The sequence below is a fragment of the Pedobacter sp. JY14-1 genome, assembly GCF_029269825.1.
Lineage (GTDB): Bacteria > Bacteroidota > Bacteroidia > Sphingobacteriales > Sphingobacteriaceae > Pedobacter.
In genome coordinates, this window is record NZ_JARJHU010000001.1 from 403,700 (window position 1) to 461,370 (window position 57,671).

Annotated in this window: 49 protein-coding genes and 1 riboswitch (2 of these 50 running past the window's edge); of the genes, 32 read left to right on the plus strand and 17 right to left on the minus strand. The window is 47.2% G+C overall.

All coding sequences use genetic code 11. The features are described from left to right. Positions 1 to 92, minus strand: the beginning of a protein-coding gene (locus tag P2W84_RS01765; RefSeq protein WP_276088378.1) for a glycosyltransferase family 2 protein. 1,075 nt of this gene lie to the left of the window's left edge; the window shows 92 of its 1,167 coding nt (coding positions 1–92); its start codon is at positions 90 to 92; its stop codon lies beyond the left edge, outside the window. Between the two features lie 20 nt (positions 93 to 112). Then, entirely contained in the window at positions 113 to 1,027 is a 915-nt protein-coding gene (locus P2W84_RS01770) for a glycosyltransferase family 2 protein (RefSeq protein ID WP_276088379.1), read from the minus strand. Positions 1,028 to 1,065: 38 nt separating this feature from the next. On the opposite strand from P2W84_RS01770, the gene P2W84_RS01775 reads away from it, so the two are divergent. The 5 genes from P2W84_RS01775 to P2W84_RS01795 all read left to right on the plus strand — a co-directional run bounded on the left by P2W84_RS01775 (position 1,066) and on the right by P2W84_RS01795 (position 5,901). Continuing rightward, positions 1,066 to 1,605, plus strand: a complete 540-nt coding sequence (locus P2W84_RS01775) for a hypothetical protein (RefSeq protein WP_276088380.1) — start codon at positions 1,066 to 1,068, stop codon at positions 1,603 to 1,605. Continuing rightward, positions 1,602 to 2,732: a SpoIIE family protein phosphatase gene (locus tag P2W84_RS01780; protein ID WP_276088381.1), complete on the plus strand. Its 1,131-nt coding sequence runs from the start codon at positions 1,602 to 1,604 to the stop codon at positions 2,730 to 2,732. Before P2W84_RS01775 ends, P2W84_RS01780 begins: the two co-directional genes overlap by 4 nt. Continuing rightward, positions 2,729 to 3,064, plus strand: a complete 336-nt coding sequence (locus P2W84_RS01785; RefSeq protein WP_276088382.1) for an STAS domain-containing protein — start codon at positions 2,729 to 2,731, stop codon at positions 3,062 to 3,064. Before P2W84_RS01780 ends, P2W84_RS01785 begins: the two co-directional genes overlap by 4 nt. Beyond that, on the plus strand, positions 3,065 to 3,592 hold the full coding sequence (locus tag P2W84_RS01790) for a hypothetical protein (protein WP_276088383.1): 528 nt from the start codon (positions 3,065 to 3,067) through the stop codon (positions 3,590 to 3,592). A 200-nt stretch (positions 3,593 to 3,792) separates the two neighbouring features. Then, the gene (locus P2W84_RS01795) at positions 3,793 to 5,901 is read left to right on the plus strand and encodes an LruC domain-containing protein (RefSeq protein ID WP_276088384.1); all 2,109 of its coding nucleotides are present in this window, start codon (positions 3,793 to 3,795) and stop codon (positions 5,899 to 5,901) included. 139 nt (positions 5,902 to 6,040) lie between these two features. Here P2W84_RS01795 and P2W84_RS01800 read toward each other — a convergent pair whose 3' ends face one another. Both P2W84_RS01800 and P2W84_RS01805 read right to left on the minus strand, forming a co-directional pair. Next, the gene (locus P2W84_RS01800; protein WP_276088385.1) at positions 6,041 to 6,985 is read right to left on the minus strand and encodes a hypothetical protein; all 945 of its coding nucleotides are present in this window, start codon (positions 6,983 to 6,985) and stop codon (positions 6,041 to 6,043) included. Between the two features lie 3 nt (positions 6,986 to 6,988). Then, positions 6,989 to 8,416, minus strand: a complete 1,428-nt coding sequence (locus P2W84_RS01805) for an MBOAT family O-acyltransferase (RefSeq protein WP_276088386.1) — start codon at positions 8,414 to 8,416, stop codon at positions 6,989 to 6,991. A gap of 312 nt (positions 8,417 to 8,728) precedes the next feature. On the opposite strand from P2W84_RS01805, the gene P2W84_RS01810 reads away from it, so the two are divergent. From P2W84_RS01810 to P2W84_RS01825, 4 genes are read left to right on the plus strand one after another with little or no spacing between them, the layout of a single operon-like run. Continuing rightward, positions 8,729 to 9,793 (plus strand): ATP-grasp domain-containing protein, encoded by a 1,065-nt coding sequence (locus tag P2W84_RS01810; RefSeq protein ID WP_276088387.1) that lies wholly within the window; start codon positions 8,729 to 8,731, stop codon positions 9,791 to 9,793. Positions 9,794 to 9,800: 7 nt separating this feature from the next. Further along, on the plus strand, positions 9,801 to 10,748 hold the full coding sequence (locus P2W84_RS01815) for a hypothetical protein (RefSeq protein WP_276088388.1): 948 nt from the start codon (positions 9,801 to 9,803) through the stop codon (positions 10,746 to 10,748). Positions 10,749 to 10,755: 7 nt separating this feature from the next. Continuing rightward, positions 10,756 to 12,099 (plus strand): flippase, encoded by a 1,344-nt coding sequence (locus P2W84_RS01820; protein ID WP_276088389.1) that lies wholly within the window; start codon positions 10,756 to 10,758, stop codon positions 12,097 to 12,099. Then, positions 12,096 to 12,908: an alpha-1,2-fucosyltransferase gene (locus P2W84_RS01825; protein WP_276088390.1), complete on the plus strand. Its 813-nt coding sequence runs from the start codon at positions 12,096 to 12,098 to the stop codon at positions 12,906 to 12,908. Before P2W84_RS01820 ends, P2W84_RS01825 begins: the two co-directional genes overlap by 4 nt. Here P2W84_RS01825 and P2W84_RS01830 read toward each other — a convergent pair. The 7 genes from P2W84_RS01830 to P2W84_RS01860 are packed head-to-tail and all read right to left on the minus strand — an operon-like array spanning position 12,900 to position 20,857. Continuing rightward, positions 12,900 to 14,000, minus strand: coding sequence for a glycosyltransferase family 1 protein (locus P2W84_RS01830; protein ID WP_276088391.1), 1,101 nt, complete (start codon positions 13,998 to 14,000; stop codon positions 12,900 to 12,902). The genes P2W84_RS01825 and P2W84_RS01830 overlap by 9 nt on opposite strands. A 28-nt stretch (positions 14,001 to 14,028) precedes the next feature. Then, positions 14,029 to 15,228 carry a glycosyltransferase gene (locus P2W84_RS01835; protein WP_276088392.1) on the minus strand — a complete coding sequence of 400 codons (1,200 nt, stop codon included), beginning with the start codon at positions 15,226 to 15,228 and terminating at the stop codon, positions 14,029 to 14,031. Then, a complete protein-coding gene (locus tag P2W84_RS01840; RefSeq protein WP_276088393.1) occupies positions 15,158 to 16,672 on the minus strand; it encodes an O-antigen ligase family protein in 1,515 nt (504 codons plus the stop codon). Before P2W84_RS01840 ends, P2W84_RS01835 begins: the two co-directional genes overlap by 71 nt. Further along, a complete protein-coding gene (locus tag P2W84_RS01845; protein WP_276088394.1) occupies positions 16,669 to 16,797 on the minus strand; it encodes a hypothetical protein in 129 nt (42 codons plus the stop codon). Before P2W84_RS01845 ends, P2W84_RS01840 begins: the two co-directional genes overlap by 4 nt. A gap of 11 nt (positions 16,798 to 16,808) precedes the next feature. Further along, on the minus strand, positions 16,809 to 18,005 hold the full coding sequence (locus P2W84_RS01850; RefSeq protein ID WP_276088395.1) for a glycosyltransferase: 1,197 nt from the start codon (positions 18,003 to 18,005) through the stop codon (positions 16,809 to 16,811). Further along, the gene (locus P2W84_RS01855; RefSeq protein ID WP_276088396.1) at positions 18,006 to 20,153 is read right to left on the minus strand and encodes a lipopolysaccharide biosynthesis protein; all 2,148 of its coding nucleotides are present in this window, start codon (positions 20,151 to 20,153) and stop codon (positions 18,006 to 18,008) included. It lies immediately after the preceding gene. A gap of 2 nt (positions 20,154 to 20,155) precedes the next feature. After that, entirely contained in the window at positions 20,156 to 20,857 is a 702-nt protein-coding gene (locus tag P2W84_RS01860) for a TolC family protein (RefSeq protein WP_276088397.1), read from the minus strand. A gap of 320 nt (positions 20,858 to 21,177) precedes the next feature. Here P2W84_RS01860 and P2W84_RS01865 point away from each other — a divergent pair, with 320 nt between their 5' ends. The 3 genes from P2W84_RS01865 to P2W84_RS01875 are packed head-to-tail and all read left to right on the plus strand — an operon-like array spanning position 21,178 to position 27,869. Further along, positions 21,178 to 24,795, plus strand: coding sequence for an Ig-like domain-containing protein (locus tag P2W84_RS01865; protein ID WP_276088398.1), 3,618 nt, complete (start codon positions 21,178 to 21,180; stop codon positions 24,793 to 24,795). A 1-nt stretch (position 24,796) separates the two neighbouring features. Beyond that, positions 24,797 to 25,729, plus strand: a complete 933-nt coding sequence (locus P2W84_RS01870) for a type IX secretion system membrane protein PorP/SprF (protein WP_276088399.1) — start codon at positions 24,797 to 24,799, stop codon at positions 25,727 to 25,729. A 10-nt stretch (positions 25,730 to 25,739) separates the two neighbouring features. After that, complete coding sequence (locus P2W84_RS01875) at positions 25,740 to 27,869, plus strand: OmpA family protein (protein WP_276088400.1); 2,130 nt, start codon at positions 25,740 to 25,742, stop codon at positions 27,867 to 27,869. Between the two features lie 74 nt (positions 27,870 to 27,943). On the opposite strand, the gene P2W84_RS01880 is transcribed toward P2W84_RS01875, so the two are convergent. The 4 genes from P2W84_RS01880 to P2W84_RS01895 form a co-directional block, all read right to left on the minus strand. Next, entirely contained in the window at positions 27,944 to 29,023 is a 1,080-nt protein-coding gene (locus P2W84_RS01880) for a sugar transferase (protein WP_276088401.1), read from the minus strand. Further along, positions 29,004 to 29,393, minus strand: coding sequence for a response regulator (locus P2W84_RS01885; protein ID WP_276088402.1), 390 nt, complete (start codon positions 29,391 to 29,393; stop codon positions 29,004 to 29,006). The genes P2W84_RS01880 and P2W84_RS01885 overlap by 20 nt, the downstream gene beginning before the upstream one ends. Before the next feature lie 167 nt (positions 29,394 to 29,560). Beyond that, positions 29,561 to 30,037, minus strand: a complete 477-nt coding sequence (locus P2W84_RS01890) for a YMGG-like glycine zipper-containing protein (RefSeq protein WP_276088403.1) — start codon at positions 30,035 to 30,037, stop codon at positions 29,561 to 29,563. A 78-nt stretch (positions 30,038 to 30,115) separates the two neighbouring features. After that, positions 30,116 to 30,325 (minus strand): hypothetical protein, encoded by a 210-nt coding sequence (locus tag P2W84_RS01895; protein WP_276088404.1) that lies wholly within the window; start codon positions 30,323 to 30,325, stop codon positions 30,116 to 30,118. Positions 30,326 to 30,409: 84 nt separating this feature from the next. Between P2W84_RS01895 and P2W84_RS01900 the strand changes: the two genes are divergently transcribed. The 3 genes from P2W84_RS01900 (at position 30,410) to P2W84_RS01910 (ending at position 34,278) form a co-directional block, all read left to right on the plus strand. Continuing rightward, positions 30,410 to 31,288: an SDR family oxidoreductase gene (locus P2W84_RS01900; protein WP_276088405.1), complete on the plus strand. Its 879-nt coding sequence runs from the start codon at positions 30,410 to 30,412 to the stop codon at positions 31,286 to 31,288. A 64-nt stretch (positions 31,289 to 31,352) separates the two neighbouring features. Then, the gene (locus P2W84_RS01905; protein WP_276088406.1) at positions 31,353 to 32,741 is read left to right on the plus strand and encodes an MBL fold metallo-hydrolase; all 1,389 of its coding nucleotides are present in this window, start codon (positions 31,353 to 31,355) and stop codon (positions 32,739 to 32,741) included. 226 nt (positions 32,742 to 32,967) lie between these two features. Beyond that, a complete protein-coding gene (locus P2W84_RS01910) occupies positions 32,968 to 34,278 on the plus strand; it encodes an OmpA family protein (RefSeq protein WP_276088407.1) in 1,311 nt (436 codons plus the stop codon). Between the two features lie 34 nt (positions 34,279 to 34,312). Here P2W84_RS01910 and P2W84_RS01915 read toward each other — a convergent pair whose 3' ends face one another. Continuing rightward, positions 34,313 to 35,299 (minus strand): TerC/Alx family metal homeostasis membrane protein, encoded by a 987-nt coding sequence (locus tag P2W84_RS01915; protein ID WP_276088408.1) that lies wholly within the window; start codon positions 35,297 to 35,299, stop codon positions 34,313 to 34,315. Positions 35,300 to 35,413: 114 nt separating this feature from the next. Between P2W84_RS01915 and P2W84_RS01920 the strand changes: the two genes are divergently transcribed. From P2W84_RS01920 to P2W84_RS01985, 14 genes are all read left to right on the plus strand, one after another. Next, positions 35,414 to 36,643 (plus strand): multidrug effflux MFS transporter, encoded by a 1,230-nt coding sequence (locus P2W84_RS01920; RefSeq protein ID WP_276088409.1) that lies wholly within the window; start codon positions 35,414 to 35,416, stop codon positions 36,641 to 36,643. 122 nt (positions 36,644 to 36,765) lie between these two features. Further along, positions 36,766 to 38,268, plus strand: coding sequence for a serine hydrolase (locus tag P2W84_RS01925; protein WP_276088410.1), 1,503 nt, complete (start codon positions 36,766 to 36,768; stop codon positions 38,266 to 38,268). Between the two features lie 117 nt (positions 38,269 to 38,385). Beyond that, positions 38,386 to 39,612, plus strand: a complete 1,227-nt coding sequence (locus tag P2W84_RS01930; protein ID WP_276088411.1) for a hypothetical protein — start codon at positions 38,386 to 38,388, stop codon at positions 39,610 to 39,612. 120 nt (positions 39,613 to 39,732) lie between these two features. Continuing rightward, positions 39,733 to 40,626 carry an SDR family oxidoreductase gene (locus P2W84_RS01935; RefSeq protein ID WP_276088412.1) on the plus strand — a complete coding sequence of 298 codons (894 nt, stop codon included), beginning with the start codon at positions 39,733 to 39,735 and terminating at the stop codon, positions 40,624 to 40,626. 121 nt (positions 40,627 to 40,747) lie between these two features. Next, positions 40,748 to 41,800, plus strand: coding sequence for a hypothetical protein (locus P2W84_RS01940; protein WP_276088413.1), 1,053 nt, complete (start codon positions 40,748 to 40,750; stop codon positions 41,798 to 41,800). A 38-nt stretch (positions 41,801 to 41,838) separates the two neighbouring features. Beyond that, entirely contained in the window at positions 41,839 to 42,519 is a 681-nt protein-coding gene (locus tag P2W84_RS01945) for a head GIN domain-containing protein (RefSeq protein WP_276088414.1), read from the plus strand. A gap of 25 nt (positions 42,520 to 42,544) precedes the next feature. After that, positions 42,545 to 44,056, plus strand: a complete 1,512-nt coding sequence (locus tag P2W84_RS01950) for a DUF4833 domain-containing protein (RefSeq protein ID WP_276088415.1) — start codon at positions 42,545 to 42,547, stop codon at positions 44,054 to 44,056. Between the two features lie 20 nt (positions 44,057 to 44,076). Next, positions 44,077 to 44,637 carry an RNA polymerase sigma-70 factor gene (locus P2W84_RS01955; protein ID WP_276088416.1) on the plus strand — a complete coding sequence of 187 codons (561 nt, stop codon included), beginning with the start codon at positions 44,077 to 44,079 and terminating at the stop codon, positions 44,635 to 44,637. A gap of 6 nt (positions 44,638 to 44,643) precedes the next feature. Beyond that, complete coding sequence (locus P2W84_RS01960; RefSeq protein WP_276088417.1) at positions 44,644 to 45,636, plus strand: FecR domain-containing protein; 993 nt, start codon at positions 44,644 to 44,646, stop codon at positions 45,634 to 45,636. After that, on the plus strand, positions 45,633 to 47,375 hold the full coding sequence (locus tag P2W84_RS01965) for a hypothetical protein (RefSeq protein ID WP_276088418.1): 1,743 nt from the start codon (positions 45,633 to 45,635) through the stop codon (positions 47,373 to 47,375). The genes P2W84_RS01960 and P2W84_RS01965 overlap by 4 nt, the downstream gene beginning before the upstream one ends. A gap of 33 nt (positions 47,376 to 47,408) precedes the next feature. Beyond that, positions 47,409 to 47,617: riboswitch (cobalamin riboswitch) on the plus strand. Positions 47,618 to 47,659: 42 nt separating this feature from the next. Next, positions 47,660 to 48,769: a DUF5074 domain-containing protein gene (locus tag P2W84_RS01970; RefSeq protein WP_276088419.1), complete on the plus strand. Its 1,110-nt coding sequence runs from the start codon at positions 47,660 to 47,662 to the stop codon at positions 48,767 to 48,769. 51 nt (positions 48,770 to 48,820) lie between these two features. Then, a complete protein-coding gene (locus P2W84_RS01975) occupies positions 48,821 to 49,387 on the plus strand; it encodes a DUF6580 family putative transport protein (protein ID WP_276088420.1) in 567 nt (188 codons plus the stop codon). 70 nt (positions 49,388 to 49,457) lie between these two features. Next, positions 49,458 to 51,920, plus strand: coding sequence for a transglycosylase domain-containing protein (locus tag P2W84_RS01980; RefSeq protein ID WP_276088421.1), 2,463 nt, complete (start codon positions 49,458 to 49,460; stop codon positions 51,918 to 51,920). 24 nt (positions 51,921 to 51,944) lie between these two features. Next, positions 51,945 to 55,082 carry a basic secretory protein-like protein gene (locus P2W84_RS01985; protein ID WP_276088422.1) on the plus strand — a complete coding sequence of 1,046 codons (3,138 nt, stop codon included), beginning with the start codon at positions 51,945 to 51,947 and terminating at the stop codon, positions 55,080 to 55,082. On the opposite strand, the gene P2W84_RS01990 is transcribed toward P2W84_RS01985, so the two are convergent. Beyond that, positions 55,083 to 55,433, minus strand: a complete 351-nt coding sequence (locus P2W84_RS01990) for a GIY-YIG nuclease family protein (protein ID WP_276088423.1) — start codon at positions 55,431 to 55,433, stop codon at positions 55,083 to 55,085. It abuts the gene before it with no gap. Positions 55,434 to 55,570: 137 nt separating this feature from the next. On the opposite strand from P2W84_RS01990, the gene P2W84_RS01995 reads away from it, so the two are divergent. The 3 genes in view from P2W84_RS01995 to bioD are tightly spaced (at most 18 nt apart) and all read left to right on the plus strand, a layout consistent with a single transcriptional unit that may run on beyond the window. Then, positions 55,571 to 56,347: a LexA family transcriptional regulator gene (locus P2W84_RS01995; protein WP_276088424.1), complete on the plus strand. Its 777-nt coding sequence runs from the start codon at positions 55,571 to 55,573 to the stop codon at positions 56,345 to 56,347. Positions 56,348 to 56,365: 18 nt separating this feature from the next. Beyond that, a complete protein-coding gene (locus P2W84_RS02000) occupies positions 56,366 to 57,499 on the plus strand; it encodes a pyridoxal phosphate-dependent aminotransferase family protein (RefSeq protein ID WP_276088425.1) in 1,134 nt (377 codons plus the stop codon). Further along, positions 57,496 to 57,671 carry the start of a dethiobiotin synthase gene (gene bioD / locus P2W84_RS02005; protein ID WP_276088426.1) on the plus strand. Its footprint extends 433 nt past the window's final position, so only the first 176 of its 609 coding nucleotides appear in the window; its start codon is at positions 57,496 to 57,498; its stop codon lies off the right edge, out of view. The genes P2W84_RS02000 and bioD overlap by 4 nt, the downstream gene beginning before the upstream one ends.

Sequence of the window (57,671 nt, forward strand, 5' to 3'; positions counted from 1 at the left end):
CGCTTCAGCCTGACCAGAAGATACAGCAGGATGCCATAACCGAAAAATGTATAGAAGACAATGAAAACTGAGATCCAGAATGCGATGATCATATATTTTTGCTTGAAAAAGTTTAATTGAGGGTATAGCCGAGGTCTGTACTGCCGGTACTGTGGGTGAGGTTCCATTTAATGGCACGGATGAGTACATTTTCAAAACCGGACTGCCCCGCCTTGCGGTAGGCCAGCAGGTTCCTAGGCGCTACCAGAAGCAGGAAATACAGGTAGAAGAACCAGCGCTGGTACCAGGCGGCATTGCGCCTGATGAAGAGGATGCGGTTGCGGTTCATAAAATATTCTTTGAGCGCGCTGTTCTTTCCTACGGAAAGCGACTCTTTATGGTAAATGAGCGCATGGGTATCAATAAAAATCTGAAAACCAGCATGTTTTATCCGGTCACACCAGTCCATCTCCTCGTAATAAAGAAAGAAGTTCTCTGCCATAAGACCAGCCTTGTCTATGGCTTCCCGTCTGACCATCATGGCGGCGCCATGGGCATAACCGGTAGGCTTCAGTTGTCCGCGGTACTGGCCTTTATCGGTTTCATACTGACCGATACAGTGGTTGCGGCAGGTGTAATAATTCATGGGAGTGAAGCCCGCATATTGAACGATCTGCTTGTCTTCAAAATAATTGATCTGTGGAGAAATCACCCCGATCAGCGGATTTTTATCTAAGGTTTCGGACAAGGTCTCCAGAAGGCCCGGTGTGAATTCGGTATCATTATTCACAAAAAATAAATATTTTCCAACAGATTCCCGTACCCCTAGGTTGTTTCCTCCGGCAAAGCCAAGATTAGCCTCCGAACGGATATATTTAATCTTGGGAAACTCGGCCAGGAATTCGTCCCTTTTGTCGCTTTGGCTACCGTTATCCACTAAAATAATCTCTATATTAGCCTTAGAACAGTGTTGATCTATAGACCTGAGCAACTCCAGGGTAGCCATGGGTTGATTGAAATTTACTGTGATGATGGAGATCAAGGCCATAACGTTAGTTTAAGTAAAAGTATTCAAAATAGACCATTTTGCCTGACAAAAATAAAATTTCTGATGCGCTGGAACAGTTTCGGAAACTTGAGGCGGGCGACGCGCAGCTGGCCGGCAAACTGGATGAGTTTATGGAACTGCTGCGCAGCAGCGAACTGGATTCCGAGAACATCAAGGGCATCAGAAAGCGCATCAACGATGAACTGGACCAAAAAATGAGCAGCAGCGAACTGATTGAGGAACTCAAGGAAGTTTCACTTTCAGACATAGGCAAAATGGACCAGTTGGACCGGCTGGAAACACTGCTGAACAATAATGACCTTGATTCCAGGACTGCAGGCGGACAAAGATGGAGCCAGAGGGCAGGTAAAATACTGAAGGTGATCATCGGCTTTCTATTCATTACGCTGGGCTTCGCCATGATCATCATGCCAGCCCCGCCCTACTTTGAAATGTTCACGATTTTCTACTTCAGTCCGGATGACGGCGTTACGTTGATGGACCTCATCTCGCTGACCATCATCGCGATAGGTACGTTTCTTGTAATAAGGTCGCTCATAAACGAGAAAAAAGTATGAACAAGACAATCTTGATGGTTGATGACGATATTGTGCAGCTGGAGCTTTTTAAAAGATTGCTGACCGCGAACGGCTATACATGTAAAACTGCACTTTCTGTAGATGCAGCGGAGTCCATACTCAACAGCGAGATCCCCGACCTGATCATTTCTGATTACCAGATGCCAGTAAAGGACGGCTTCGACTTCCGCCGGATACTGCTGCAGCATGACCTGCTGAAACAGATACCCTTTCTTTTCCTGACCTCTGTGAGTGACAATTCATTCATCCAGCAGGGACTGGACCTCAAGGCGATCGATTACATCAGCAAAGGAACGCCCGCCAAGCAGATCTTGACGAAGATTGACAACCTGATGCAATCGGTGCGTACACATTATGAGAAGTCGCTGAGCGAGATCAAGGGAATTGCCGAGAAGCTGAACCTGAGAAATACACCAGAGGCCGCACCGGTACTTAAACGGTTTTCCATCAGTTTTTTCAATACGCATTACCAGAACCATCCCGGGGGAGATTTTATCGATTTTATCCAGGTAAATGACAGGTATACGTTCATTATACTTGGTGACGTAATGGGCAAAAAATGGGGAGCCTGGTTTTTCTCCTTCAGTTTCCTGAGTTATATCCGCTCGGCAGTCCGGCTTTGCGTATATGACGGCGACTTGTCTTTATCAGTGATCCTGGCAAAGCTGAACCGGGTGATCTATTCGGACACCTTACTGAGCGAGATCTTCTCCACACTGGGCATCGTCTTACTGGATGATGAGACCGGAGCAGTGAAATATGCAGGTGCCGGCGACCTGCCCGCCCTGAAGTATGACGAGGCGAAGGAAGAACTGAAAGCATACCGCTCTGAGGGCATACTGCTCGGCTTTCTGCCGGAAAGCACCTATAATGAACTGGACATCAGGCTGGAAGGCAATGATGAATTATTCATGATTTCGGACGGAATGATCGATTTTGAAATTGACGGTGTAAAAAGATCAGATATTAATATATTTAAGTTAAAATTGTATGAGCTGAAGAAAAACGGCAGGTCTGCAAACGATATTAAAGATATTTTGTTTGACAAGCATACTTCGCAGGTTGACGATTGCAGCATCATTACGATCAAACCGATAAGGCAATGAAAATAAACAAGGCAGTACATGGTGAGGTGATGGTAATTACCATTGAGGAAAAGGAAGCCAACCTATCCAATTCTGAACAGTTCAAGACACAGGTGATACAGGAGATCGCAGCTGGCAGGCACCGGCTGATCATTTCGTTTATCCATGTGGAGTATCTGGACAGTTCTTTTCTGGGTGCACTGGTAGCGATACTAAAGGCTTTACTGCCTTACGAAGGCAGGCTGATACTCAGCGGGATGAACGGCGATATTGTAAACCTGTTTGAACTGACCCGGCTGGACAAGATCTTTGTCCTGAAGGAAAACACAGACCTTGCACTTAAAGAATTTTAAATGGACAAGACATTTCCTGTTGTACTTGAACTGGATGTTCCCAAACATCCCCGAGACATCTTCAGCTTTACCAAGGCTGCAATGCAGCAGGTTATGGACTGCCGTGATTTAGACCTTGCAACCCAGCGCAAGATCAAAATGATACTGATCGAGCTCGTAACCAATTCGATCAAGCACTCGGGGCATTCGGACTCGCAGATCAGGCTGGTGATCGACGAGCCTTCGTTAACCATACAAAAAAAGGAGAAGGGCGTGCAGATCGAGTTTATGTCGAGTGAGCAGCAGATCCCGTTTGAAGAGATCGACAAAACCATAAAAATTTCATTTTCAACGGAAAACAATCATCATGTAAAAACGCTGGACCGTTACAAATTCAGATTCCTTGACCCTTTTAAGGAAGGATTGAACATTGAACATATGCCGGAGCACTTTGGTTTTTATATCATTACACTTGCCTCTGACAGCTTTGTTTATCAGTATGATCCGGAAAAAAAGGAGAACCATTACATCGTAAACATCAATACCTGAGCGGGCATAAATTCCCCAGCCTTTGTTTTCCAGGGAAAATATTCCCCACATCTTCAGAAAACGGGTTTCTACAACTCCTACTTCTAATGGTAAAAGTGACCTTTAAATACCGTGTAGGGCATTTTTCAGATTAAAAGCCATTATCATCAGCCTTGGAACGGATTTTGGCATTGACCGGGCGACTAGATAACCCTATATATATGAAAATAAAATTACTATCTGTTGCGCTCTTACTCGCAGTTGCCGGTACATCCTGCAAAAAGAGTATAGAATCGGAAAAATCTGTCAGCACGGGGCTTGAAAACCTCAACGTACCTGGTTCTTTCGACTGGAGCACTACCCAGGAGATCAATTTCAGCATCGGAACCAGCGACTCCAGGTTCCAGAACCAGATCCATGTCATCTACATCTATGACCAGGACCCTGCCAAAGGTGGAAAAATACTGGCAAAAGGTGCCACCACCCTGGTTACACCATTTAACACCAGACTTGCGTTTGCAAGTGCAACCAGAGAAGTCTATATCCTGAAAAGCGCGCCGAACGGCGTGAAGACAGGTCAGAATGTTTCCCTCAATTCAAAAAACGTTAGTGTCTCCTTCGGAGCGGCAGGAATTTCCAGCCTAAGCTACAGCAATACCGACAGAAGAGTGATGGCTGCACCGAACAGCGGCCAGGTGGCCAGTATACCCGACTGTCAAAGATCGACTACAGATGCCAATATCAATGTTGGAAATTTTGAAGTGGTCTGTTTTAACGCTACAGCAAATGCCACAGTTGACATCAATGGTAATAATGGCGGTACGGTGAGGCTGAACGCGCCCGGAAAGACCATCACCCTGAGGAACTTCAACCACACCAATATGAGCCTTGTTGTGGAACCGAACACCAAACTGGTCGTGCAAAACACAGAGATCAAAACGAACGAGACCTGGACCATTAACGGCACACTTGAAGTTACCGGTAAGCTGGATGTGAAAGGTACACTGAGCAATTACGGTACAGCAACCATTAATAACCTGCAGATGAACAGCCAGTGTATTGTAAATAATTATTGCAAACTGCTGGCAACTGACCTGATCGCAGACAACATCCTGAATAATTACAGTTATGTTGCCATTTCAAATGCCATGCGGATCAACAGCAATGGCCGTGTAAACCTGATTGGGGGCACTACAAGCGGCGCTTACCTGGAGACCAAGAACCTGGACAAAGGCAGCAACCAGGGCCGTGTGGTGGGCAGTAATGCGACAGGTCTGTTTAAAGTTACCGGCAATATTGACAACAACCTGATACTGGATGCAAAGCAAACCAGTAACAGCCAGGTGGTAGCGGGTAATCTGGAACTGTGTACCAATGTACAGAATCTTCCTGCAGGCTTTTTCCTATCTCCTGCCAAACTCGGTTGTGAGGCTTATATTGAAAAAGGCGATTGTATGCTGGCAGGCAACGGTACCGCGCCTACCACTGGTAAGGACAGCGATGGCGACGGGGTAATGGACGACGACGATGACTATAAAGATGACAAGGATAAAGCCTTCAATACTTATTCTGTAAATTACAAAAATGGTGGCTCTACCCTGGCATTTGAAGACAACTGGCCCACCCGTGGCGACTACGACCTGAACGACGTCGTATTGACTTACCGCTATAAAGTAGTAACCAATGCCACAAACAAAGTAGTGGAGGTGAATGCAGGATATACGCTGATCGCTACCGGGGCAGATTATATTAATGGTGCGGGCGTTCAGTTCCCGCTGGCTGCAGGTAAGGCTAAGCTGACCAAGGCACCTGCCGGAGTATACCTGGAAGACAAGCAGGACAGTGTAGTACTGATCCTTTTCGACAACAGCCGCAAACTGCAGGCTACAGGAAACACAGTGCTGGGTAACCCCACTTCGCCAAAGGTAGATTTCGATATCGTATTTACGGTAGCAGATGGTCCAGAGATCAAAAACTTTGGCGCGTTAGCCTACAACCCTTTTATATTCAACATGACCAACGGCTTTGGACGCGGATATGAAACGCATTTGTACGGAAAGAAACCAACTAATCTGGTGAACAGTAATCTGTTTGAGACTAAGGATGATTATTCCAAGTCAAACAATAAGTACTACAGTACAAAAGACAGATTGCCATGGGCAATTGAGGTACCGATCGCGGATTTTGGTTACCCGGTCGAAGGCAAACGTATTGACAATGCCTATACCAACTTTGCAAACTGGGCGACATCCGGCGGCAGCAACAGCCAGGAATGGTACGACTTGTTATCGGGAGGTGCCAATAAGGATCTGATCTACAAGTCAAAGTGATACTGAACCATATCAAACTTAACAAAAAGCCGGACGTCTTTCGATGTCCGGCTTTATATATATATACAAGGCCATTAATTTGCTTTCATTCTTGTCCTGAGAGCACCGGAAACCTGCGGAAACAGGCGTATACCGTGGGTTATTTCAGCTTTGAGACCAGTACCCTGGTAAATTCTTCTGAGCCTTCTTTATTCAGGTGAAATACATCGGCAAATTTCCGGTATTGGAAATTAAACGCCGGGTTTTCAGAAAAGTTAATAAATCTGACATCCCCGAACTCACCGGCAACTTCCATCAGTTTCCTGACCCGGTAATTGATCGGTTCCTTCAATATTTTAGGAGATATGATGACATAGGTTTTAATATGGTGTTGCTTCGTCAGAGAAAGAAAATGCCGGAAGTAATCAAGTGCCTTTTCGTCGATATTCGGGTCATTGTCGTTTTCAGATTCTTTACTTTTCTCCATGGTCCTCTTGTGGTCTGCAAACATAGCCTCGGTCATTTCTCCTGTGAGCGGGCTGTAGCCATTATCCTCGGCAGGTAGTTTGTAAGCGAAAAGCGAATTGTAAGCCAGGATAAACAAGCTGGAATTATAAGGATAAGTACGCGACCATAACTTTAACTTCTCCCATTTCCCCCCTTGTTCTACGTAGCTGCGCAGTTCCGGATGATTACGGCAGTAAGGCAGCAGAACGGATAATTTCTCATATTTACCTTCGCCTCTGGCCAGTTCCCAGGAGTTGACGTCAAGCAGGATCATCTTTGGCGTATACCGCTTAAGCGTAGCCTCAAGCACAGCCGTGTAGTAAGGAATCTGCTGACCATCCCGCCCAGTATTATAGCAGCTCATCTTAAGTGAGTCTGACAATATTCCCGGAACATAATGCCGGACTGCCCTGGAACTACCGAAAACCAGTATGTCCTGCCGGGTGCTGTCCACCGCATAGGTAACCTGGGCAAACTGCCCCTTCCTTTGGCTGAAATAAACCTTTTGCAGTGTAAAACCGATCAGCTGATCTGTAATGATGACCAGTAAAATAAAAAGGATGAAACGCCTAATAAAAAACAAGAGATCTGGCTTCATTACTTAAAATTGAAAATAAATAAATTGTCCGCCGCTGAAAACGCCGAAAAGCATAATGATGAACAGCATTGCCAAGGCGGCCGTCCACCTGACCACAACTGAACGGTGGGTGAAAAAATTGAACCTTTCCTGAATATATTCCATTTTATATTCGGCAATGAAAAGCAATACGATAGCGAGTATACAATGGGCCATATTGCTGATGCCGTCACCGGTAAAGGGGCGTGCTCCAAAAGATTTCAGGTTGCCAATAAGCTCGAAGGCGTCATGAACAGTTTCTGCTCTGAAAAATATCCAGGCGAAAGTAACCAGCGCCAGCGTAAAGAAAATGCTCAGCAGGTTGAGTAGCTTACCCGGGATCCGGGAAGCTGCTGCTAAGAACTCCCGCAATGGCCGGAGCATCATTCCGGATAAGGTATAGAAGGCATGGAGCAGGCCCCAGATAATAAAAGTATAGTTGGCGCCATGCCAGATACCGCTGACCATAAATACGATGGTCAGGTTGAGATAGACCCTGGCCTTTGGCACCCGGTTGCCCCCAAGGGGAATGTAAAGATAATCCCTGAACCAGGTAGACAGGGAAATGTGCCAGCGGCTCCAGAATTCGCTGATGGACTTTGAAAAGTAGGGACGTCTGAAGTTGATCATCAGGTCGTAACCCATGATCCTGGCACAGCCGATGGCAATATCTGAATAGCCGGAGAAATCACAGTAGATCTGTACAGCGAAAAAGAGCGAGGCGATAACTACTGTACTTCCATTGTGCAGATCAGGATGTGCATAAACTGAATTGACATAGATGGAAAGCCTGTCTGCGACCACCAGTTTCTTAAAGAAGCCCCAGAGCATCAGCTGCAGTCCGGAAACTACCCTTGCGTATTCAAACTGATGTTTCTCATGCATCTGATGAAGGATGTTCTGCGGCCGCTCAATGGGGCCAGCCACGAGTTGCGGATAGAACATTACATAAAGGCTGTAGATACCAAAATGACGTTCTGCCTTCTGGTTGCCACGGTATACTTCTATGGTATAGCTCATCGCCTGAAACGTGTGGAAGGAAAGTCCAATCGGCAACAGTATCTTAAGGTATGGGACCGGGTTCTTATAGTGAAAGTCCCCCAGCAGATAAGTCAGGTTGTCATTCAGGAAATTGTAGTATTTAAAAATCACCAGGACGCCGATATTGGCAATAAGGCTCAGCACCAGATAGGACTTCCTTTTCTTACCCTGACTTTTCTCGATGTAAATACCCGCAAAATAATCGATAACGATAGTGAAGCCAAGTATCAGTATGTATACCGGCACGAATGCCATATAAAAATAGCAGCTCGCGGCAAGCAGAAGTACCCAGCGGTATCTATGGGGCAGCAGGAAATAAGTAACGGTGACAAGGATAAAGAACAGGATAAAATCCAGTGAATTGAACAGCATAAATTCAAGAGTTTGTCAAAGATATTAATTTGCAGTTCCGCAGGGACTTTTCGCCCTATATTTTTTATTGATGCACCTTAGACACATGAAATACCTGATCATCGCGATATTTCCGGGAAGGTCAGGCTGCAGAAGGCTGCATTTCCGGTTAAAAAATGTTGTTGTGATAAAACTTATATGAGTATAAAGAACGAAGCAGGAACAAACTCCACAATTCGCATATGATCGATTAAATCTGATGATAAAAAATATTGATTTATACGGTTTTTTAGTGATATATTGAGACGTTTTTCTAATACAGATTCTGGTAACATGCAAGCAAAAAAGCGGATACTCATCATCGGCTACGACTCAAATCTTTGTCTGGGGGTTTTATATTGCCTTAGAAAGGAAGATTATGAAATTTTCCTGGTGACCAGCAACCGCAAGAATGCCGCAAGGTTTTCAAGGTTTGTAAAAAAGATCCGTTATTACGAAAAACAGGATGAATTGTTAGCGGTCATTATCGATACGGTAAAAGCCAGCAAGATCGACCTGGTTATGCCTATTGATGAGATGGAAATCAAGTTTGCGAATGAACATCAGGACCAGATCAAGGCACATGCCGCCTTAAGCTGGACTACTCCCGCCGATAAGTTCAGTATCGGGATCAATAAGCTGTTGCTCGCTGAGTTCCTGACCAAAAACCAGATACCCTGTCCCAGGTTTGCTACAGCAGATACACTGGAAGCGCTGCTGTCGGCGGCAGATGAGATCGGATATCCTGTGCTGGTCAAACCTGCAAGGGGTTCATTCGGTCGCAGTATCATGAAGTTTACAGCCAGGGAGGAAATTGCGGAATTCTACAAGGATCATTTCGATACCGATTTCATACTGCAAAGGTTCCTTGTAGGGAGTGATATCACCTGTAACGTGATCTGCAGGAATGGAGACATCATCTGCCACACGATACAGGAATCTCCTGTAAAATATGGCTCGGATTTCAGCTCCAATGACATTCTGGAGTTCCATGAAGATGCGCAGGTGATCGATGCTGTAGGGCGTATGATGAAACTGCTTTCCTGGAACGGTGTCGCCTGTGTCGACATCAGGAGGGATAAGGAGGACGGAAGGATATATATACTGGAAATCAACGGAAGATTCTGGGCTTCGGTTGTTGTTTCCTGGCTGAAGGCCGGCGTCAATTTCCCGCTGATCATGGTCAGGCTGGCATTGGGGCTTCATGTAGATGTTCCGGCAGCAAAGCCATCAAGGCAAATTACCATGAAGCAGTACCTGGATTCCTTCTTCTCGGGCAAAAATTCCTTTAGGGACACAAAATATATCAGTTACGTATCGGATCCTGTAGCCAGGCTAGCACAAATTTTGAGATATTGACATTCCTATGCTGAAAAGAATCATAAATAAAGTTCTTGGTGGTTTGGTGGTTCTGTTCTACGGAAAACTACCTGATGATGTAAGGTATTATTACCGGGACACTTATTACTGCCAGCTGATGCAGTTAAAGTACCTGCTCCGGGATTATGTATTTAAACCCCGGTACAAGGAACTTTCCTTCAGCGGTGAGTTTGCTCCTGAACTGCAGTTTGCGCTTCCCTTTGCCTACTGGCATTATAAGAATGGCACGCTGAAGAGTACAAAGGCAGCTAAATTCACAAAAGAACTGTATTTCTTCTCTCCGGATCATGAAGAGTCTTTTGAAACGAGGAGCAATGAGGGCAATTACAATTATGAGATGCCCAGGATCCTGTACAGCCAGAACTACAATATGAAAAAGTGGTTGCCTGTACCACTGAAGGAGGTTTATGCCAACAATATCTATGTATATGACAAGCCGGCCCTGATGATCGCCAACCGTTACAACATGGAGTGGGACGGTCCGCCGATCAGCTTTTACAGCATAGAGGCCCTGGATTTTATCATTAGCAGGCTGAGAGATAAGTATACGATCATCTATAATCGCCCCAGGCCCCAGAACATTACCATGGACAACAGTGATATCTACGACATGGATGAATTTGAATGGCTGAAAAAAACCTATCCTGAGGTCATTCTCATGGAGGACCTATTCCGGGAAAATGCGGCAAAAGCACGCAATTTTAACCACCTGCAGCTGATGGTATACGCAAATGCAGACAAGTTCATTTCGATACATGGCGGCACGGCAACACTGGCCAGCTATTTTGGGGGCACAAACCTGATCCTGTCGAAGCGCGGGCCGGAGCACCATTTCAAGTGCTATTCCAAATTGTACCCTAAGTTTTCCGGTGCCACCATACTGCACGCAAAGACTGATGCACAGGTAAGGGAATATGTAGAACAGTATTTTTAATCTGTATATGAAATCCAAAGACCAGTACTGGCTCAAATCGGGTGTCCTGAATGTTATCCAGAATTTTTCAGGGGTATTTTTTGGCTTTGGCAGTTTTTATTTTCTGGTCAGACTGCTGAGTAAGCATGATTTCGGTGCCTGGACATTATTTATGTCTACGACCACGATCCTGGAGATCGTCAGGAGCGGACTGATCCAGAATGCCCTGGTAAAATACATTTCGTCTTCTGAACCTGAGGAACACCCGAAGATCATTTCCGCCTCCTTGAGCATCAGCGGTGCACTGACGATCGCCTGTGTGGTGGTGAACCTGTTGTTCGGACATTTGCTGGCCAGGCTGTGGGACTCACCGGAACTGACGTTGTTGTTCTATACCTACAATATTGTATTTATCCTGTCGGGTATACTGACACAGTTCAATTGCATTGAACAGGCAAACCTGAATTTCAGCGGCATCGTGGTGACAAACTTCATCAGGCAGAGCACCTTCTTTCTGTTTGTGGTAGCCTGCTTTTTCAGCGGATTTGCCACAAAACTGGTATACCTGGTCTACGTGCAGATATTCAGTGCGTTGCTGAGTACGATCGTGGCCTATGGCTATGTTAGACGACACCTGAAGTTCTCCTTTAAATTGTACCCTGAATGGATGAGGAAACTCTTCAACTATGGCAAGTACGCCTTTGGCACTTCGGTAAGCTCAATCCTTTCGGGAACGATTGACCAGATGATGCTGGGCGCACTGCTTTCTCCTGCAGCGTCTGGTGCTTTTAATATCGCGGTACGGATCACCAACCTTATCGACATCCCTACCAGCGCTGTGGCAAACATCGTTTTCCCACAGAGTGCAAAGCGTATGGAGACCGAGGGTAAGGACGCGATCAGATATCTTTACGAAAAGTCGGTCGGAACGATCCTGGCGATCCTGATCCCGCCGCTGGCTTTTCTTTATTTCTTTGCAGGTTATGTAGTACATTTCATTGCAGGTGCCAAGTATGACGACTCCATTCCGTTGCTGAAGGTAACGCTGATCTATTGCCTGCTGATCCCCTACGGAAGGCAGTTTGGCACCATACTGGACTCGATAGGCAGGACCCGGCTGACCTTTGTGATCGTACTGATCACGGCGAGTCTTAACCTCGGCCTGAACTATATCTTTATCCTGAAATTCGGCGTGATCGGGGCTGCCTACGCGACCCTGATATCCAACATCATCGGCTTTGTCATTGCGCAGTATATACTGAGTAAGGAACTGCATGTGAAAGTCTGGCATACGCTCATTTACGCGTACCGGTTTTACCCGGAAATGTATGAAAAATATTGGCTCAGCAAAAAGCAACCTAAAAACCTATGATCGGTGTAAAATTTAACGGCAGACTCGGCAATCAGATTTTCCAGCTGGCTTTCCTGGAGTACCTGAAAACGAACAACCCAGGTAAAACTTTCTTCTTTGTAAACCCCCATCATTCCTACCTTTCAAAGTATTTCGACATGAGGGGCTTCCATAACCTGACACTGGGCTCCAAAGCCTACTCGGCGGTGACCAGAGTACTGCCAAAGCTGTTCAGGTTCAAGGAAATCTATATTCAGAACATTCAGGTGCCCCGCGAAGTAAAAGTAGAGGACTGGACGATATACAAGGGCTTTTTTCAGACAGATTTTTACCTGAGACATATTAAAGGTCCGTTTCATATCCGGCTGAAGAGAAAATATACTGATGAATTTGACCAGAAATTCGGTGAGGTTTTCAGGAACTCGAAGACGATCGTGGTGCATATCCGGCGAACAGATTACCTCAGCTATGGCAAGCGCGACATTTCGCTGCCGATGGACTATTTCAGGCGCAGACTGGACGCCCTTGGAAATATCGACGATTATAAGGTCTTCTTTGTCAGCGACGATATGGATCATGTGAAGTCTTACTTCCAGGAAAAGCCGAACTACATCTTTTCTTCCAACAGTGAGATCATCGACTTCCAGATCATTAAGAATGCGGACATCGCGATCATTTCCAACAGCAGCTTTGCCTGGTGGGCCGCCTACCTCTCAGAGAAAAACAATAAGGTATATGCACCGAAGAACTGGCTGGGCTTCAGGATCGGCAAGGAGCATCCCAAACGGGTAATGACCGATCGTTTTACCTGGTGTGAGGTCTTAGACTAGGGACCGGTAAACGTCAAAGGTCTGTTCCAGTGATCGGTCTATAGGAAAATCCCGCAGTCGCCGGCTGCCATTTTCTATAAGCTGTAGCCGGTAAGCAGTGTCATTGTATACTTTTTCCATGGCAGCCAGCATGCTTTCCATCTGGTAGGTTTCGAAGAACGCTACGGCTTCTGCCCCTATTTCCCGAAAACAAGGGGTATCGCTCAGGATCACCGGGCACTGCGCCTTGAAAGCTTCCAGAATCGGCAGGCCAAAGCCTTCATGCAGGGAAGGATATACAAATGCTGCCGCATGATGGTACAGGTAGTTCAGCTGCTCATCGCTGACATTGACATGGATTACTTTGTCCTGCAGTTTGAGCCTTTCCATGAGTTCACGGTCTGCTACCTGAATCGGACCGCCTCCGGTAAGCACTGCCCTGACCTCCGGATATTTTGCAGAGAATAACTTAAAAGCATCGAGGAAACGGTAAAAGTTCTTATAACCTCCCCTATCGCCTACGTACAATACGTATTGCTCAGGCAAACCGGTTACCGGTGCATATACCAGCGGCGTATCCAGATCGATGCCATGGTAAATGACCTCGATTCGGGAAGGATCAACATTGGAATAATTGATCAGGTCGAGACGGGTGGTTTCTGAAATGGCGATGATCTTATCAGCGACCTCAATGTTGAGCCGCTTATTCCTGGTCAGCTGGTCCTCGGCCCAGAAATACTCGGGAAGCCGTTCATGAGTCATGTCATGTACCGTAATGACCAGGGACTTTTTATTTCTGCCGATAAAATAAGGATCATAGTAAGTCGGATGCAAAATGTCGTATCTGCCCTTTCCAATCAGGTACTTGCAGTAAGCCTGGTTTATCTTATAGGCCTTGCTGCCGTACCTGGAGTTGAGAAAAAACTTGCCAAGTTTATTGTTGAGCAGTTGGGGCTCATCTTTGATGTAATGATTGGGCGAATACAGGCAGCCGATCTGATAATCAAATTCATTCCTATTTTTGATATCCTGCACCAGGTTGGCAAAATACCGGCTGATACCGCCATAGCGTTGGACACTGAATTTCTGATGGTCAAAAAATATCTTTATCATAGCGGCTTATTGATTACTGGCCTTCAAGTTACAAAAATGAATGAAGCAACGCGCTAAATTCAGAAAGACGTTTTTCCCAGGTATTTTCAGAAGCTATCCTGAGCCGTTCGGCAAGCCGGGAAGCATTGTCGTCGAGCGCAAGCATCAGGGCACGGCCAAATTCGGCCGGGGTTGCGCAATAAGCGACCGTATCGCCCGTAAACTCCACAAGATCAGGATTGAAGTCTGTCGCCACTACTGGTTTGCCGGCCCCCAGGTATTCAAACAGTTTGAGGGGAAATATGGTCCTGCTGACAGTGTCTCTTTTAAAAGGGATCATCGCCACATCAAAACCCTTGATCATACCAGGCATCTCCTGATAAGGCAATCTTCCGGTAAAGAATATGTTCTTTTGATTCCTGAACCCCTCAGGGATATATTCTTCACTTACGGGCCCTGCAAAGACGAAGCTCATCTGCATGTTTTGCCGTGCAACTTCAGCCAGGAGCTCAAAATCCATCCGGCGCTCAATATTGCCGAAATAACCTGCGATCGGCCTTGTTATACCCTCGAGCAAGGGGCTTATCGGCATATCGTCCCGGAGTGCCGACGAACTGTGCGCCAGGTCTGCAGCATTCGGGATGAAATAGGTATTTGGGTTCTCCATACGCTTTTCCTCATAAAGCTGTTTGCTGGTACAGATGACCAGATCGCTTTTCGCTACCAGTCTGCGTTCGGAGATGATCCCGTGACGGCGGTCATAAGGCACGATCAGGGGGTCTACACAATGATAGACACTAAGCCTGGGCGACAAGGGAATGGCAACGCCGGGATAATGAAAATTAAAAGAATTGATGAAAATGAAGTCGCGGATATCGCGGGCTTTCAATACAGCTTTAAGCCTGCTCCGGATCAGTCGTTCATTGATGCGCAGAAAAAAACGGTAAATTACGCCTTCAGGCAGAAAGTTAACAGGCAGCAACGGAAATGTAAACAGGACCTTCAGCTTTTCAGAGGCTGTAGACAATATTCCGTCCCCGGAAAAAAAATACGGTCGGCGTATCCGAAAAGCTTCTGTTTTTCTAAGAGCAAAAAAATCCTTCCAGGTATAGGGATTATCGATATAAAAGACATCATTGTCCTGAGCCAGATATTTCGCCGTAGTAAAGCTCGTAGACTCAAACGGTCCGTCGAATTTGGCGATACCGAGTATAACGATCGTTTTGCCCTTCAGGCTGTTGCTTTCCATCTTTAACCAGGTTTGATTTTTGACGGTCAAGTCTCAAAGTTACATTGATCAATGCCGCCATAAGTGAAAAATAGATATTTAAAGGAAACTGTACAATGGCCTCCTGGGGAAAATTGCCAATATTCATGGCGAAAACGGCAAGTACCATAGCCAGACAATAAGTCTTTAATTCAGGGTCACTGATCTTGAAATAGTTATCAATCCCGGTTTTCAGGATAACAAAAAACAATGCGCAAACAAGGATCAGACCAATCCAGCCCAGTTCTACTGCTACCCTGACATAGCCACTGTCCGGAGGGAACTGAGCCAGAAAGGAATAAGGAGCAAAGCGGACCCCCCACACGCCGGTAGCACCCAGCCCGCCACCAAAAGGATGGCGCTGTATATAGGGCTGTATACGCTTCTGGTTTTGCTTTCTGACGTTATAGGAAGCGTCGTCAGATGGCCTGAAAGCAGACTGAAAACGATTGATCGATGGGTTGGAAGTAGGTACATTAATCAGCGCCAGCATGAATACACCAAAAATACAGGAAAAGACCATGATCTGCCGGTTGAACTTCAACACAGCAAACAGTGCCATAGCTGCCGGAAGGAGCACATATGCGGCCCTGGTCCCCGAATACAGCATCACATTGAGATAAAGCAACGCCAGTAAGGTCAGAATAATTTTAGTCCTCTTACTGGTAGGGCCAAAAATAAGGCTGATGCAGATGATACTGGCCACGATCATGTTGTAAGAGAAGGCGACCGGATCGGAAAATATAGATGACTTACGCCAGTGCCCGTCTATGTAAAGCAGCGACTGCAACAGAGGATTGGAATCCAGTGCGCGCTGTTCGAATTCAAAAAAGCCGAAGTACTCCTGCTTGATGGCATAAATGGCCGCCAGTGTGGCCATACCCAGCCAGATCTTCAGCAGCAGCCGGATGAATTTTACATTGTTAATATGATAGACAAAAATAAAATAGGACAGCATGACTCCCGCGACAGTACGCACGGTATACACCCAGGCGAGCCGTGATTCCGCCGTTGGGTTTGCAAACTGGAAAATATTATATCCTATCCATATCAGAATGACCACAGAAATGGGATTTCTGAAGGCCTCCCAGTTACTTTCCTTTTTCTGCTTGATGAAAAAGCCAATGATGAGCAGCAACAACAGGCCATCCATAACCGTACCTAAAGGAAAGTCTATGCCCAGCGCCAGGATAAACATGATCCAGTAAGCCAGAACAAAGTAAAACAGCACTCCGAACCTGGGAAATTTAAAAATCAGAAAGATCATGACCGGCGCAAGGGCACCGACCATCATCATGGCCATTCCCGTAAAACCCGAACGATAGGCTGCGTAAGATACCCCCATCGCAAAGAAAACAGGCAGTACAACTCCCATAATATGGAGCAACTGGCGCTTCGACAATGAATTATAAATTGCGCTGATCATAAGAAGACGATCTTAATGATAAAAAAAAGCAAACTTAACAGCACGATGGCAATGGCCGCCTTCCTTTTCAGCACTTCATAAAGCCGTTTACGCCTGGCCACTATATCTGTCGGGTTTACCCTCATTAATTCAATGATTAAGCCTCATCCTTACTTTTTTCCGTTTCTCCGGTATAAAAATGCTGCGTGGAAACAGATATTTTGTTTGCCCTTCTGGATTTCAAAAGCGACAACAGCTGATAGCCGATAAAACCGGGTATGTTCCTGAGTGATCTGTAAATGCGCTGGTCGGTATGGGAATGCAGCAAGGCGACAAAGAAAAAAACGACAAAAATACCCAGGGCCGAAAGCCAGAGCAGTGCGGCTGAGAGATGACCGGTCAGTAAATTCAGTGACATGCAAAGCACTGAAGCAAGCAGGAACAAAAATAACGGTGGCCTTAGCAGGACAATACCAAAAAAGAACTGGTTCCGGTTAAGCCTAAGGAGTCCCTTAAAGAAAATACCAAAACCCAGTTTAAAATATTTGAACCAGGTATTGATCCAGCGGCTACGCTGGTTAATCAGCTGTTCAGGGCGCGAAGTCTTTTCATCGAAGACAACAGCTGACATACTAAAGGCTATCCTCACCCCCCGGTTTAGCAGCCAGGCTTGCAGTACTTTATCAAAACCAGCACCAGTAATGTCATGGGTTTCCAGGAATTCCCGGTACAGCGGCACACGGAACGCCATTCCTGACCCAGACAATGTAGCAGATGAACCGATCTCATAAAGGATCCTGCCATCATAAAAATGATAGTAAATATCTCTCGCCGCATCAAGTGCTGCAATCTGTCCCTCAAGGTTTTTGGCTGCCCTGAGTCCCTGTACCACATTGGCACCGGTTGCGAAAGCAACATTCATTTCACGGAGATAGGCAGTATCTACCAGGTTGTCACTGTCAATAATGGTCAGCACATCATGCTGTCTCCGGAAGTTTTTCAGCGCATAATGATGCGACCGGGTATTGCTGGCCAGGACTTCGGGAGGACGCAGCACAACAATCCGGCTGTCGTCAAAATGCAGGTTACTGATGTCGCAGTTATCGGCAACAATATAAACCATATAGTTCTGATAAGGCAGGGCCAGGATAGAATTGACTACTGCAGGAAGCGTTTCGGTATACTGATATGCAGTCACGATAAAGGCATAGTCCAGTTCGGGCAACATGGCATCCGGTATAGCCCTGCCCCGTTTTCTAAGCAAAGGCCAAAGCAGGTACAGCAATGCGGGTAATATAAGGTTGTACCCGATCACCACCTGAATAATTATCCATATCGTGCTAAAAAAATCCATCTATTCCTGGCCGTTAGGCACTTTATTGATCACCCAGCCTTTAAACAAGGTATTGCCTTTAAGGTAGTCGATAAAGCTCTTTTTCTTCTCATTAAGTGTCTGTCCGGATTTGAATACAGCGATGACACCGTCGCTGAAAAGCATCCATTCCTTGGTCTGGTTCATACCATCCAGGGCAGAAGTTTCCACAATGATTACATCAAAGATCTTTTTCAGCAAAGCGATCCGGGCCCGGATCGCCTCCTCTACCGCAAGCTCTAGCAATGCGGTATCTCCACCTTTGTTGCGCAGGATAAATACAGAACCTTCCCGCACAACGCTTTCATCGATCTCTGTTCTTCCCTGGATAAAATCCTCAAGGAAAACGGCACCTGCAGATGCTTTAGAAACCTCAGGATTGGTAAAGTTACCATCGATGAGCAATACTTTATGATTGGTCATTTTCCAGGCAAAGGCAAGACTAAGTGACAGCATGGTCTTTCCCTCTCCCGGCTCAATGCTGGTTACCACAATGATCTTTTGTTCTACCTCATTCTCGATTTCATACCGGATAGAGCGGAGCTGCTGTTTAAAATTAGTATAGGCACTAAGGTTATTGCTATTGGCCCATATCTCATTCAGGTTAAATGCAGCAGATTTAAGGTTACTCAATATCCCCAGCACAGGTGCCTGCGTTGCATTGGCCAGGTCCCGGGCAGTAATGATGCTGTTATCCAGATAATAAATAATAAATATGACCAGTACACAAAAGAAACCACTAATCAGTCCGCTGAGAATAACCAGCAGCATCTTCTTAGAGGGTTGCGGCAAGCCTGCCATTGCCGGCTGTACAACGTTCAGCTTAACTTCAAAGGCATTGCTCAGGTTACTCTCGTTATACTTATTCAGGATATCGAGATATTCCTTACTCGCAATGTCGATATCCATCCCCAGCCGCTGCACATCTGCCTCCCGGGGAACAAGTGCGTCAAATTGGGCATTCAGGGTACGCAGTTCACGTTCCAGCGCATTGATACTATAGCGCGAGATGTCCATCTGCACTTCCAGGTTCATCTTCTGTTCTACAAGCGACTGCTTGGCATTCAGGGGATTGGTAATATACGCGTCAGAAGAACGGTTGATCTCCCTTTCCAGTTTCTGGTTGAGGGAATCGATCGATCGCATATACTTTTCGTCTAGATCATTTTTATAGTATAGGTCGTAAAGACCACTGATCTCGTCTTTAGTATCTACGATACTCTGGTTCACACCTGAGAGGGCAGATTCCAGGTAACGCCTTTCACCAGGTTCAAACTTCCGGTCAATCTCATTGAGCGCACCGGCATAAGACGAAGTCTTCTCCACAGCCTCCTGACGCTTGTTATCGTAGTCAATGATCTGCGCGTATAACTGCTTGGACTGTTCGTCAAGGTTCAGCACCCGGTTCTTTACCTTGTAGTCCCTCAGGCTGTTCATCTTGGTTTCCAGTGTTTCGCTCTTCTGGGCCAACAGGTCCCTCAGGAAGTCATTGGTCCGTACCTGATTGGTCTTTACCGCTTTCGTATAATACTTAATGAACTCGGTGGTCAGTGTATTGACCACAAATGCGGAAAGTTCCGGATCCTCGGATTCCATGGAAACAGAGATAAAATCACTGTCACCTGCCCGAAAAACCTGTATTTTATCGCGAAGACGCTCACTATCGTATTTCATGGATACGATCAGATCGTATAGTTGCTTCTGAAAGACATTGTAAAGGTTAAGACTCCTGCTTCTCCTGTACAGTGCAGAATATTCATTATCTGCGCGCTGCCGTTCTTCCTTACTCAATGCTGCCAATTGCTTACTGGGTTTTCTGAAAGGCTTTGTGGAGCGCAGGTCATGCAGAATCAGCTGGTAAGAAACCTGGTCAAGTATCTTCTTGATCTTCATAGAGGCGACCAGGTTACTGAATTCCTGGGCCACCTGTTGCGCCTGGGGCATTTCCTGCGTCAGCCCGGTGTTCCTGGTTTCATCGATGATACCCGTTGCCACCTGGGCCTGGGAAACATAGGAATCAGGAATGTTTCTGACCAGGAAGTAAGTCACAATCACAGTAGCCACCGGTACTATAATCAGCAGCAGCCTGTTTTTTTTTAGCAGGTTAAGAAATTTCTTCAGTTCTTCCATTTTTACTTTATCTCCTCCAGTTTCTTAACAGTCAGTTCTTCAAGAGATGCCTTTGCCGTAAGGTAGCTGGCTTCTGCCTGGATCTTTGCCAGACTTGCCGAATTGAAGGCGATAGACGCAGTATTATATTCATCAAGTGTAGTCTCTGATTTCTGATACTTTAATTTAATACTTTTCAGATTGCTTTCTGCATCGAGATAAGAATTTGCCGTAGTGGCCAGTGATGCCTTATACTGAAGATAGGTAAAATAACGCGTCTTTACTTCTGCTTCAAGCTGCAGGTTATACTCGGCAAGATTGGATTCGGCCACCTTGACCAATTCCCTCGCCTTTTTGATCTGACTGGGTTTTGCCAGCAGGGTTCCCGGGTTGATGGAAACTCCAAACTGATATCCTGTCAGGATATCTGCAGTAGAGATGTCTACCGAATTGGTGTTTACCTGGTTCGACCTGCTCACATACTGAAAGGAGAAGGGATCCAGCCATGAGGTCTTTGCCCCCGTAAGATCCTGCTTTGCAGCATTCACCTGACTTGAAAATGACTTTAACCGTGGATAATTTTCCTTTGCACTGGCAATTAATTTCTCAAGATATAGATAGGAAACGTCGCTGAGCAGATTCTCCTGTGCCCGGCTGTTAATCGAAATACCAAGGGCGATGGAGAGCAACAGTATTAACCTGAGCATACCTCTTTTCTTGTGCATAGGAAATATAGTTTAGTACCAAATATAGAATAATGTGCTGATATAAGCCAATATTGTACCATATTATAATTTCTACTCCTGTTATTACTTATTAATTCTTACATAAAACAACATATAGTTGTCTGAAAAAATTAAAATTGTAGAGTTCCACAGTTATATGTGGATTTATTTCCACAGCACAAACACCCGTAAGTTTTAATAATGGATTTTTTTTGCCTTTGTGACGGCAAATGCAGGTATTTAATGAATATGGCTGTATTTTTGGTAAGTTATGTTTAACTTAAGAGTTAATTAATTATACCTGATAATTATACGCGTCTATGTCAAAATTTTTACGATGCTTAATACTTCTTTCCGGTCTGTTCGTATTAAGCAACAGCGTTCGTGCCCAGCAATTCCCTTATATACAAAGTTTCCGTAGTTCAACGGCGCCAGGGATGATATTCGGTGGTGAGCCGTCTGCATTCCTTACTGCAGCGGGAAGCGGCTATGAGAACGGGCAACACACAGGTACTCCGATTGACCCGGAAGGCCAAGGGTACCTTAGGTTGACGAACAGCGCAAATTATCAAAAGGGATACGCCATAAGTACAGCGGTTTTTCCTTCAGCCGATGGTCTTTCAGCGGAATTTGAATATTATATCTACGGCGGAAATGGGGCAGATGGCATCAGCTTTTTTCTTTTTGACGCCACTGCAAGTCCATTTGTGATCGGGTCATTTGGCGGTTCCCTGGGTTATGCCCAGACCACCAACCCCACACTGACACCCGGAGTAAGTAAGGGTTATCTTGCAATAGGCCTTGATGAGTATGGAAACTTCTCAAACCCCATAGAAGGACGTCAGGGAGGAATTCCGGGTCTCAGGCCAGGTTCAGTGACCTTAAGAGGGAAGGGAAATGGTGATGCCCTGACACCAGAGAACTATAAATTTCTGGCTACCAGACAAATGTCGGACTTCCCCTCTATTCCGCTGGTAGGCAATGGTGGAATGCGCACACCCAATTCTGCCGACGAGGGCTATCGTAAAGTACTGATGCTGATGGAGCCCAATACGGTTGAAGGCGGGTACAACATTACGGTGCGAATCACAAAGGGTGGATCTCCGATGACGACCGTGACTGTAATCGACCATTTCCACTATGCAGAACCTGCGCCCGCAAACTTAAGATACGGCTTTGCTTCCTCCACCGGTTACCAAACCAATTTTCACGAAGTCCGTAACGTGACAATAGACGTATTGGAAAAAGTGATCAGAACACCTCCCGTTGCGGGAAATGACCAGGTTTCCGCATGCCAGGACAACCAGGCACTTGTTGATGTTGCCGCAAACGACATCACCAACAATGAAGGAGGAACCATAGATAAGGCTACCATTGACTTAGATCCCAATACACCAGGAATACAAAATGTATTTACTATTGCCGGCCGTGGAGTGTTTGCGGTTAACAGCGCCAGATTGGTACAGTTTACCCCAGATAATCCTTTTGTGGGCACTGTAAGCTGCATTTATACCATTAAAGACACTTACGGCATTACTTCCAACAATGCCACTATTACCATTAATTATACTGCAGTGCCTGCACAACCGAATGCCGGGGCAGACCAGTTGGTCACCGTCATTTCGGCTCCTGCCGCAGCAAACCTGCAGGCTACCAGTCCGGGCACAAATGCCGGCACCTGGACACAGATCTCCGGGCCTTCGACTGCATCCTTTGTGAATCCCTCCAGCTTTAATACTACAGCGAACAACCTTACCGGTGGCACTTACGTATTCAGATGGACCGTTCGTGCACCTGGAGGCTGCGAGCTCTTCGATGAGGTTCAGATCACCGTCAACAGAGTTCCCGTCGCCATTGATGATGCGATCACGACCAACCTAAACACAGACATCAAGATACCCGTTCTCGATAACGACACCGATGCAGACGGCAACGGTACTATCGCCCGCAACAGCATCACCATAAAAAGTCCGCCTCAGAATGGCATTATCGTGGTTGATCCGGTGACCGGGATCGTCACTTATAAACCAAACAGCGGCTTTACGGGTTATGATTCCTTTGTATACACAGTTAAAGATGTTTACGGCGCAGAATCCAATACAGCCATAGTGACCATTGCGGTCAACATCAAGCCTACCGGTAATCCCGATAACAGCAATACTACTGCAGGAACTCCGGTAACGGTCCGGGTACTCGACAACGACAATGCCCCTATAGGAACAACGGTAACCAAGAATACAGATCCCGCACACGGTACAGTGGTCCTGAATCCCGATGGCACATTTGCTTATACCCCAAACCCTGATTTCAGCGGCAAGGATACATTTACTTACCGACTGGTAAATAAAGACGGATTACAGTCTGACCCCATCACCGTAACTGTAAATGTAAGACCGGCGGGCACAAATGACCTCGTTACGACCCCTGCCGAAACGCCGGTGATCATTCCGGTAAAGGACAATGACGCCAGCAGGAACGGTACAACTATCGTTATCGCCTCAAGCCCTGCAAACGGCACGGTGGCCATCAATGCGGCAGGAAACCCGGTTTACACACCTGCGCCAGGCTTTTCGGGAACAGATACCTTTACCTATCTGCTACGGACCGCAGATGGCCTGGATTCTGCTCCGATCACCGTCACTGTCCGTGTAAAACCTGTGGGTTCTCCTGACAATGTGACCACTCCTTTCAATACACCGGTTACCATTCCTGTAAAAACAAATGATGCGAGCAAGACCGGAACAACAGTAGTTTTGAAATCCAATCCATCAAGCGGAACGGTTACTACCGACATCCAGGGGAACATGATCTATACGCCAAACAGCGGCTTTACAGGTACCGATGTATATACTTATGTTTTAAGGACTGCAGACGGACTTGAATCTGATCCGATCACTGTTAATGTCACTGTAAGCCCTCAGGTAGTCATTCCAGCTCCGAATATTACCACTGATGCCACTTCCGGAGAACCAAAGGTAATTGACATTCCGATACCTCAGGGAGGCACCGTAGAAATCATTACCCCACCAAAACACGGAACGATAACCTTTGATCCGATCACAGGCAAACCGATCTATACCCCAGATCCGGGGTATACCGGACCTGACGATTTTGTATACATCGTTAAGGATGCTAACGGGAACCAGTCCAATCCAGGTAAGGTGAGCATTACGATAAACCCCGCTCCCATACCGGCAAAAGTTGGCCTGGCGAAGGCGCTCAACAGTTCGGTTAAGAATGTAGACGGTACCTATAACCTATCTTATACCTTTACCCTGGTTAATGTGGGAGAAGCAGACATCAACAGGCTGAGCCTGACGGATAACCTGGCTGCTGCCTTCCCTGGGGCCACCGTTAGGATAAACAGCCTGATCGCACTGGGCTCCCTGGTGATCAACAGTGACTTCAACGGCACTACAAACACCGAAATGCTTTCACAGAACAGTGTATTAAAGGCCCTTTCCAAAGAACTGATCGAGCTGAAGATCACCGTTTCACTTGGGCAGCAGGGAGGTAAATTCAATAACAGCGCATTTGTGACCGGCTTCTCTGCACGTACCGGGCTGATCACTGACGACCAGTCTACTGACGGATTTAACCCTGATCCGTTGAATACCGGTGATTTTTCACCAAATACGCCTACCCCTGTCACTCTGGACAAGGGAGGTATATTTATCCCCGGAGGATTCTCTCCGAACAATGATGGCATTAATGACTTCTTCGTTATTGAAAATGCACTGGGCCGTCAACTGAGCCTGGAGGTCTATAACCGCTGGGGTAACAGGATCTATCGTTCCAAATCTTATCAGAACAACTGGAACGGCAAGACGACTGAAGGGATCCACGTAGGGGAAGATGCACCTGCGGGCACCTATTACTATGTCCTGGTCATCGACGGAAAAGATAAGCGCGTAGGTTACATTACACTTAACAGATAACATGAAAAAGATAACCATAATTTCGATACTGTTTTGCATAGTCGGATTTTCTGACCTTGCAAAGGCACAACAGGATGCGATGTATTCTCAATATATGTTCAATACGCTCGCCATTAACCCTGCCTATGCCGGAAGCAGAAATGTTACATCTGCTACAGCCTTATTCAGAAACCAGTGGACAGGAATAGACGGCGCACCGAAGACCGGTACACTTTCCGTGGATGCGCCTATCCTTAACAAAACGATCGGCCTGGGTGTCCAGGTCTTTACGGATAAGCTCGGGATCACCCAGACAAATGGCGGGACACTCAGCGCAGCCTACCGGATCAGAATGGAAACCGGTTCGCTGAGCTTCGGTATCCAGACGGTATTCAGCCAGTACAGGGCGAACTTTACAGAAGTACCGCTAAGCTCAGCTCCTGCCTACGACCCTGCGTTCGCAGACAATGTCAGCAAGTTCCTGTTCAACGTTGGCACAGGTGCTTACTACAATTCGGATCGTTTTTATGTAGGGCTTTCCGTACTTGACCTGATGCCCAACAGCCTGACCAGATATGAAAGCAACAACATTGCCATGGGCAGTAAGCAGGCCCTGCATGTGTTTCTGGCCAGCGGCTATGTCTTCCCCTTATCGGAAGATTTCAAGCTAAAACCTTCATTTCTGATCAAAGGTGTAAAGGGTGCCCCGCTGGAAGCCGACCTGAATGCTGCATTATGGATCAAGGATGCCGTGAGCATCGGCGCACAATACCGCACCAGTGCTGACATCGGCGCGATGGTCGAGATACAGGCTAAGCCGCAGATCAGGATCGGTTATGCTTATGACCGGAGCACCACTGTGCTTAAGGAATTCAATTCCGGTAGTCATGAGATCATGCTGCGTTATGAATTCGGCTTTAGTAAAGGTAAAATTTTGTCTCCAAGATATTTCTGACATAAGAACTATGAAATTACTTAACTACCATATCCTGCTTTGCGCAGGTCTTTTAACCTGGAGCACACAGACACAGGCACAGGCCCCGGCTGCTTCGGGTGATCCTGCCCTGAGAAAAGCCACCGCGGAATTCAGTGCGCTAAGGTATATTTCTGCAGTTCCGGAATTAAAAAAAGTCCTGGAAAAAGATTCTTCGAACTTAAAAGCGCAGGAAATGCTCGCCTACAGTTACCGCATGCTGAAGAATTATGATGAAGCGCTTTTCTGGTACGACAAGCTGGGTAAACAAAAGAACCCCGATGCCAGATGGGCGCTTTATCTGGCCGAGGCCCTTGCCAGCAAGCAGCACTATGAGCGTTCTGAAGGCTGGTACAGAAAATACCTGAGCATGGTGCCGGACGACAAGCGGGCGGCGGGCTTTACTTCCGGGAAGCTGCGCCAGATCACAAAGAATACCAGCAACTGGAAACTTTCTTACACCAATCTGAATAGCCAGGGCTCAGATTATGCGCCTGCTTATTACAAAGAAGGATTGATTTTCAGCAGCACCAGGAAGCAAGGCCGAATTTCAAAAACAGTTTTCGGATGGGACAATACACCGTTTACTAATCTTTACAGCGTAGCCAATCTCAAAGACATCAGGAATATAGACCCCGATAGTTTGCTTGCCGCTGCTCAGACCGGCGGAAAAAACAAATACCGCTTTAATGACGACGACACCAGTCCTACAAGTAACGACAGCCAAACACTGGGTAATTATACGCCTGGCCTGGAGCGGGATACCATCGCCACGCTGCTTAAGGAAAAAATCGCCGTCACACCGTTGAGCGGAAAGGTAAACACCAGATTTCATGAAGGTCCGGCTGCTGTGTTTCCGGACGGATCGATCATCTTTACCCGTAACAATTACTATGCGGGCAGCGCACAGACCAGCAAAGACGGCATCAACAAACTGAAGATGTTTACCGTCAACAAGGACCTGAGTAAAATCACACCTTTTCTTTACAATAACGACGAGTATTCCGTAGGCCATCCGACACTGAACAGTGACGGCACTCTGCTCATCTTTGCGTCGGATATGCCTGGAGGATATGGGGGTACAGATCTTTATTACAGTGTACGGTCCGGTTCGGGTCAGTGGACAAGACCGGTAAATCTGGGTAAGCAGATCAATACCGAAGGTAATGAAATGTTCCCCTTCCTGGGCAAAGACAATGTGCTCAGCTTTGCTTCTACGGGGCATCCCGGACTTGGAGGACTCGATGTATTTGAAGTAGAATTAAAGGAGATGAAACCGGTATCTCCAGTGAGGAACCTGGGCATACCGATCAACTCTCCTTACGATGATTTCTCGCTGATCAAAGATGCGGAAGGTAAAACCGGCTTCTTGTCTTCCAACCGCAGGGGCAATGACGATATCTACCGGTTCTCCAGAGCCACCTACAGAATACTGCTGGAAGGCATTGTTACAGATGCCAAAACCCGCCTGCCTCTTCCGGGTAGCCGCATCCTCCTTCGCCATCTGGATGGCATTGATACCATTCGTACCAATTCGAAAGGAGAATTCCGTCGTGAAATGCCAATTGATGCAGAATATGAAACTACTGCCCAGAAACTGGGTTATGTCAGCCAGACAGGATTCGTAAGTTCCATTGGCATTGAAAGGGATACTGTACTGAAAATGGAGATCCGCCTGAACAAAACTGAGACCGCGCAACAATATGTACTGAATAACTGTGATTCCCTGAAAAAGATCTTTGCAGTACAGAATATTTACTACGATCTCGATAAATCGGATATCAGGCCAGATGCCCGGCCGGCGCTTGACGAACTTGTCGTTCTGATGAGAAAATATCCCGAGATCACGGTCATTACCTCCAGCCACTGTGACAGCCGTGCCTCAGAGGCCTATAACAGAAGCCTTTCCCTCAGAAGGGCAGAGTCTTCTAAAAGTTACCTGGTATCCAAGGGCATACCTGCGTCCAGGATAAGGGTTGAATATTATGGAAAGACAAGGCTGGTGAACCGTTGCTTCGATGGCATCCCCTGCTCTGAAGCTGACCAGCAACTGAACCGCAGGACTGAATTCGACGTCATTCTTAACGGAGTAAACATTACCCGACAGAACTGTAACGAGTAGACCCGGTGTACGCTATAAATACAATAAGCATGAAAAAGGCGGTCAAATACTGACCGCCTTTTTCATGCAACAGATTATACCTGCTCCTTCTGGACCGCAGCAGGGAGTGTTTTCAACAAAATCTTCAGGTCCAGCCAGAATGAATGGTTCTGGGCATAAAAGTTATCCAGCTTTTTACGTTCACGTTCGGACATGTCTGCCTTACCGCGTCTGCTTACCTGCCAGAGCCCCGTCAGGCCTGCCGGGCCCAGGAACCGCATTGTCCATTCATTTGAAGTCAGCATCTCCGCCTCATACAGCGGCAGAGGGCGATTACCTACTAGTGACATATCGCCTATAAAGACGTTAAACAGTTGCGGTAACTCGTCAATACTGTATTTTCTGATGAAATGGCCGAACCGGGTAATCCTGGGGTCATTCTTTAGTTTCACAAAGGTCGTCGCGCCCGTTTCCGACTTACTGTACTGGTTCAGCGCCTCCAGGTTCTTCAGTTCATTGCTCGCCCCCTGTCTCATGGAACGGAACTTATAAAAATCAAATACACGATAACCGGTCCCTACCCGCTTGCTTTTAAAAATTACAGGTCCTTTTGATTCCAACGCTACAATAATCCCCACGATGATCAGCAGGGGCGATAAAATCAACAATGCCATACCCGACGCCAGAATATCAAAAAGACGTTTGGCCACCGGCATTTTGTAGGTATAGTCTATATTGGAAAGATCTGAGAGTTGTGGCTTGAACAGCTTAAACTTCACCAGGAAGAAAATGCGTTCACAGAGATCAGCTACAGGAACAGGTGCATGGTAAAGGTCGTTTACCTTCAGCTGCATTGCCTTCTTCCTGATAACCGGATCTTTTGTACTGCTCAGCAATATGATTACCAATCCCTTCAGCAATACATTCTTTTTAAGCTTATCTACATAGTCGAAGCAATGATTATGTTCGTCTACTTCTAAAATAATAACATCCGGGAGGGTATAAATAGACTGGTCTTTAAGATAGGTATCCGCAGCTTCAATATCCTGTTCTGCCTGTACGCTGAAAGACTCATTCAGCACAGGAAGCAACTCCCCGGCAAATGAAGGGGCAGAATACAAAAGAGAAATGGACTTATGGGGCGCCCTGGCCTGTTTAACTTCCTGCTGCGTCATATTTCTGAAAAACTTTAGATATGGCTTCCTTCAATTGAGTAGGATTGAAAGGTTTAGGGATACAAGCATCCAGCTGAAAGGGCATTCGCGAGATCCGCTCCTCCAGATTCTGTGCACCTGAAAGAATGATCACCGGGGTGTCCCGGTAAAATCCACTGATCTTCAGGTTGTAAATAAAAGAGCTCCCATCAAAATAAGGCATTTCCAGGTCGGAAATAATCAAAGATGGAGAATTTCCTTCCTCGAGCCAGCTAAGGGCCTCGACACCGCTGGTCTTGATCACCAGTTCATATAGATCCGACAGTACAAAATTCAGCAGCTTTAGTATACTGACCTCATCATCAACGATTAATACCTGCTTTTTAGTCATTTTAGGGAGAACAAGGACGCTTTGATTTTACACAACGAACATACAAAATATTTTATTCAAAAAATTAATGACAGCCATAAAAAACAGTAAAAAAAGCCGTTTTAATATAGAAAAAAAGCCACTGCAGATTTAACAGTGGCTTTATACAGGCAGAAATTAAAATAATGTTAATTCTTTGGTTGCACACGCCCGGACTTGCGGTCCTGGTCCCTGCCGATCAGGTAACCGGTACCCGCACCAACCAAACCACCGATGATGGCACCACGGCCATCTTTTTTATCCAGCAATACACCACCTAAAGCGCCTGCGCCAGCACCGATTACCGTACCCTTGGCAGCGGCGCTCCATCCTTTTTTCTTGGCAGGAGTCTCACTATATTGTGTTGGCGCCGGTGCCGCGTCTGTACGTTCTGATAACAATAGCGTCCTCTTCTCCTCACGTATACGTGCCTTTTCCTCTGCTACCCTGGCCGCAACAAGCTCATCCTGTTTTTTCTTTTCATCAGCACGCTTGAAACTGTCCAGCTTAAGGCTGTCCCTAACCGCGATCATTGCCTTCTGTTTCATGGCCGCTTCCTCCTTAGCATTGTTCTTACAAGCCGGGAAAGTGATGGCTATGGCCAATATTGCAAATAAATATTTCATAATGAGTAGATATAGTTAAACAATTAGCTTTTCAGTAGTTAATGAGAAAAAATGATGCCAAACCAGAAAAAAGTGCCTCTACTTGTCCTCCAGCGTCGAAAATGTAGTACCAGGCTCAAAGTCACTGTCATCGCTTTCTCCATCAGGATGTCCTGTAATGCGGTCGTTGTCATCGTTAAAACGTGCGGCAACCGTCTTTCCTGCAGAAGAGCCATCTGCATCTGCCGTCAGGTCAGCTTCTTCTTCTGCGATCTTTCTGTTGGGTTCACCTCCTTTTTTTCCGTTCATATCTCCAAATTTAATCCGTTCTATAAACAGGCATTTACCTCAAATGGTTCATTTTATTTGACTGCGGCTATCAAAAACCTTACTTTGGAACCTTTTCAGCTTATGCACATTTCAGTCACCAATTCCTGCGAGGTACAGCCCCACGAAAAAACGGTCAGTATACTTGGCTGCGGATGGTTCGGTTTTGCACTTGCCAAAGCCTTGATCAAGGATGGCTTCCAGGTCTATGGATCCACTACAACGCCAGAGAAGGCAGAAAGACTCGAAACAGAAGGCATAAAGCCGTTCGTGATCCTGTCGACTCGGGAAGGAATTTCAGAAAGCGGGGATTTTTTTGACGCTAGTGTACTCATCATTGCTATTCCACCTGGAAGAAAGCCGGAAAGCACTGCGCAATATCCGGAAAAGATCAGCAGTATACGGGATGCCGCACTCAACGGCCTTGTAAGGAAGCTTATTTTTATCAGCTCAACTTCAGTATACGGCGACCTCAATGTTGAGTTTTCTGAAAAAGACCCGCCCAGTCCTGAAACGGCGTCCGGGCAATCCATGGTGAAAGCCGAAAATATATTGCAGCAATCCCCACTGCAGACGACGGTGATCCGTTTTGCGGGGCTCGTAGGCCCCGGACGTGACCCGGGAAGATTTTTTGCAGGCAAAACCAACATACCCAATGGCCGCGCACCGGTAAACCTGATTCATCTTGACGATTGCGTAGGTCTTACTCAGGCTGTCATCAGCAACCAGCTCTTCGGACATACATTCAATGCCGTTGCCCCTCATCATCCTTCTAAACAAGAATTTTACACTCAGGCAACCAACAATTCACGACTTAGTCCGGCCCATTTTATCGATGAGCTTTCTGTCTGGAAGAAGGTCGCTACCAACAGGATACCAGACCCCTTACCGTACAATTTCAAAGTGGCTGACTGGAACGACTGGCTATCAGCCGGAAAATTGTAGCACGCCGCTGACGGTACAAGCGGTAAAAAATAATAACTTCGCCAGCTATTTTGACTGATCAAATATGAAGTTGACCATTTGGGGAGCTGCGCAGCAGGTAACAGGCAGCATGCATTTGTTGCAGCTGGACAACTACAATATCCTCATCGATTGCGGGTTGGATTATGAAAAAGGAACCTTCCAGGAGGAAAATCAATATTTTCCCTTTGACCCTGAAAGTATTGACGTCGTCATTCTTACTCATGCACATATTGACCATACCGGCAATCTGCCTACGCTGGTCAGGATGGGTTTTGAGGGACAGGTGCTTTGCACTCCGCCTACAGCTGATCTCACTGAACTTCTGCTTCATGACTCCGTAAACGTCTTCCTGGGGAAACAACAGGCCAAAGGGCCCAGAGGCAGGAGACACCGCAAAGGACCAGAGCCGCTTTACCTTCAGAAACATGTCAATGATACCGTGGATCGTTTTGTGACCATCAGTTTTCATAAGCCTTTCCAGTTAAATGAAAATATCAGTGTCACATTTATTCCTATGGGTCATTTGCTTGGCGCAGCGGCCGTGGTGCTGGAGGTCACAGAAGAAGGCAAGACTAAAAAGATTGCCTTTACGGGGGATATCGGAAGAAAGAACTATCCGGTACTTTCCGATCCTGAAATAATCCCTCCTGTTGACTACCTCGTTTGCGAATCTACCTACGGCGGAAAATTTCACGCTGATCAGGGAAATATAGCGGAAAAGCTAAGTGCCATCATTGACGAAACCTGCATACGTTTTCCCGGCAGGCTCATCATTCCCGCATTCAGTATCGGCAGGACCCAGGCATTGGTATACACCCTGAATAAAATTTTCAGTTCCGGCATGCTCCCGCCCGTTAAGGTCTTTGTCGATAGCCCGCTTGCCAGTTTTGCTACTGACGTCTACCGCCGTCACCAACACCTGCTGAGCGAAGAATCCAGAGCGTTTTACCAGAGAAACGGTGATGAATTTGAGTTCAACGGACTTGATTACGTTCAGGACAAGAAGGAAAGCGCAACCATATCCAATTATCACGAGCCCTGCATCATTATTTCATCGGCGGGCATGCTGGAAGGTGGCCGCATCCAGGACCATCTTTACTACAACATCCAGAATTATTATTGCACGATCCTGTTCATCGGCTACTGTGCAAAAGGTACCCTGGGCGACCGGCTGCTTCGGGGTGATCCCATTGTCAGACTAAGGAACCGTGACCTCATGGTCTATGCGACCATAAGAAAAACCGATCTGCTGAGTGGTCATGGCGACCATGAAGACCTGATGTCCGTTGTTCGCCAGCAAGATGCAGCTACTTTGAAGCGGGTTGTACTTGTGCATGGCGAGACCAGCAGGATGACTGCCTTCAAAGCTGCGCTGGAAGCTGAAAATTACACGGTAACCATACCTGAAAAAGGTGAGACCTACGAACTTTAGTGCCGCGATTTACAGCCAAATTGTAGCAAATACCATACACTTTTTAAACCTCAGAAAGGCCGGGCCATTTCATAAACCGATTTGTGCAAAAACCATCTTTAAGCCCTGACTAACAAACACTTTGTGGTCAGAAAAAAAATTGGCACGTCCGGTTTGGCAGGATTATTTCGTGGTTAGATGTATCTGGCAAATTAAACCCAGAGCTAAAACATCTAACTCAGAAAAAATGAAATCGAAAATTACAAAGGCACTGATGCTGACTGCCCTGACGGGATTAACCGCACAGTCATTTGCCCAGGAGGCAGATTCTCAAACCGGTGACAAGTTCGCAAAGAAATACTTCCGCACCTGGTCTATCGGACTCAATGGTGGTATGCTTACCCACTATACGCCATTCAACGGCAGAAATAATGGTGATTTCAGCACACCTTACGAAGACTGGGGTTACGGCGGCTACATCAAAAAGCAAATCGTTCCAGGCTTTGGTATCCAGGCAGACTTTCTTGCCGGTAAGGTAAGAGGCGGAAGGCCTAATGCCGTACCAGGAAGCGCAGCCACCTTTACGTCGAGGATTGACTGGTCTGCAGCCATTAGCGGTAACTTCACACTGGCTAACATGAGTCTCAACCAGAAACGAAACATCCTGTCGCCTTATCTGACTGCGGGTGCCGGTTATATGTCTTCATCGGCCAATACCGACGCACCTAACGGAGCCAACACCCGGTACAAGGAAAACTGGTTCATTCCGATCGGCGCTGGTTTCAAGTTCGGTATATCCAAAGGTGTGAACATCGACCTCGGCTACCAGGTTAACTTTGTTAAAGCAAACGACTTTGACGGTGTAGCCAGCGCAGCCAACGACCGTTTCTCTTACGCTCATGCAGGTGTAGAGATCGCTTTAGGCAGAAAAGGAACCTCGCAATTGCAAAACTATAGCGCCGTAGCGGCCATCCGTGAAGAGGCCGCAGAAGAAAGCGCTGAACTGCGCAGGGCACTTTCATCAGCAGAAGAAAATGCAAGACGTGATAAGGAAGAACTGATGAAGCAACTTGCTGATGACGACGGAGATGGCGTGGCCAATAAATATGACAAATGTCCGGGAACTGCTCCGAACACCGTTGTTGATGGTTCAGGATGTCCTTTGAAAACACCTTCGCCAGTGATCCAGGAAAAAGTGATCATTACCGAAGCTGACCGTAAAGTGGTTGACGAGGCCATCAAAAACCTGGAATTCGACCTTGGAAAAGCAACCATCAGATCAACTTCATACCCAACACTCGACAAGGTAGCTGAACTGCTGGTACAGAAAAACTTCAGCCTGAAACTCGCCGGCCACACCGATAATACGGGTTCTATGGCACTCAACCTGAGGTTGTCAAAAGACAGGGCAGAATCAGTGAAAGCCTACCTGGTATCTCAGGGTGCTAACCCCTCACGTATCGAAGCAACAGGTTACGGACCGAACCAGCCTATTGCATCTAATAAAACTGCAGAGGGCCGTCAGAAAAACAGGCGTGTAGAGTTTACCTTATTCTAAACCGGCGCACGATGAAACCTGAAAAGGCCGCCTCTTATGAGGTGGCCTTTTTCTTTGCTACCACTAGTGAAGCAACTACCGAGACAAGCAGTACCCCACCTACAATGGAAAGCGATATGGGTGAAGAAACATGATAGAACGGGGAAATGACCATCTTCAGTCCGATAAAGGACAGTATGACCGCCAGCCCGTACTTCAGCAAGCTGAACATATGGATAAAATTGGCCAGCAGAAAATACAGTGCCCTTAACCCAAGGATCGCAAAAATATTTGAAGTGTACAGGATAAAGGGATCATCGGGCGCTATGGCAAAAATAGCGGGAATGGAATCTACCGCGAATAGGACATCGGTAAATTCGATCACCCCGACCACGACCAGCAACGGTGTAGCCATTTTAACCCCATTTTCCACCGTAAAGAATTTTCCGCCGTCAAAATTCCTGCTTACCTTGAAGAAACGGTAAATGATCCTCGCACCGGCGCTTTTAGTGAAATCCTTTTCTCCCTCCTGTGATTCATCGTCGAATGCAGACCTGATTCCTGCATAGACCAGGAACAACCCGAAAAGCAGCAATACCAGGTTGATGCGTATGTGGTGTCCCCACAGCTCAGTTTCCGGCAGGTAAGTCAGGTTGATCAGCTCCACCCCTGCAAAGATGAATATGGCCCTGAAGATCAAAGCTCCGATGATGCCCCAGAACAATACCTTATGATGAAGTTCCAGTGGTACATTGAAAAAGCCGAATACCAGTATGAATACGAAGAGGTTGTCTACTGAAAGCGCCTTTTCAATCCAGTAGGCAGACTGGAACTGGGTAAACTTATCGAACCCGGAAACATGCCAGACGACCAGGCTGAATCCCATAGATAAGGTAATCCATACGACAGACCAGATTGCAGCTTCCCTGCTGCTTACCACATGTGCCTTTTTATTAAATACACCCAAGTCCAGCAGCAGCATGACCACCACCAAAACCGCAAACCCGGTAAGCACACCGGGATGGTTAATCAGTTTATCCATTTATTCTGTCAAGTCGTAAACAGAGCGCGCATAAAAATGCTAAAAAAGATCAGTTCCGCAAAACTATGACCGCTATATTTGCGGGCGTAAACATACACTACCGCAACACACCGCATGACCCGTCAACGTTATATTTTCCTGATCCTTATCCTGGGTTCCTTAACGGCACTAAGTCCGTTCTCCATCGACATGTACCTGCCAGGCTTTAAAGCCATAGCCAGCGACCTGGGTACTACCGAAAACCATATTGCCCTTTCGCTGTCCAGTTTCTTCATTGGCATTTCTGGTGGTCAGCTACTTTATGGCCCGCTCCTGGACCGTTTCGGCCGCAAGAAACCACTGTATCTCGGCTTGCTCGTCTATATCCTCGCCTCCTTATTTTGTGCATTCGTTACAGATGCGGATACCTTCATCTGGCTCAGACTGGTGCAGGCCATAGGCAGTTGTGCCGCAGGTGTAGCTTCCATCACCATGGTACGCGACCTGTTTCCCGTAGCGGAGAACGCAAAGGTCTTTGCCCTGCTCATGCTCGTACTCGGTGCTTCTCCCATGGTAGCGCCTACACTCGGGGGCTATATCACTGTAGCCTTCGGCTGGCATACTATCTTTCTCGTATTGGCAGGACTGGGCCTTTTCAATCTGCTGTCCAGTTGGTTATGGTTGCCGAAGGGTGCCGAACCCGACACCAGCCTTTCCTTAAAGCCTAAACCCATTATCAGCAATTTCTGGAATGTACTGCGTGAGCCCCAGTTCTATACCTATGCGTTTACCGGTGCCCTTGCCTTTGCCGGTCTGTTTGTCTATGTGAGTGGTTCCCCCATCCTGTTCCTTTCCATTTTTAAGGTCAGGGAAGAGACTTACGGGTGGATATTTGCAGGCCTGTCTGTGGGTTTCATCGGGGCCAGTAACCTCAATACATTACTGCTCAGGAGATACACCAGCGAACAGCTGATCTACGCAGCGCTAACGGGCCAGGTGCTATCCGCGGTGATATTCCTTATTGGCAGTTATAATGGCTGGTTCGGACTTGCAGGCGCACTGGTCATGCTCTTTCTTTTTCTCAGTTGCCTCGGACTGGCCAATCCCAATGCCGCAGCGCTTTCCCTGGCCCCCTTTACCCGCAATGCCGGCAGCGCCTCATCACTTATGGGTGCATTTCAGATGGCGACAGGGGCAGTAGCTTCTTCATTCATTGGCTTTTTCAAACAGACCTCGGCAGTCCCGATGGTAGCCATCATGACCATTACCGCCACACTTGCACTCCTCGTGCTCCATTTTGGCCGTAAGACTATTCGCCACAAGGTAGATGTGCCTGCCGGCCAAGGTGCAGCGGCAATACACTGAAAAACAATGACTAAGCTGTATTATTTTAGCTCACCTGCACATGCATGAAATGGATATACGAATAAATTCGTATATTTATGTAACTGACGATTGTCGCGGGTCTATCATTAAAAAGTACAATAATGAAATATTATGCCCGCCTTTCGGTCTTGTTATTACTAATGTGCCCAGTCGTCATACTGACACCTGCCAGTGGACAACCTACCGTTGCCCGGATAGATACCTTTTTGAATAATCTTAATGCTGACCACAACATCAATGGCAATGTGCTGGTTGCGCAGGAAGGCAGGATTCTGTATGAAAAGGCATTTGGATTTGCGGATGCTGCATCAGGCAAGACGAATAACCCGGATACCCGTTTTGTGATGGCCTCAGTATCTAAGCCTGTGACTGCCGTGGCTGTCTTTCAACTCATTGAAAGAGGTAAGTTATCGCTTGATGCCAGGGTGGCGCGCTACCTGAGCGATTTTCCGTATCCGGATATCACTGTGCGGCATTTACTGGCCCACACGTCCGGCTTACCAAATACCGAAGAACTGTTCAGTATACTTCTGGCAGCACATCCGGAAAGGCTTTTTGTAAATAAAGACATCATTCCGGCATTGAGGGCATATGGTAAACCCGCTCATTTTAAGGCCGGGGATCAGTTTGAATACAGCAATACCAATTATAGTCTATTGGCACTGCTTATCGAGAAGCAGAGCGGGCGTACCTTCAGAGACTATATGAGCCGATTTGTGTTCAAGCCCGCAGGGATGAACAGCACGGAAATTCTCGAACCGGATTTTAAATACAGACCCGGCTTCGCTCATAAGTACGACCGCCCGGTACATTACCTGGATACGCTCCGGCCGATTGAATCAGTGAAGGAGTTGCATAAGTTCACATACAATTGGGTAGGTTTCCAGGGGCCAGGCAATATGGCCAGTACGATCCACGATATGCTGGCATTTGACCAGGGGCTGTATGCAGGCAAGCTGGTGTCCGGGCAAAGCATGAAGCAGATGTTTACCCCGAACCGCTTGAATGACGGGAGTATCCCCTACCGGCGTTCAGGTATTGATGAGGCGGCATACGGCCTGGGCTGGTATATTTTCAAAGATACCGCCGGTGGCAAAGTCGTCTGGCACAGCGGCGGTATTCCAGGTATGAATACCTTCATACTGCGCAACCTTGACAAAAAGCAGTTCATTACAGTAACCGACAATGCGCAAAATGGCCCGGTTGCTCCGGAATTGTATATTCTGCTCAGCAGTAAACCGTTTGGCAGGCCCCGGTCATTGGCAAAACTGTATGTAAATGCTTTGGTATACCAGGGCGCGAACTACGCGGCAGCAGTGTTGGGCGAGCACCGTTTGGATCCGGGATTTGGCCTGAGTGAGGGTGAACTGAATTTTTTTGGACTGGAACTCATGGAGAACGGCAAGCTGCCTTTGGCGCTGGAAGTGTTTAAGACCAGCACCATGCTTTTTCCAAAAAGCTTCAATGTCTTTGACAGCTACGGAGAAGCCTTGATGAAGGCAGGAAAAAAAGCGGAGGCGATCTTGATGTACCGAAGATCGCTGGAGTTAAACCCGGCTAACGAAGGCGGCAAAAAAGCCCTGCGCCAATTGGTATCGGAGTGATCTCTTTCCTTAACCCATGGCTGCCGTACCGACACCGCTACTTCAGTCTTTTCGGGCTCGTCGCAATACAAAAGCTAGAAAACACTAACTTAGGATAACAAACTAAATTAAGCCGATATGATCAAGGTCTTCAGGCATATTACTATCTTTTTACTACTGTTCCCGGTAATCGCCTGCGGACAGGATTTTGACAGCAGCGGAATTTCCAGGGAAAGCCTGAAATATTATCTCAGACGTGCAGTAACCATGGCGGAGTTTCTCGCCACAGACCCCTACGCTAACGACGGGCCATATCCGTACAAAGATGACGATATCAGGCTCATACATAATACTGGCGCTAAATTCATCGGCCGCGCCATATACCGCTGGGGAAAGGAAGCGACTCTGGCCAATCCTGATTTTCTTGACAAAGCAAGGGCGCTGATCAGGAAGGTGCACGATAAAGACCCGGAAGTTATCTTTCAGGCGGCGGTATTCGAATGCATTACGCCCCAGGTTAACCAGTTGTCGGTACCGGGCTGGGCATTCCGGGCTATGGATAGGCCCGTGGAGCAACGGAACTTCAACTACGATGACATGCTTAATCTCAATGGTAAAATGGTAGGCCACTGGGGCCGGGGCGCCAGTGTACCGGACATTACCCGACCGGAAGCACAGCTCTGGTTGATGTATCTCTGCGGGCTGTACATGGACCTTGGCTGTGAGGCGCTGCATCTGGGACAGGTGGAACTAATGGGAATGAACGATCCGGGACTCAGGACATGGAATTTGTTTATCGGAAAGGTAAGGTCACTGGCAAAGATGCATGCGGCACGTCATTGGGTGTTACTGGACGCACATACCCCGAAGGGAGGAATGGTCATTGATGGTAAAAGTATGCTTGACTTTAATTCATTTCCGCTCCGGATCAGGGAAGTGCCTGATAAACAGATGGATGGTATTCTGGAAGTTGGTTACCTGGATGCTATCTTCAAACGCAGTATGCCTGGTGTCACTCCCAGCGGCTGGAGCTGTGATGAACTCCCTTATCTGGTAGAACTGGACAATTTTGGTATTAGTGATAAACCTGGCATTGCCAACATCAGTTCCCATTTTATCTGGGGTTACGATGAGATCAGCTGGTTCTACCTGCTGCCGGAAAAGAAAAAAAAGAGCTGGCTGCGCTATGCCCATCAATGGGTGGCGGCACACGACAATACTGGCTGGCTGCAAATGCCCGTATCCAGGATCATCACTGTTCCGGGTGTAGCACCCGGGACACGTTACCGCGGCAATACCAGGTCCGGATCATGTCCTGAAGGAGCCAACGTAGAAAAGACCATAAAAGAGCTTTGGGCCAATTAATTACGGAAACAAGTATTCTCCTCCAAAACCGCTTTGGCCTTTCATTGTTCTCTTGTTACCAAGGGCGTACCGATGTCCTTAAATAACGGTGAACATCTTGAACCTATAAAAACAATACCTATGGAAACCCAAAGCACAACGCAAAACCCCGAAACGAAGTATCCTCAGCCACCGTTTCCGAAACAGGACCAGCCTACACCTGGAACCGAAGAAAAACTGGTGCCTCAGGCTGACCACGGTGAGTTATCTTACAAAGGCAGTGGCAAGCTGGAAGGTAAAAAAGCCATCATTACCGGAGGCGATTCAGGAATAGGCCGAGCGGTAGCCATCGCATTTGCCCGGGAAGGTGCCGACGTACTCATCAGTTATCTGGACGACAGCGAAGATGAAGATGCCAATACAACGGCAAGCTATATAAAGGAAGCCGGTAGAAAGGCAGTATTGGTGAAAGGCGATATCCAGAGCGAAGCACATTGCCGTGAAATTATCAATACGGCTGTCAGAGAATTTGGCCAGCTGGATATCCTGGTAAACAACGCGGCCTTCCAGATGGCCCGGCAATCTGTGGATGAGATCAGCGCAGAAGAATGGGACCGCACGTTCCGCACCAATATTACTGCCATGTTTTACCTGTGCAAGGCGGCAGAACCGCACCTGAAACCCGGTAGCAGTATCATTAACACCACATCTGTCAATGCTTATTCGCCAAGTGAGCAGTTGCTCCCTTATGCGGCGACCAAAGGTGCCATCCAGAATTTCACCGCCAATCTGAGCCAGATCCTGCTGATGGATGGAAAGGGCATCCGTGTAAACGCCGTGGCACCGGGACCGATCTGGACCCCGCTCATCCCGTCTACCATTCCAAAGCATGAAGAATTCGGAAAAGATACGCCGATGGGACGCGCCGGGCAACCGGTTGAGGTCGCTCCTGCCTATGTATTCCTCGCTTCCGATGAAGCCAGCTATATCGCCGGAGCCACCATACCGGTTACCGGGGGCAGGATCACGATTTAGCCAGGTGTAGTATAAGCCTGGCTGCATCACATGAAGTGACAAAATAACCCGAAAAAAAATTTTAAGACCTGCGTAGGGGTAAACTCATTTACAGTTGTCTCACTCCCAAACAAGACAACTAATGAAATACTTCAACACTTTAATTCTACGCTGCTCACTATTCATGGCTGGCCTGCTGGCTACGTTAAATGTTACAGCCCAGAATCAGATGCCGGGACGGATACACGCAGGCCTGATCTATCCTGTGAGTACAAACGGTACTCACGCTCCGGCAGATACCAATTATTTTTCGCTGCACCTGGTCGCAGGGGTATCTGCAGCTGAACGCGGCCCATCGTTTGCCGGCATCAGCAATATCGTACGCAATGACGTAAAAGGCCCCATGTTCGCAGGCTTTTCCAACCATTCAGGCAAGGACGTCGACGGTGCCTTGTTTGCCGGGTTCCTCAATACCTACGGCGGTGGCACGGGCCCGGCCTTTGGTGGTTTTGCCAATATCGCTACGGGAGACGTTACAGGGGCACAGTTCGCAGGTTTCAGTAATTTTTCCAGGTCTGTCAAAGGCGCACAGTTTGCAGGCTTCATCAACACGGCAAAGGATGTAAACGGCTCACAGTTTGCCGGTTTCATCAACATTGCCCGCAAGGTAAAGGGTGCGCAGATCGCCGGCTTCATCAATATTGCCGATAGCAGCGACTGTCCTGTCGGTATCATCAATATTATTGGAAACGGCGAAAAAAGCATCAGTGCCAGTATAGATGAAACCCTGACCAGCATGCTTTCCTTCAGGTCCGGCGGCAAGGTCATGTACGGCATTATCGGCCTGGGCTACAACTTTAAGAATAAAGATGCAGTCTACGCTGCCGAAGCAGGCCTTGGGGCACACTTCTTTGAATCGAGCTACTTCCGGTTGAATACGGAAATACTCAGTACGACGCTGACCGACTTTAAGAGAGGAAGCTATTTTAAGGGCAGCCTCAGGATGCTGCCTGCACTTAAGATCGGAGACCACCTGGAGCTCTTTGCCGGACCTTCGCTGCACTTCATCACTACAAATACTGCCGAGGGGGAAAAACTCCGGGACAAATACCTCAAAAAATGGCCTGGTGACTGGGATGAGGATTTCCGGGGGCTTTACATCGGCTATACCGGCGGTATCGCACTGCGTTTTTAAAATCACACAAAAAATCACTATAAAACAAACCATCAATCATGAATACATTTAATTTTTTATCATTGCCTGTTAAAGCTTCTTTCTTTCTGCTTACCGTCGCTGCAGCGTTTAGTTCGTGCAGCAAGGACAGGCTGACTGCCAGCGGCGACAAGAAGACCGAAGAACGTGAACTGCGTAACTTCAGCGGTGTTGAGTCTGACGGCAGTACCGACGTCCACCTGAGCTACGGAACATCCTACAAAGTAACGGTTAAGGGTTCTGACAACCTCCTGCCCTATTTTAAAACGGAAGTAAGGGGCGGTGTGCTCAAAATGGGTTACGAACGCGTCAATGTAAAGCATGACGATATACAGGTATATGTAACACTTCCTGCAGTAAATTATATCGCCATTAGCGGGTCGGGAGATGTTGACCTGAGCGGCACATTCGATCCCTCTGACGACCTCGAGGTCAGAATCAGCGGATCGGGCGAAATAGAAGCCGAAAATGCCTTTAATGTCAGGCGTACGAAGATCAGGATCTCTGGATCGGGAGAAGCTGACCTTAAAAGGCTGGCCACAGAACAGGCTGACATCGATATTTCAGGTAGCGGAGACGCAAGGATTGGTGTTTCCGGCCTGCTGAAAGCCCGGATTAGCGGCAGTGGAAAAGTGTATTACTCGGGTTCGCCGCAGGTAGATGCGCAGGTCAGCGGATCGGGCAAGGTGATCAAAATCTAATCAACCTTTCAAAATCTGAAAAGCCATGTCAACATTCCAACTCCACCTTTCAGCAATCCATTCCCTTTTCGGTGCGGCAAAAATACCGGCCAGTGAATTTTACGACCTGGAAAAAAGCATGCCTGACCTGATGGTCTACGCGTTGCCCGCCGTGCTTGCATTTACCCTGATCGAGGGGCTGCTGTCGCATTACAGCGAACATAAGACCCATGAGGGCAGGGAGACGCTGGGTTCCGTGCTCATCGGCGCAGGCAACCTGGCTGTGAACCTGCTCATGAAGGTTGTATTGTTATATGCAGCGGTCTGGCTGTACAATGCCCTGCCCTGGCGGATGGAATTGAACTGGTGGACCTTACCCTTCTGCTTTTTGATCTACGATTGCTGTTCCTACTGGTCACACCGCATCTCACATTTCAACCGTTTTTTCTGGGCAACACATGTGGTACACCATTCAGCAGCGCATTATAACCTGACGGTTGCCTTTCGTCAGAGCTGGGTGCAGCATTTCAAAACGATATTCTTCATCCCTGTTGCCCTGATGGGGTTCCATCCGGTGGTTTTCTTCGTGGTCAGCCAACTCAGTACGCTTTACCAGTTCTGGGTGCATACTGAGCGGATCGGCAGGTTGCACCCTTTTATTGAAAAGTATTTCGGTACGCCTTCCAACCACAGGGTACACCACGGCAGTCAGGAAAAATACCTGGACAAAAATTTCGGGGCTACTTTTATGGTCTGGGACCATTTATTCGGAACTTTCCAGTATGAAGAGGAAAAGCCGGTATATGGGCTGACAACTCCGCTGAAGCACAAGACGAATCCTTTTGTCTTAAATTTTCATGAATACCGGGACATGCTGCATGACATCAGGCGCAGTGACGGTATCAGAGAACTGCTGTTCTTTATATTTGCCAGCCCGGCTAAGATCTACCGTCATAAGGCAGAGCGCCAGGTAAAGCAAATAAATAAGGCACTGGAAAGGCACAACAAGACAAAATACCTGGTGGCGGGATTCCTGCTGTTCATGGCGCTGATGCTAGTGCAGATGAGTCCTGCGCAGAGCTTGGACAACAGGCCCGCATTACCAACACCAAGAAGTGAGCACATGTTGTTTTTTCTGCAGCGCGATCCTGATGCGAACACGGTAATCTATGAACTGAATTACGGTGCAGACGGAAAGCTTGATGACAGAAGACCGGTAAAGGGCTCGTGGATTAGATACGCTGAAGATGGCAGGTGCAAGGAACTGACCGCGATTGAGAACAAGTTTGCCTACGGGCTCAGGTGCAAGGCGCTTGGACATGATGTCTACGAGATCAGATTGATGGCCTATAAAAAGATTCCATTGTACCTAAAACGTGCGGAAGAAGACAATAAGTATAAGATATATATACGCGACGAGGGCCAGGACAAATTGCTGAAACGCATCTTTGTACGGGTAAATGGCGGTTCCTTCTGGTTTCCACGGGTAGAATATATAGACCTGATCACGGTGAGCAGTGCATCGGGAATGGAAATGCTGAAGCGGATCAGCATCTGAAAAAAGAATATATTTACGGCATGGAGCAACGCTTTGACGATCTGGCCTTTGAAAGGCTCTTTAAGGACCACTACAGGGAGCTTCACGCCTATGCCCAGGTGATACTGAGAGATACCATTACGGCGGAGGAGATCGTGCAGGGCATGTTCCTGAAATTCTGGGAAAAAAGAGCATTGCTGGACATTCAGACCTCTGTAAAGGCCTATCTATACCGGTGTGTTTACAACGACAGTATGAATTACCTGAAACATGAGAAGATCAAGCTGAAATATACGGATTTTGTGGTGCATTCGATGAACGGGACGCATGAACCTGCCTCTGCAAAGACCGAACTCGGCGAACTGGAACTTCAGTTGCACCATGCGCTCAATGAATTGCCGGAACAATGTCGCACGATTTTTCAAATGAGCCGTTTTGAGGAACTGAAGTACAGGGAAATTGCTGAAGAACTGGGGCTTTCGGTAAAAACGGTAGAGAACCAGATGAGTAAGGCATTGATGCTGCTGCGCCTGAAACTGGCAGACTTTATTACGTTGATGGTTATCGCATTGTGGGTTTATTACAGGGATTTTTTTAATTAAGCGGAGATGGAAGAAGAAATATTGATCAGGTATATGCTTGACGAGGTCACTGAGGGGGAGCGTATGGAAGTCATGGACTGGTTATCGGAAAGCGAGTCCAATGCCCGGTATTATGCGCAGCTGGAAAAAATATGGACAGCAGGGAAAAAGCTTGCTGCAGCCAGCCCGGCAGACCCTGAAGCGGCCTGGATACGTTTCAGAGAGAAAGTGGCGGGGAACGTGGAGAAGGAAAGTCCCGGACTGCCCGTTTCGGAAGCATTTGTACGGCCAATGCACCGTAGTTTCAGATGGATGCAGGTCGCGGCAGCAGTGCTGCTGGTGGGTATGGCCTGGATGGCTTATCAATGGTTTGGACCGGGCAGGTATGAGGAACTGGTGAGCCGCGATATAGTGCGCAGGGAAAAGCTCCCTGACGGTTCTGAACTGACACTGAACAAAAACACCGTGATCAGCTACGTGGCACGCTTTGAAAATAACAGGCGACTGAAATTAAAGGAAGGGGAAGCTTTCTTTGATGTGGCGCATGATAAAAGCCATCCTTTTGTGATCGATATCGAAGAAGTATCGGTAACCGTTGTAGGTACTTCGTTCAACATCAGGCATCATCAGGACAGCACAGAAGTCATTGTAGAGACGGGAATCGTCAGGGTTTCTCTGAACGGAAAGGCAATTGAACTGCATAAAGGAGAAAAAGTACTGATATCTTCTGCCTATGACAGGCTGGACAAAGAACAGAATACCGATGAGCTCTATAATTATTACCGCAGCAATTTATTTGTAGCCAGTAATCTGCCGCTGCAGCGGCTGGTGGATGTAATGAACGAGGCTTACGGAAAACCAAGGATCATCATCAAAGATCCGTCTGTGGCCTCAGAAATTATCAATACGACATTCCGGGTAGACAGTGGCCTGGATTATGGCGTACAATTGATTTGCGAAATGTCAAATTTAAAGGCCGAACGTAACGAAAACGAAATTTTGTTGTCCAGGATCAAATGATGAAACTGAATTTTACGCTCCTCTTCCTGTTTTATGTGTGCTTTGGCTTTGCCCAGAATGCGGCACCCGATTACCGTCATAACCTGGACAAGCGCATCACGGTCAGTATACAGCGGCAACCACTCGGAAGTGTGCTCGAACAGATTGGTAAAGCTGGTGATTTTTATTTTTCCTATATCGGAAAACTGATCCGGCAGGACAGTATAGTGAGTCTGAACGTGCAGTCAAAACCGGTACGTGACATTCTGGACCAGCTTTTCGACGGAAAGGTGGATTACAGGGAGTTCCGTGAGCATATCGTGCTGCGCTATGCAGCTAACCGTTTCACGATTGAGCCTGAAAACATCATCAGCGCGGAGGATCTGTATACGATCAGTGGTTTTGTCGTAGACCTGAGAACGGGAAAGCGGGTAAAGCAGGCCAGCGTTTATGAAAAGCGGTTGCTGCAATCGGGCCTGACCGATGAGAATGGCTATTTCAGGCTGCGTTTTAAGGGCAATTACAATGAGGTGATCTTAACGGCCAGCAAGGAAAACTACCGGGATACATCGCTGATCTTTCTTGCAGACCTGAAGATAAGGCCTGAAGGTTACAGCGACAACGACGACGAATTCATGAAGCGGGTCGGCAATGCCATTGAAAGTTCCGGTATCAGCAGGTTCTTTATTTCTTCCCGGCAACGGGTGCAGAGCCTGAACATCCCGGATTTCTTTGCCAATACACCATTCCAGGCTTCACTCACTCCGGGACTGAGTTCTCATGGCATGATGAGTTCGCAGGTAATCAATAAATTCTCACTGAACGTCATCGGCGGGTACACCGCGGGGGTGAACGGGTTTGAAATGGGCGGTATGTTCAATATCAGTAAAGGGGATGTAAACAAGGCACAGATCGCCGGAGGGTTCAATGCCATTGGCGGTTCGGTAAACGGCGTACAGATCGGCGGGCTGCTCAATGATGTCCGTTCCGGAATGAACGGCGTACAGGTTGCAGGGGCGGTCAACCGGGTACAAAGAAGTATGACCGGTGTACAGATCGGCGGCGTGCTGAACCTGGTTGCCGATTCTGTAAGAGGTACCCAGATTGCGGGGGCCGTAAATATAGGCACAAAGAAGACCGACGGACTTCAGGTCGCGGGAGCGGTCAATATTGCCGCGAAAGGCTTCCGGGGTACGCAGATCGGACTGCTCAATTATGCACGCGATATGGACGGCCTGCAGATCGGGCTTTTCAATGTCTCTTCGCGGAACGACGGAGTAAGTATCGGACTGATCAACCTGGTACAACATGGCTATCATAAGATCAGCTTGTCTTCTAATGAACTGATCAATACAAATGCCGCATTTAAGATGGGCAATGCAAATCTGTACAATATCCTTTTTGCCGGAAAAAACTTTTCGGATACAGCCAGAATGGAAACCGCGGGGCTGGGCTTTGGGCATGACTTTATTTTCAGTAACCGGTTCTCCATAGCGACGGAGGCCACCTCGCAATATATTTACCTGGGAAACTGGGATTACGCGAATTTTCTGAACAGGTTCCAGGCGAACGTGCAGGTGCAGCTTGTAAAAGGGCTTACCGTATTTGCAGGCCTGGTTTATTCCGTATACACCAGCGAGGCACCAGTAGGGTCAAGTGCCGGGGGTTACAAACAACAGGTCTATCCCGACAGGAGACACGATTTTACTGGTGATGTCAAGGGATGGTGGGGCTTTAACTTCGGTATTACCTTGTTTTAGAACATCAGAATTTCCTGCTCCGGATAATTTGAATACCTTTGCAACGCTTTTGGTTCCTTTTTCCCGTAAAAGAAAGAGGATTAAAAGGGAATACGGTGCAAATCCGTAACTGTCCCGCAGCTGTAAGCTCCGCTAACGGTGCCCCATCTGAAGCCACTGTTCCAGGTCTGTAAAGAAAAGGAACGGGAAGGCCGGGTATCCGGGAGTAAGTCAGAAGACCTGCCATCAGCATTACGATTTCACGGCTTTCGTGGACTGAAGCTTGGAGTACTAAATAAAAATTCATGAATACAATTCTACACAATGGCAAACGCATTGCGCTTGCACTTTTAGCGGTACTGACCGCATTCTCCAGTTGTAAAAAGGACAAGAACAATAGTCCTGACCCCGGGACCCTGACCACTACCGGCGTTTATGTGCTTTGTGAAGGCAGCTTTGGAGAGCTCAACAACAGTTCGATCAGTTATTACGACATCGCCAGAAACACCGTGGACAAAAATTACTTCAGGACGCAGAACGGTACGGACCTGGGCACAGATGCCAATGACCTGAAGGTGTACGGCAGCAAGCTTTATTGTGTGGTTACCGGAAGTGCGGCTGCGGCAAAAGATTCCTACCTGCAGGTAATCAATGTGGCTACCGGTAAATTGATCAAAAAGATCGCTTTTTCTGATGCCACGAAGGGTTTTATGCCCCGTTCTATTGTCTTCTATCAGAATAAGGCTTACGTGTCGGGTTATGACGGGTACATCAGCAAATTAGACACAGCCAGCCTGACCATTGAGAGTCGCCTGCTGGTAGGCGGCGCCCTTGAGGGACTGGCTACTGCGAACGGTAAGCTATACGCCGCGAATTCTTCACATCCATTCTATCCAAGTGAGAACAATTCATCTGTATCTGTAGTGAATATTTCCACCTTTACCAAGGTTAAGGATATTGAGGTGAGCTTCAACCCCACAAAGGTTGCCGCATCTGCTGCAGGAGATGTCTTCGTGATCACCAGCGGGCAGTGGGCACCTTATATTGCCCCTGCATTTGAAAAACTGAGCAGTCAGGCAGATACAAAAACGCAGACATATGATGATAACCTGGCCGCGCTGACCATTTCAGGAAGCAATGGTTACGCCATTACCGGAGATTATCCTGCAAAACTAAAGACCTTCAATACGGCGACGGCAACGACCGGCCCGGATTTCATAACTGACGATACCGTGGTTGCGTCTCTTTACGGCGTAAATGTAAATACGCTGGACGGCAATGTATTTGTAGCCGATGCCACTGATTATAAAGGCGACGGAAAGATGTTCTGCTTTGACAGTTCCGGTAAATGGAAGTTTGATTTCGCTACGGGTACCTCTCCTAAGATAGCCGTGTTTAACTATGGTTATAAGTAGGCTATTATTTACGTTGTAAATAATCTAACTTTGCTGTCCTAAATTATAATTATGTCAGAACCGAAATTTAATCCCCGTACGCTGGTGTTGCTGGCCATTATTCTATTCATCAGTCTGATCAGGGTAACCGCAGCGGTATCGCCGGACTTTGGTGCCATTGCCAATTTTTCTGCAGTAGGTGCCATCGCTCTGTTCGGGGGAGCTTATTTCAGGGAATACCGGAAGGCATTCAGCCTTCCGCTGCTGGTGCTGCTGGTGAGTGATCTTTTCATCGCGAAAATCTCGGGCTACGGCTTCTTTTACGGTGGCTGGTACTGGACTTATATCGCCTTTGTGTTGATGGTACTGGTTTCCAGGCTGGTGATCAGACGAGTAAGTGTGCTTGCGGTCATTTCCGGAATATTAACAGCGGTTCTGGTCCACTGGATCGTCAGCGACATCAGCGCCATGTATGTACCGGGTCTTTATCCGCCGACATTTGCGGGTTACCTGCAGTGCCTGACAGCAGCTATACCCTTCGAACTTAGGTTCTTATATGGAACAGCAATCTATGGATCGGTGATGTTCGGAACATTCGAAATACTCAGGAAACGATACCCCGATTTCGCCTTAGCCTGATAAATGTTAAAAACCGCCTGGAGGCGGTTTTTTTTTGATTGATTCTAGTTTTTTTTTTGATATTTATCCCATGTTTAAAGAAATTGGCAACAGGTACATCCGGTATTTCAGTATAGTCATTTATAGTATTGTTCTCTTCTTTTGTGCCTTACAACTCAATTTCTTATGGCTGTTTGGCTATTCTCCCTCCTACAATGATATCAAGGTTCCGACACTGCGGGTCGGATCGGAACTGTATACCGCCGACGGGGTACTGATCGGGCGTTATTTTAAGGAAAACCGTACCCCGGTAAATTTTAACGAAATCTCTCCAAGTGTGATCAAGGCGCTGGTGGCCACTGAAGATGCCCGTTTTTACCAGCATATGGGTATAGATTTCCGCTCTTTACTGTCAAGCGGGATCTCAACGGCCACGGGCGACCGCCGTGGTGCCAGTACGATCACACAGCAGCTGGCGAAGAACCTGTACCGTACACGGTATAATAAATCGCAGGGCTTACTGAGTAAAATTCCATTGCTACGCACGTTGGTCCCCAAACTTAAGGAATGGCTCACGGCGGTGAAACTGGAATCGAACTACTCAAAAAATGACATCCTGACCATGTACCTGAACACAGTATCGTTCGGGAATAATGCCTACGGTATTAAAACTGCGTCCAGGATCTATTTTGATAAGGAAGCGAGCGAACTGAATGTACCGGAAGCTGCATTGCTGGTCGGTATGCTGAAGGGCACGTCTCTATATAACCCGGTAAAGAACCCGGACAGGGCGCTGGAAAGAAGGAATGTGGCCCTGACGCAGATGAATAAGTATAGCTATATAACTGCTGCACAGCTGGACAGCTTCAAACGGGTACCCCTGCAGATCAAGGAGGGAAGAGTGGACGAAGGCAGTGATGGGGACTCTTACCTCAGGGCTGCTGTAGATCGTTACCTGGATAAATGGTGTAAGGAAAACAATTACGACCTTTACGAGGACGGCCTGAAGATTTACACAACGATAGATTCCAAACTGCAGAAATATGCTGAAGAAGCGGTTGCCGAGCAAATGAAAGTGCTGCAGCGCCGCTTTTATAGTGTATGGGGCAACGAAGACCCCTGGCAGGACTCGGAAAAGCACAAAGTGGACTATCCTGACCGCGCCATGAAAAACCTCCCGGTATATGCGCTGCTGAAAAAGAAGTATGCCGCTACGCCGGATTCGATAACCGCTTATTTCAACAGGAAGAAAAAGATGCGGATCTTTACCTGGAAGGGTGACCGGGACACATTGTTCTCCACCATGGATTCCATCCGTTATTATGGTAAGATACTGAATACCGGGATGATGACTCTCGATCCTTTCAGCGGCAAGATCAAAGTTTGGGTAGGTGGTATCGACCACAAGTTTTTCAAATATGACCATGTAAAACAGGCAAAACGGCAGGCAGGCTCTACCTTCAAGCCTTTCGCCTACCTGGCTGCTCTGGAACAGGGAATGAGCCCATGTGACAAGTTCACCGACAAGCCGGTACGTATCTCCTACCAGGAAAATGGTAAGACGGAATACTGGGAACCAAAAAATGCGGACTGGAGCATCAGCTACAGGGAAATGTCGCTGCGCTGGGCCATGGCCAAATCGGTAAACACCATTACTGCCCAGGTAACTGAAGCGGTAGGTGCCGACAATGTAGTAAAATGGGCGCACGAATGCGGTATTGAAAGCGAACTGGCTTCGGTACCTTCCGTGAGCCTCGGACCTAACGATGTTTCGGTATATGAAATGGTCAGGGCTTACGGTACTTTTCTGAACGATGGCGTGAGGAGCGATCCGATCCTGGTGGAAAAGATCACGGACCTGGACGATAATGTTATAGAAACTTTTACCGCGAAGATGAAGCGTGTGCTTTCGGAGGAGATCTCCTGGCTGATGCTGTATATGTTCAGGGGTGGTATGGAGGAACCGGGAGGTACTTCACAGGCGTTATGGGAATGGGACCTGTGGAAAAAGAACAACCAGATCGGTGGAAAGACCGGTACTTCTTCCGATTATGTGGATGCCTGGTATATGGGTATTACAAAGGATCTTGTTACTGGTGTATGGGTTGGCTGTGATGAACGCACGGCTCATTTTCAGAACGGGGAAACGGGTGAAGGCTCGAGAACGGCCTTGCCGATATTTGCGAAGTTCATGGAGAAAGTCTATAAGGATCCTTCGACCGGCTATACGATGGGGCCTTTTCCAAAGGCCAAGGTAAAGATCACCCGGGAGATCAATTGCCCTTCGCCCAGGTTTGAGGTGGACACTGCGGAAACGGACAGTATACTGGTGGATTCGACAGGACTAGAAATACCTCTGGAGGATGAGCAGCCGAACCCGCCACCGCCTGCTGTACAGAATGATCAGGTTGGGACAACCAAACCCGAAGCGCAAAAAGGTACAGAGCCTCAGACCGCAACTGCTCCGCCGCTGACAAAGAAAGAAGAACGGCAGCTCCGGAGAAAACAGCGCCAGGAGGAAAAGGAGCGGGAAAGAGAAGCCAACAAAAATTAACAACTGAAGTATTAACTAACGATTATGATAAGGAACTTTACTTTTTTCAGGAAACAGGTACTTTTGCTGACCGCTCTGGTATCGCTTGCATTTTCTGTTCAGGCCCAGTACTTCGGGCAAAATAAGGTAAGGTATAAGAACGAAAAGTTCAAGGTACTCCAAACCCCGCATTTTGAACTGTATTATTATCTGAAAAACGAGAAGATGATCCAGCGGATCGTACAGGAGGCAGAGACCTGGTATAAGATGCACCAGGAAGTTTTCCGCGATACCTTTTTAAAAAGAAATCCGATCATATTGTATAATAACCATCCGGATTTTCAACAGACTACTGCACTTCAGGGCGAGATCGGTATCGGTACAGGGGGTGTTACTGAAGCCCTGAAAAACAGGGTGATCATGCCGGTGATGGAACTGAATAACCAGACACGGCACGTACTGGGACATGAGCTTGTTCATGCTTTTCAATACCACATCCTGCTGGAAAAGGACTCGGTGGGCCTTGAGAATATCGGCGAGATCCCACTCTGGATGATTGAAGGTATGGCGGAGTATTTATCTGTCGGAAAAGTAGACGCTTTTACTTCTATGTGGATGCGTGATGCCTTGCTGAACCGGGATATCCCTTCCCTTAAAGACCTTACCAATTCCAATAAATATTTCCCGTATCGTTATGGACAGGCTTTCTGGACGTTCATCGGGTCGACTTACGGAGACACGACGATTGTGCCTCTGTTTAAGGCTACTGCACGCTTTGGCTATGAAAATGGCTTGAAATATACCTTTGGGTATGACGACAATACATTGTCAGGCCTCTGGAAAAATGCGATTGAATCACATTACCGCCCGCTGCTGAAAGCCGACAGTTCGCAGGTAAAGATCAGTGGCACAAAGATCGTGGACAACAGAAATGCGGGGAATATGAATGTGGCCCCATCGCTGAGCCCGGACGGAAAATATCTTGCCTTCCTTTCGGAAAAGGACCTGTTTGGTATTGACCTTTTCCTTGCCGATGCAAAAACAGGCAAGATCATCCGGAAACTGAGTAGCCAGATCAGCAACTCGCATATTGATGACTTTAACTTCATTGAATCGGCAGGTACCTGGTCACCTGACGGTAGACAGTTTGCCTTCAGTATTTTCAGCAAAGGAAGGAACCAGCTGATGATCATTAATGTAGAGAATGGCAAGACTGTCCTGCGCAAGGATATGGGTAAGGTGGAACAATTCGGAAACCTGACCTGGTCTTCCAATGGGGAAGACATTGCGTTTTCAGGTATGGTAGAAGGCCAGAGTGATCTTTTTTCCTATAACCTGAAGACCAGGGAAGTTACACAGATCACCAATGATATTTATTCAGATTATGCGCCCAGCTACTCACCTGACGGCAAAAAAATCGTGTTTTCTTCTGACCGGGTGTCGATTCAGAAAAACGGCATCAATGCCATACAGCCGATGAACCTGAGTGTATACGACATTGCTTCCAGGACCATCACGGATATTCCCGTTTTCCCGGGGGCAAACAATCTGAATGCTCAGTTTTCGGGTGACAGCAAACGCCTGTTCTTCCTGTCGAACAGGGACGGTTTCCGTAACCTCTATGAATATCATCTGGACGGTGGCCTGGTAAAGCAACTGACAGATTATTTTACCGGGATTAGTGGCATTACGGAGTTTTCTCCGGCGATATCGGTTTCCAGGAATGATGATATCGTTTACAGCTATTACCGCGCACAACGTTATACTTTGTACAATTCTCCGCTGGCCAATTTCAGGGCTAAAGCTGTCGATCCGAATGAGGTTAACTTTGACGCTGCTGTGCTGCCGCCAAAGGAGAGCCTGGGCGTAGACATTGTCAATTCAAACCTGGCGAATTTTGAGCGTTTTGAGAAAACCGTTCCGGATTCCATGAGACTGGTGCCCTATCGTCCGAAATTCAGATTGGACTATCTGGCCAACAGTGGTGTAGGCGTATCTGCCAGTCGTTTTGGGACTGGGGTACAGGGAGGTATTGTAGGTATGTTCAGCGATATTCTGGGCAAGAACCAGATTGTTGCAAATCTTTCGGTGAACGGAGAGATCTATGATTTTGGGGGGCTGGTCGGGTATATTAACCAGCAGAGCCGGATCAACTGGGGCTTTGCCCTTTCCCATATTCCCTATCTTACCGGCTACCGCGAACTGGCGAAAAGCCAGATTCCACTAAACAACGGGCAGATGATGGACGTAATTGACGACAGGACCAATATCATCAGGACTTTTGAAGATCAGTTGCAGGTTTTTGGTTCCTATCCTTTTGACAAGATACACCGGTTTGAAGCAGGTGGCGCTTTTTCCAACTACAGTTACCGGGTTGACAGGTACAGCAATTACTATAACCTTGCCGGTAGCTATGTCGGTTCGGAAAGAAAACGGGTACCTGTCAATCAGGCTACATCGGAGTTTGGCTTTCCGCTGAACTCTTTCAATATCTTCCAGGCAAATGCATCATTTGTAGGGGATAATTCAATCAACGGACTGACAGGACCACTAGATGGTTTCAGGTACCGTGTGGGTGCAGAAAAATATTTCGGGGACTATGAATTCTCTGCGGTGACCGTTGATCTGAGAAAATATGTCCGCCTGAAGCCGGTTACCATTGCGGCCAGGACCTATAATTACCTGAGGATAGGAAAAGACGGCGAAAATCTGTACCCGCTGTATGTGGGTTATCCTTATTTTATCCGTGGCTACGAAGCCAATTCTATGTACAAAAACCAGAGCCAGGACGAAGGCTTTGACATTAACCAGTTGTCCGGAAGCAAAATGGCCGTGTTCAATTTTGAAGTAAGGTTGCCGTTCACCGGTCCCAAAAAACTGACGCAGATCCCGTCAAAATTTCTATTCTCTGATCTTAACCTGTTCTTTGATGCAGGTCTGGCCTGGAACCAGGGCAACAAGGTAGTCTTTAAAAGCCAGCCAACCTATGAAACGGTGAAGGACAGCAACGGTAGTGAGATTGGCAGGACAACTAATGAACGCGTTCCCGCACTCAGTGCGGGTATATCCCTGCGGGTAAATGTATTCGGTTATTTCGTACTGGAGCCTTACTATGCATTCCCTTTCCAGCGTAAGGACAAATCATCGGGCGTGTTCGGGCTGACTTTTGCACCCGGCTGGTAATCAGGACCAGGCCGCAAAAGGCAGCTTGACCTGATTGGCAATTTTTTTGCCGGAGATCAGGTGTTCGAAATCGAGGCCAATGGTGAGGTCGATCCAATCGGGATTACACGACCTGACCACTCGTTCCTTTTGCATCCTGGTAAACCTGCTCATCTGCTTAAACCTGCCGAGTGCCTGTGCCTCTGTTTTAAATTCTTCAAAATAGACCAGGCGGGTAAGCTGCTGTCCGTTATCAAAGAAAAGACTCGGCATCTGCTTGTAAAAGTCCAGTGTTTTAAGAAGATCGGCACTCATGCCCACGTGTAAGCTGGTACGGTTCCTGTCGGTGACGATATAAACGAACTTTTTCATATTCTAGGTCTTAAAAAAATAATCAACTAATTTTATTAGCAGTGGTATTGGTTATCTGCTGAAATATTACTAACTTTATTGGCAACAATAATACTAACTATTTTAGTAAAACAAAATATATTTTTAAATTTTATTTTATGGCGAATATTTCATCTAACCTGAAATACTTAAGAAAGAAAAAAGGCCTTACACAGCAGCAGTTTGCTGATGTCATGGAAATTAAGCGTTCACTTATCGGTGCTTACGAAGAAGACCGCGCTGAGCCGAAATACGATTTACTAAGAAAAATAGCAGAGTATTTTGAACTGACGATAGATGAGTTTGTCAGCGAAAACATCAATGATAACTGGAAACCGAAGCCGAAAAGCCAGGGTTCCAATCTCCGCATTTTGAGTATCTCCGTGGATAAGGATGATCATGAAAATATTGAGATGGTACCTGTGAAGGCCAGTGCTGGCTATCTGAACGGCTTTTCTGATCCGCAGTACATTAAGCAGCTACCTAAGTTCCAGCTGCCCCTTCCCTTCCTGAAGCACGGCACTTTCAGGGCTTTTGAAATTATCGGCGATTCGATGTTGCCGATACAGTCCGGAAGCGTGATCCTGGCGGAATACCTGGACAACTGGAATGATGTAAAGGCAGGCGAGACCTATGTGATCATCAGCAGGAACGAAGGTGTAGTCTATAAAAGGGCCGGTAACCGTTTCAGGGAAAATAAGGAACTGAAACTCATTTCTGACAATAAGGTATATGACCCATATACCGTTGCGGCAGACGACATCCTGGAAATATGGAAAGCTAAGGCTTATATATCATCGGCACTGCCTGATCCGACACCGGAACCGACCATTGAAACGCTGACGCATATGATGTCTCAGATGCAAAAGTCTATCTCTCAGCTCAACAAAAACTAAGTCGTATATTGCGTGTTGATGAGCACCGCGGAAGAATTCATTAAGGAGAGATTGCAGCAACGGGAACAGGAAGGCTTATTGAGAAAACTCTCGGCCGACCGGTTCCCTATCGACTTTTGTTCTAACGACTACCTGGGTTTTGCCAGGTCTGAAAAGATCAGCCAGGCTGTGGCGACAATGTTGGAGGAACAGGATTACCGGAATGGCTCGGGAGGATCTAGGCTCATCAGTGGCAATTCCGTGTTTACCGAAACAACAGAAGCCGACATCGCCACTTTTCATAATGTAGAGACTGCCTTACTCTTCAACTCGGGCTATGATGCCAATACGGGCCTGTTGTCTTGCCTGGCACAAAGGGGCGATACCATCGTTATGGATGAACTGAGCCATGCCAGTCTGATTGATGGGGCGAGGTTAAGTTATGCCAGCAGATATACCTTCAGGCATAATGACTGTGACGATCTGGAGGCAAGGTTAAGGAATGCTAGGGGAAGGATCTATGTGGTCACAGAAAGTGTATTCTCTATGGATGGCGACCTTGCACCTCTTTTGCAGATGGCTGTGCTTTGCAGGCAATATGGTGCAAATCTGGTAGTAGATGAAGCCCATGCGATTGGTATAACTGGCCCGAACGGGCGGGGGCTGGTACAGCAGTTAAGGCTGGAAAAGGAGGTTTTTGCGCGGATAGTAACTTTTGGTAAGGCTTTAGGTTGTCATGGGGCCGCGGTTTTGGGTAGTGTAAACCTGAGAAATTACCTCATTAATTTTGCAAGGTCGTTTATTTATACGACTGCTGCCCCTGTTCACAGTGTAGCTGCAATTGCCTGTGCTTACCGGGAACTGGAAAGGCTGGATTACCAGGCAATGATCCAGGAAAGGATTGGCTTTTTCAGCGAACTTTACCAGGCGGAATTGCCGGAACACAACATAGTACATACACCAAGTGCAATACAAACCGTCCAGTTTAATCATCGTGTACAGGCAAAGGCGGCAGCAATGGCTTTGCAACAAAAGGGCATAGACGTAAGGGCAATCCTTAGCCCTACGGTACCCGCCGGAAAAGAAAGGCTGAGGATCTGTCTGCATACCTTCAATACGGACCAGGAAATTGAAATGCTGATTACTGAATTATCAAAACTTAAAACAACATGAGTACTTACTTCATTACCGGTATAGGGACAGGCATAGGAAAAACGGTAACCAGTGCCGTATTGACCGAGAAGCTTCAGGCAGATTATTGGAAGCCGGTACAATCCGGAGACCTGGAGATTAGCGACAGTTTGTTTGTCAGGAACCTGATCAGTAATGACAAAACGGTTGTGCA

Coding starts and splice junctions, on each gene's coding strand:
- P2W84_RS01770 (WP_276088379.1), bottom strand. CDS start 1,027: ATGGCCTTGATCTCCATCATCACAGTAAATTTCAATCAACCCATGGCT.
- P2W84_RS01780 (WP_276088381.1), top strand. CDS start 1,602: ATGAACAAGACAATCTTGATGGTTGATGACGATATTGTGCAGCTGGAG.
- P2W84_RS01785 (WP_276088382.1), top strand. CDS start 2,729: ATGAAAATAAACAAGGCAGTACATGGTGAGGTGATGGTAATTACCATT.
- P2W84_RS01790 (WP_276088383.1), top strand. CDS start 3,065: ATGGACAAGACATTTCCTGTTGTACTTGAACTGGATGTTCCCAAACAT.
- P2W84_RS01795 (WP_276088384.1), top strand. CDS start 3,793: ATGAAAATAAAATTACTATCTGTTGCGCTCTTACTCGCAGTTGCCGGT.
- P2W84_RS01800 (WP_276088385.1), bottom strand. CDS start 6,985: ATGAAGCCAGATCTCTTGTTTTTTATTAGGCGTTTCATCCTTTTTATT.
- P2W84_RS01805 (WP_276088386.1), bottom strand. CDS start 8,416: ATGCTGTTCAATTCACTGGATTTTATCCTGTTCTTTATCCTTGTCACC.
- P2W84_RS01810 (WP_276088387.1), top strand. CDS start 8,729: ATGCAAGCAAAAAAGCGGATACTCATCATCGGCTACGACTCAAATCTT.
- P2W84_RS01815 (WP_276088388.1), top strand. CDS start 9,801: ATGCTGAAAAGAATCATAAATAAAGTTCTTGGTGGTTTGGTGGTTCTG.
- P2W84_RS01820 (WP_276088389.1), top strand. CDS start 10,756: ATGAAATCCAAAGACCAGTACTGGCTCAAATCGGGTGTCCTGAATGTT.
- P2W84_RS01825 (WP_276088390.1), top strand. CDS start 12,096: ATGATCGGTGTAAAATTTAACGGCAGACTCGGCAATCAGATTTTCCAG.
- P2W84_RS01830 (WP_276088391.1), bottom strand. CDS start 14,000: ATGATAAAGATATTTTTTGACCATCAGAAATTCAGTGTCCAACGCTAT.
- P2W84_RS01835 (WP_276088392.1), bottom strand. CDS start 15,228: ATGGAAAGCAACAGCCTGAAGGGCAAAACGATCGTTATACTCGGTATC.
- P2W84_RS01840 (WP_276088393.1), bottom strand. CDS start 16,672: ATGATCAGCGCAATTTATAATTCATTGTCGAAGCGCCAGTTGCTCCAT.
- P2W84_RS01845 (WP_276088394.1), bottom strand. CDS start 16,797: ATGAGGGTAAACCCGACAGATATAGTGGCCAGGCGTAAACGGCTTTAT.
- P2W84_RS01850 (WP_276088395.1), bottom strand. CDS start 18,005: ATGGATTTTTTTAGCACGATATGGATAATTATTCAGGTGGTGATCGGG.
- P2W84_RS01855 (WP_276088396.1), bottom strand. CDS start 20,153: ATGGAAGAACTGAAGAAATTTCTTAACCTGCTAAAAAAAAACAGGCTG.
- P2W84_RS01860 (WP_276088397.1), bottom strand. CDS start 20,857: ATGCACAAGAAAAGAGGTATGCTCAGGTTAATACTGTTGCTCTCCATC.
- P2W84_RS01865 (WP_276088398.1), top strand. CDS start 21,178: ATGTCAAAATTTTTACGATGCTTAATACTTCTTTCCGGTCTGTTCGTA.
- P2W84_RS01870 (WP_276088399.1), top strand. CDS start 24,797: ATGAAAAAGATAACCATAATTTCGATACTGTTTTGCATAGTCGGATTT.
- P2W84_RS01875 (WP_276088400.1), top strand. CDS start 25,740: ATGAAATTACTTAACTACCATATCCTGCTTTGCGCAGGTCTTTTAACC.
- P2W84_RS01880 (WP_276088401.1), bottom strand. CDS start 29,023: ATGACGCAGCAGGAAGTTAAACAGGCCAGGGCGCCCCATAAGTCCATT.
- P2W84_RS01885 (WP_276088402.1), bottom strand. CDS start 29,393: ATGACTAAAAAGCAGGTATTAATCGTTGATGATGAGGTCAGTATACTA.
- P2W84_RS01890 (WP_276088403.1), bottom strand. CDS start 30,037: ATGAAATATTTATTTGCAATATTGGCCATAGCCATCACTTTCCCGGCT.
- P2W84_RS01895 (WP_276088404.1), bottom strand. CDS start 30,325: ATGAACGGAAAAAAAGGAGGTGAACCCAACAGAAAGATCGCAGAAGAA.
- P2W84_RS01905 (WP_276088406.1), top strand. CDS start 31,353: ATGAAGTTGACCATTTGGGGAGCTGCGCAGCAGGTAACAGGCAGCATG.
- P2W84_RS01910 (WP_276088407.1), top strand. CDS start 32,968: ATGAAATCGAAAATTACAAAGGCACTGATGCTGACTGCCCTGACGGGA.
- P2W84_RS01915 (WP_276088408.1), bottom strand. CDS start 35,299: ATGGATAAACTGATTAACCATCCCGGTGTGCTTACCGGGTTTGCGGTT.
- P2W84_RS01920 (WP_276088409.1), top strand. CDS start 35,414: ATGACCCGTCAACGTTATATTTTCCTGATCCTTATCCTGGGTTCCTTA.
- P2W84_RS01925 (WP_276088410.1), top strand. CDS start 36,766: ATGAAATATTATGCCCGCCTTTCGGTCTTGTTATTACTAATGTGCCCA.
- P2W84_RS01930 (WP_276088411.1), top strand. CDS start 38,386: ATGATCAAGGTCTTCAGGCATATTACTATCTTTTTACTACTGTTCCCG.
- P2W84_RS01935 (WP_276088412.1), top strand. CDS start 39,733: ATGGAAACCCAAAGCACAACGCAAAACCCCGAAACGAAGTATCCTCAG.
- P2W84_RS01940 (WP_276088413.1), top strand. CDS start 40,748: ATGAAATACTTCAACACTTTAATTCTACGCTGCTCACTATTCATGGCT.
- P2W84_RS01945 (WP_276088414.1), top strand. CDS start 41,839: ATGAATACATTTAATTTTTTATCATTGCCTGTTAAAGCTTCTTTCTTT.
- P2W84_RS01950 (WP_276088415.1), top strand. CDS start 42,545: ATGTCAACATTCCAACTCCACCTTTCAGCAATCCATTCCCTTTTCGGT.
- P2W84_RS01955 (WP_276088416.1), top strand. CDS start 44,077: ATGGAGCAACGCTTTGACGATCTGGCCTTTGAAAGGCTCTTTAAGGAC.
- P2W84_RS01960 (WP_276088417.1), top strand. CDS start 44,644: ATGGAAGAAGAAATATTGATCAGGTATATGCTTGACGAGGTCACTGAG.
- P2W84_RS01965 (WP_276088418.1), top strand. CDS start 45,633: ATGATGAAACTGAATTTTACGCTCCTCTTCCTGTTTTATGTGTGCTTT.
- P2W84_RS01970 (WP_276088419.1), top strand. CDS start 47,660: ATGAATACAATTCTACACAATGGCAAACGCATTGCGCTTGCACTTTTA.
- P2W84_RS01975 (WP_276088420.1), top strand. CDS start 48,821: ATGTCAGAACCGAAATTTAATCCCCGTACGCTGGTGTTGCTGGCCATT.
- P2W84_RS01980 (WP_276088421.1), top strand. CDS start 49,458: ATGTTTAAAGAAATTGGCAACAGGTACATCCGGTATTTCAGTATAGTC.
- P2W84_RS01985 (WP_276088422.1), top strand. CDS start 51,945: ATGATAAGGAACTTTACTTTTTTCAGGAAACAGGTACTTTTGCTGACC.
- P2W84_RS01990 (WP_276088423.1), bottom strand. CDS start 55,433: ATGAAAAAGTTCGTTTATATCGTCACCGACAGGAACCGTACCAGCTTA.
- P2W84_RS01995 (WP_276088424.1), top strand. CDS start 55,571: ATGGCGAATATTTCATCTAACCTGAAATACTTAAGAAAGAAAAAAGGC.
- P2W84_RS02000 (WP_276088425.1), top strand. CDS start 56,366: ATGAGCACCGCGGAAGAATTCATTAAGGAGAGATTGCAGCAACGGGAA.